Origin of the sequence: Dentiradicibacter hellwigii, from assembly GCF_041770905.1 — a bacterium.
GTDB lineage: Bacteria > Pseudomonadota > Gammaproteobacteria > Burkholderiales > Rhodocyclaceae > Propionivibrio > Propionivibrio hellwigii.
Genome location: NZ_JBEUWX010000002.1, coordinates 1,148,441 through 1,204,667, shown reverse-complemented (window position 1 = coordinate 1,204,667; position 56,227 = coordinate 1,148,441). Strand labels below are relative to the sequence as shown.

General features: G+C 57.0%; 53 protein-coding genes and 1 tRNA gene (2 of these 54 cut by a window edge). 32 read left to right on the top strand and 22 right to left on the bottom strand.

The features are described 5' to 3' along the window. Positions 1-660, bottom strand: partial view of an alpha-hydroxy acid oxidase gene (locus tag ABCS64_RS07845; RefSeq protein ID WP_418891302.1) — the 5' portion only. Its footprint begins 537 nt before the window's first position; 660 of the gene's 1,197 nt are visible here — the first part of the coding sequence; it begins with the start codon at positions 658-660; its stop codon lies off the left edge, out of view. 931 nt (positions 661-1,591) lie between these two features. On the opposite strand from ABCS64_RS07845, the gene ABCS64_RS07840 reads away from it, so the two are divergent. After that, positions 1,592-1,831 carry a hypothetical protein gene (locus tag ABCS64_RS07840; RefSeq protein ID WP_418891301.1) on the top strand — a complete coding sequence of 80 codons (240 nt, stop codon included), beginning with the start codon at positions 1,592-1,594 and terminating at the stop codon, positions 1,829-1,831. 22 nt (positions 1,832-1,853) lie between these two features. Next, positions 1,854-2,339, top strand: coding sequence for a pilin (locus ABCS64_RS07835; protein WP_418891300.1), 486 nt, complete (start codon positions 1,854-1,856; stop codon positions 2,337-2,339). A gap of 18 nt (positions 2,340-2,357) precedes the next feature. Here ABCS64_RS07835 and ABCS64_RS07830 read toward each other — a convergent pair whose 3' ends face one another. Further along, on the bottom strand, positions 2,358-2,525 hold the full coding sequence (locus tag ABCS64_RS07830) for a hypothetical protein (RefSeq protein ID WP_418891299.1): 168 nt from the start codon (positions 2,523-2,525) through the stop codon (positions 2,358-2,360). On the opposite strand from ABCS64_RS07830, the gene ABCS64_RS07825 reads away from it, so the two are divergent. Beyond that, positions 2,509-2,940 carry a pilin gene (locus tag ABCS64_RS07825; RefSeq protein WP_418891298.1) on the top strand — a complete coding sequence of 144 codons (432 nt, stop codon included), beginning with the start codon at positions 2,509-2,511 and terminating at the stop codon, positions 2,938-2,940. The two genes, ABCS64_RS07830 and ABCS64_RS07825, sit on opposite strands and share 17 nt — an antisense overlap. Positions 2,941-3,021: 81 nt before the next feature. Further along, complete coding sequence (gene tfpZ / locus ABCS64_RS07820; RefSeq protein WP_418891297.1) at positions 3,022-3,813, top strand: TfpX/TfpZ family type IV pilin accessory protein; 792 nt, start codon at positions 3,022-3,024, stop codon at positions 3,811-3,813. 265 nt (positions 3,814-4,078) lie between these two features. Here tfpZ and ABCS64_RS07815 read toward each other — a convergent pair whose 3' ends face one another. From ABCS64_RS07815 to coaBC, 3 genes are read right to left on the bottom strand one after another with little or no spacing between them, the layout of a single operon-like run. Further along, positions 4,079-4,495 carry a secondary thiamine-phosphate synthase enzyme YjbQ gene (locus ABCS64_RS07815; RefSeq protein WP_418891296.1) on the bottom strand — a complete coding sequence of 139 codons (417 nt, stop codon included), beginning with the start codon at positions 4,493-4,495 and terminating at the stop codon, positions 4,079-4,081. A gap of 37 nt (positions 4,496-4,532) precedes the next feature. After that, the gene (gene dut / locus ABCS64_RS07810) at positions 4,533-4,985 is read right to left on the bottom strand and encodes a dUTP diphosphatase (protein ID WP_418891916.1); all 453 of its coding nucleotides are present in this window, start codon (positions 4,983-4,985) and stop codon (positions 4,533-4,535) included. Positions 4,986-4,993: 8 nt separating this feature from the next. Continuing rightward, positions 4,994-6,223, bottom strand: a complete 1,230-nt coding sequence (gene coaBC / locus ABCS64_RS07805) for a bifunctional phosphopantothenoylcysteine decarboxylase/phosphopantothenate--cysteine ligase CoaBC (protein WP_418891295.1) — start codon at positions 6,221-6,223, stop codon at positions 4,994-4,996. Positions 6,224-6,291: 68 nt separating this feature from the next. Here coaBC and radC point away from each other — a divergent pair, with 68 nt between their 5' ends. The 3 genes from radC (at position 6,292) to rpmG (ending at position 7,943) form a co-directional block, all read left to right on the top strand. Next, positions 6,292-6,969 carry a RadC family protein gene (gene radC, locus ABCS64_RS07800; RefSeq protein WP_418891915.1) on the top strand — a complete coding sequence of 226 codons (678 nt, stop codon included), beginning with the start codon at positions 6,292-6,294 and terminating at the stop codon, positions 6,967-6,969. A 570-nt stretch (positions 6,970-7,539) separates the two neighbouring features. Next, complete coding sequence (gene rpmB, locus ABCS64_RS07795) at positions 7,540-7,773, top strand: 50S ribosomal protein L28 (protein WP_418891294.1); 234 nt, start codon at positions 7,540-7,542, stop codon at positions 7,771-7,773. Positions 7,774-7,787: 14 nt separating this feature from the next. Then, a complete protein-coding gene (rpmG, locus tag ABCS64_RS07790) occupies positions 7,788-7,943 on the top strand; it encodes a 50S ribosomal protein L33 (protein ID WP_418891293.1) in 156 nt (51 codons plus the stop codon). Between the two features lie 222 nt (positions 7,944-8,165). On the opposite strand, the gene ABCS64_RS07785 is transcribed toward rpmG, so the two are convergent. Together ABCS64_RS07785 and ABCS64_RS07780 are read right to left on the bottom strand one after the other, a co-directional pair. After that, positions 8,166-9,449 (bottom strand): O-acetylhomoserine aminocarboxypropyltransferase/cysteine synthase family protein, encoded by a 1,284-nt coding sequence (locus ABCS64_RS07785; protein WP_418891292.1) that lies wholly within the window; start codon positions 9,447-9,449, stop codon positions 8,166-8,168. Positions 9,450-9,553: 104 nt separating this feature from the next. After that, the gene (locus ABCS64_RS07780; RefSeq protein ID WP_418891291.1) at positions 9,554-10,723 is read right to left on the bottom strand and encodes an adenylate kinase; all 1,170 of its coding nucleotides are present in this window, start codon (positions 10,721-10,723) and stop codon (positions 9,554-9,556) included. A gap of 89 nt (positions 10,724-10,812) precedes the next feature. On the opposite strand from ABCS64_RS07780, the gene ABCS64_RS07775 reads away from it, so the two are divergent. From ABCS64_RS07775 to ABCS64_RS07765, 3 genes are all read left to right on the top strand, one after another. Beyond that, the gene (locus ABCS64_RS07775; protein ID WP_418891290.1) at positions 10,813-11,574 is read left to right on the top strand and encodes a pilin; all 762 of its coding nucleotides are present in this window, start codon (positions 10,813-10,815) and stop codon (positions 11,572-11,574) included. A 54-nt stretch (positions 11,575-11,628) separates the two neighbouring features. Then, a complete protein-coding gene (locus tag ABCS64_RS07770) occupies positions 11,629-13,014 on the top strand; it encodes an alanine/glycine:cation symporter family protein (RefSeq protein ID WP_418891289.1) in 1,386 nt (461 codons plus the stop codon). Positions 13,015-13,112: 98 nt separating this feature from the next. Then, positions 13,113-13,188 (top strand) — tRNA-Thr (locus tag ABCS64_RS07765). Positions 13,189-13,699: 511 nt separating this feature from the next. Here ABCS64_RS07765 and rplS read toward each other — a convergent pair. From rplS to rpsP, 4 genes are read right to left on the bottom strand one after another with little or no spacing between them, the layout of a single operon-like run. Next, positions 13,700-14,089, bottom strand: coding sequence for a 50S ribosomal protein L19 (gene rplS, locus ABCS64_RS07760; RefSeq protein WP_418891288.1), 390 nt, complete (start codon positions 14,087-14,089; stop codon positions 13,700-13,702). A 3-nt stretch (positions 14,090-14,092) separates the two neighbouring features. Then, complete coding sequence (gene trmD, locus ABCS64_RS07755; RefSeq protein WP_418891914.1) at positions 14,093-14,875, bottom strand: tRNA (guanosine(37)-N1)-methyltransferase TrmD; 783 nt, start codon at positions 14,873-14,875, stop codon at positions 14,093-14,095. 29 nt (positions 14,876-14,904) lie between these two features. Next, on the bottom strand, positions 14,905-15,447 hold the full coding sequence (gene rimM, locus ABCS64_RS07750; protein WP_418891287.1) for a ribosome maturation factor RimM: 543 nt from the start codon (positions 15,445-15,447) through the stop codon (positions 14,905-14,907). Positions 15,448-15,471: 24 nt separating this feature from the next. Continuing rightward, positions 15,472-15,723, bottom strand: a complete 252-nt coding sequence (gene rpsP, locus ABCS64_RS07745) for a 30S ribosomal protein S16 (RefSeq protein ID WP_418891286.1) — start codon at positions 15,721-15,723, stop codon at positions 15,472-15,474. 506 nt (positions 15,724-16,229) lie between these two features. Between rpsP and ABCS64_RS07740 the strand changes: the two genes are divergently transcribed. The 9 genes from ABCS64_RS07740 (at position 16,230) to ABCS64_RS07700 (ending at position 25,237) form a co-directional block, all read left to right on the top strand. Beyond that, a complete protein-coding gene (locus tag ABCS64_RS07740) occupies positions 16,230-16,709 on the top strand; it encodes a NanQ anomerase/TabA/YiaL family protein (protein ID WP_418891285.1) in 480 nt (159 codons plus the stop codon). A 1-nt stretch (position 16,710) separates the two neighbouring features. Further along, positions 16,711-17,703, top strand: coding sequence for a Gfo/Idh/MocA family protein (locus ABCS64_RS07735; RefSeq protein ID WP_418891284.1), 993 nt, complete (start codon positions 16,711-16,713; stop codon positions 17,701-17,703). 120 nt (positions 17,704-17,823) lie between these two features. Next, on the top strand, positions 17,824-18,825 hold the full coding sequence (gene yiaK / locus ABCS64_RS07730; protein WP_418891283.1) for a 3-dehydro-L-gulonate 2-dehydrogenase: 1,002 nt from the start codon (positions 17,824-17,826) through the stop codon (positions 18,823-18,825). A gap of 39 nt (positions 18,826-18,864) precedes the next feature. After that, positions 18,865-19,908, top strand: coding sequence for an L-idonate 5-dehydrogenase (locus ABCS64_RS07725; protein ID WP_418891282.1), 1,044 nt, complete (start codon positions 18,865-18,867; stop codon positions 19,906-19,908). 166 nt (positions 19,909-20,074) lie between these two features. Then, complete coding sequence (locus ABCS64_RS07720; protein WP_418891281.1) at positions 20,075-20,557, top strand: TRAP transporter small permease; 483 nt, start codon at positions 20,075-20,077, stop codon at positions 20,555-20,557. Then, positions 20,554-21,831 carry a TRAP transporter large permease subunit gene (locus ABCS64_RS07715; protein ID WP_418891280.1) on the top strand — a complete coding sequence of 426 codons (1,278 nt, stop codon included), beginning with the start codon at positions 20,554-20,556 and terminating at the stop codon, positions 21,829-21,831. Before ABCS64_RS07720 ends, ABCS64_RS07715 begins: the two co-directional genes overlap by 4 nt. Before the next feature lie 96 nt (positions 21,832-21,927). Next, positions 21,928-22,920, top strand: coding sequence for a TRAP transporter substrate-binding protein (locus ABCS64_RS07710; RefSeq protein ID WP_418891279.1), 993 nt, complete (start codon positions 21,928-21,930; stop codon positions 22,918-22,920). A 1,019-nt stretch (positions 22,921-23,939) separates the two neighbouring features. After that, positions 23,940-24,932, top strand: a complete 993-nt coding sequence (locus ABCS64_RS07705) for a DnaJ C-terminal domain-containing protein (RefSeq protein WP_418891278.1) — start codon at positions 23,940-23,942, stop codon at positions 24,930-24,932. Next, positions 24,929-25,237, top strand: coding sequence for a chaperone modulator CbpM (locus ABCS64_RS07700; RefSeq protein ID WP_418891277.1), 309 nt, complete (start codon positions 24,929-24,931; stop codon positions 25,235-25,237). The genes ABCS64_RS07705 and ABCS64_RS07700 overlap by 4 nt, the downstream gene beginning before the upstream one ends. A 794-nt stretch (positions 25,238-26,031) precedes the next feature. Here ABCS64_RS07700 and dnaJ read toward each other — a convergent pair. The 3 genes from dnaJ to grpE all read right to left on the bottom strand — a co-directional run bounded on the left by dnaJ (position 26,032) and on the right by grpE (position 30,001). Beyond that, positions 26,032-27,168, bottom strand: coding sequence for a molecular chaperone DnaJ (gene dnaJ, locus ABCS64_RS07695; protein ID WP_418891276.1), 1,137 nt, complete (start codon positions 27,166-27,168; stop codon positions 26,032-26,034). A gap of 178 nt (positions 27,169-27,346) precedes the next feature. After that, positions 27,347-29,281, bottom strand: coding sequence for a molecular chaperone DnaK (gene dnaK, locus ABCS64_RS07690; RefSeq protein ID WP_418891275.1), 1,935 nt, complete (start codon positions 29,279-29,281; stop codon positions 27,347-27,349). Positions 29,282-29,398: 117 nt separating this feature from the next. Further along, a complete protein-coding gene (gene grpE, locus ABCS64_RS07685; RefSeq protein ID WP_418891274.1) occupies positions 29,399-30,001 on the bottom strand; it encodes a nucleotide exchange factor GrpE in 603 nt (200 codons plus the stop codon). Between the two features lie 230 nt (positions 30,002-30,231). Between grpE and ABCS64_RS07680 the strand changes: the two genes are divergently transcribed. The 3 genes from ABCS64_RS07680 to ABCS64_RS07670 are packed head-to-tail and all read left to right on the top strand — an operon-like array spanning position 30,232 to position 32,509. After that, complete coding sequence (locus ABCS64_RS07680; RefSeq protein WP_418891273.1) at positions 30,232-30,624, top strand: Rap1a/Tai family immunity protein; 393 nt, start codon at positions 30,232-30,234, stop codon at positions 30,622-30,624. Beyond that, positions 30,621-31,112, top strand: coding sequence for a T6SS effector amidase Tae4 family protein (locus ABCS64_RS07675; protein ID WP_418891272.1), 492 nt, complete (start codon positions 30,621-30,623; stop codon positions 31,110-31,112). Before ABCS64_RS07680 ends, ABCS64_RS07675 begins: the two co-directional genes overlap by 4 nt. 47 nt (positions 31,113-31,159) lie before the next feature. Beyond that, a complete protein-coding gene (locus ABCS64_RS07670; protein ID WP_418891271.1) occupies positions 31,160-32,509 on the top strand; it encodes a serine/threonine protein kinase in 1,350 nt (449 codons plus the stop codon). 206 nt (positions 32,510-32,715) lie between these two features. Here the strand turns inward: ABCS64_RS07670 and ABCS64_RS07665 are convergent, their stop codons facing one another. Further along, positions 32,716-32,916: a hypothetical protein gene (locus tag ABCS64_RS07665; RefSeq protein WP_418891270.1), complete on the bottom strand. Its 201-nt coding sequence runs from the start codon at positions 32,914-32,916 to the stop codon at positions 32,716-32,718. On the opposite strand from ABCS64_RS07665, the gene ABCS64_RS07660 reads away from it, so the two are divergent. After that, complete coding sequence (locus ABCS64_RS07660) at positions 32,915-33,766, top strand: DMT family transporter (RefSeq protein ID WP_418891269.1); 852 nt, start codon at positions 32,915-32,917, stop codon at positions 33,764-33,766. The genes ABCS64_RS07665 and ABCS64_RS07660 overlap by 2 nt on opposite strands. Before the next feature lie 509 nt (positions 33,767-34,275). Here ABCS64_RS07660 and hemH read toward each other — a convergent pair. Further along, a complete protein-coding gene (hemH, locus tag ABCS64_RS07655; protein WP_418891268.1) occupies positions 34,276-35,331 on the bottom strand; it encodes a ferrochelatase in 1,056 nt (351 codons plus the stop codon). A 19-nt stretch (positions 35,332-35,350) separates the two neighbouring features. Next, on the bottom strand, positions 35,351-36,379 hold the full coding sequence (hrcA, locus tag ABCS64_RS07650; RefSeq protein WP_418891267.1) for a heat-inducible transcriptional repressor HrcA: 1,029 nt from the start codon (positions 36,377-36,379) through the stop codon (positions 35,351-35,353). Positions 36,380-36,953: 574 nt separating this feature from the next. Between hrcA and ABCS64_RS07645 the strand changes: the two genes are divergently transcribed. From ABCS64_RS07645 to ABCS64_RS07630, 4 genes are all read left to right on the top strand, one after another. After that, positions 36,954-38,387: an amidase family protein gene (locus tag ABCS64_RS07645; RefSeq protein ID WP_418891266.1), complete on the top strand. Its 1,434-nt coding sequence runs from the start codon at positions 36,954-36,956 to the stop codon at positions 38,385-38,387. A 1,121-nt stretch (positions 38,388-39,508) separates the two neighbouring features. After that, positions 39,509-40,387, top strand: a complete 879-nt coding sequence (locus ABCS64_RS07640) for a polysaccharide deacetylase family protein (RefSeq protein WP_418891265.1) — start codon at positions 39,509-39,511, stop codon at positions 40,385-40,387. 419 nt (positions 40,388-40,806) lie between these two features. Next, positions 40,807-41,100 (top strand): hypothetical protein, encoded by a 294-nt coding sequence (locus ABCS64_RS07635; protein ID WP_418891264.1) that lies wholly within the window; start codon positions 40,807-40,809, stop codon positions 41,098-41,100. A 27-nt stretch (positions 41,101-41,127) separates the two neighbouring features. Further along, positions 41,128-42,165, top strand: coding sequence for a CobW family GTP-binding protein (locus ABCS64_RS07630; RefSeq protein ID WP_418891263.1), 1,038 nt, complete (start codon positions 41,128-41,130; stop codon positions 42,163-42,165). Positions 42,166-42,364: 199 nt separating this feature from the next. On the opposite strand, the gene ABCS64_RS07625 is transcribed toward ABCS64_RS07630, so the two are convergent. The 4 genes from ABCS64_RS07625 to ABCS64_RS07610 all read right to left on the bottom strand — a co-directional run bounded on the left by ABCS64_RS07625 (position 42,365) and on the right by ABCS64_RS07610 (position 48,683). Further along, the gene (locus tag ABCS64_RS07625) at positions 42,365-42,781 is read right to left on the bottom strand and encodes a hypothetical protein (protein ID WP_418891262.1); all 417 of its coding nucleotides are present in this window, start codon (positions 42,779-42,781) and stop codon (positions 42,365-42,367) included. Positions 42,782-42,898: 117 nt separating this feature from the next. Continuing rightward, positions 42,899-43,579, bottom strand: a complete 681-nt coding sequence (locus ABCS64_RS07620) for a DUF5625 family protein (protein ID WP_418891261.1) — start codon at positions 43,577-43,579, stop codon at positions 42,899-42,901. A 436-nt stretch (positions 43,580-44,015) separates the two neighbouring features. Beyond that, positions 44,016-44,555: an EamA family transporter gene (locus ABCS64_RS07615; protein WP_479686654.1), complete on the bottom strand. Its 540-nt coding sequence runs from the start codon at positions 44,553-44,555 to the stop codon at positions 44,016-44,018. A gap of 1,185 nt (positions 44,556-45,740) precedes the next feature. Beyond that, complete coding sequence (locus ABCS64_RS07610; RefSeq protein ID WP_418891260.1) at positions 45,741-48,683, bottom strand: Rne/Rng family ribonuclease; 2,943 nt, start codon at positions 48,681-48,683, stop codon at positions 45,741-45,743. Between the two features lie 432 nt (positions 48,684-49,115). On the opposite strand from ABCS64_RS07610, the gene ABCS64_RS07605 reads away from it, so the two are divergent. The 3 genes from ABCS64_RS07605 (at position 49,116) to ABCS64_RS07595 (ending at position 52,034) form a co-directional block, all read left to right on the top strand. Next, on the top strand, positions 49,116-50,192 hold the full coding sequence (locus ABCS64_RS07605) for an RluA family pseudouridine synthase (RefSeq protein ID WP_418891259.1): 1,077 nt from the start codon (positions 49,116-49,118) through the stop codon (positions 50,190-50,192). Next, positions 50,176-50,832, top strand: a complete 657-nt coding sequence (locus ABCS64_RS07600) for an HAD-IA family hydrolase (protein ID WP_418891258.1) — start codon at positions 50,176-50,178, stop codon at positions 50,830-50,832. Before ABCS64_RS07605 ends, ABCS64_RS07600 begins: the two co-directional genes overlap by 17 nt. Positions 50,833-51,077: 245 nt before the next feature. Further along, on the top strand, positions 51,078-52,034 hold the full coding sequence (locus ABCS64_RS07595) for a S49 family peptidase (RefSeq protein ID WP_418891257.1): 957 nt from the start codon (positions 51,078-51,080) through the stop codon (positions 52,032-52,034). Positions 52,035-53,402: 1,368 nt separating this feature from the next. On the opposite strand, the gene ABCS64_RS07590 is transcribed toward ABCS64_RS07595, so the two are convergent. Then, positions 53,403-54,761 carry an SLC13 family permease gene (locus ABCS64_RS07590; protein WP_418891256.1) on the bottom strand — a complete coding sequence of 453 codons (1,359 nt, stop codon included), beginning with the start codon at positions 54,759-54,761 and terminating at the stop codon, positions 53,403-53,405. A 397-nt stretch (positions 54,762-55,158) separates the two neighbouring features. Between ABCS64_RS07590 and ABCS64_RS07585 the strand changes: the two genes are divergently transcribed. Further along, positions 55,159-55,587 (top strand): universal stress protein, encoded by a 429-nt coding sequence (locus ABCS64_RS07585; RefSeq protein ID WP_418891255.1) that lies wholly within the window; start codon positions 55,159-55,161, stop codon positions 55,585-55,587. 176 nt (positions 55,588-55,763) lie between these two features. Next, positions 55,764-56,227, top strand: partial view of a cation-translocating P-type ATPase gene (locus ABCS64_RS07580; RefSeq protein ID WP_418891254.1) — the start only. It continues 2,362 nt past the right edge of the window; the window shows 464 of its 2,826 coding nt (coding positions 1-464); it begins with the start codon at positions 55,764-55,766; its stop codon lies off the right edge, out of view.

Sequence of the window (56,227 nt, the reverse complement as noted above, 5' to 3'; positions counted from 1 at the left end):
TTCTGCCGAAAAGTAGCCGGCGAGGTTACCAAAGCCGGGCACGCCGCGCGCGCCGCCGACAATGTTGGCCGCCCAGGAGGGGTGGCAGGCGGCATTCAGCATGGATTTCAGGCTCAGCTGCATCGGCCCGCGAAAGTAGCGGCGCTCGTTTTCTCGGTTGCCGAAATGCTGGCAGTCGACGGTGAAGACCAGCGCCTCGCTGCCCGCGGCGTCGGCGCGGCGCACCAGGTCGCGGTTGATGCCGGCATCCTTGAACATATAGAGCTGATACCAGAAGCGCAGGCCGGGCGCGGCCTGGGCGACCTCCTCCATCGCCGCGTTGGACATGGTGCTCAGCGTAAAAGGGATGCCGGCCTGAGCGGCGGCTTGGGCGAGCAGCACATCCGCCCGGTGATAGAGCATGCCGTTAAAGCCGGTCGGCGCGACGATGAACGGGCGCTCGGCCGGCGCGCCCAGAATATCGACGCCCAGCGAGCGATGTTCCGCGTCGATCAGCGCATCGGGGACGAACTGCCAGCGCCGGAAAACGTCGCGGTTATGTTGCAGGGACACGCGGTCTTCGGCGCCGGCTTCGACATAGGCCATGGCAAAGGCGGGCACACGGCGATGCGCCAGGCGGCGCAGGTCTTCGATATTCAGGGCGGAATCCAGGCAGCTCATGATGTTGGCAAAGCGGAACGTAGGGCAAATGGGCGGGTAAATGTTGGCGGAAAACTGACGTCAATAAAGAAACAGCAACCGGCCGACGGCCGGAAAACAGCGGAAAAACACGAAGCGCATTATAACGGCAGGCAGTTATGGCTCGCAGAAACGGTATGCAAAGGCGGGCGAACAAGCCCAAAACCCATATGGAATCCCGCATGGAATAAAGGTTTCCGCGACGCCTACCCGCAAATGCCCAAAAGACGCGGGTTCCAGCGCTGCCCTGGCTGAAATGCCCAGTTGACGCGGGTTCCGGCGCTGCCCTGGCTGAAATGCCCAAAGGACACGGACTCCGGGGCAGCTAGTGCGGAGGTGTATCCGCCGCGGACGTTCGGATGACTCAGAGGTTCAACCTACCGCGCACAGATGCTGGCGTGCTTAACGCGTAATACAAAGCAAACACCGGCAGTGACGGAGCAGGCTCGAAGCCCGCGTGGAATAAGGGTTTCCGGGGTGCCTGCCCGCAAACGCCCAAAGGACGCGGGTTCCAGCGCTGCCCTGGCTGAAAAGCCCAAAAGACGCGGGCTTCCGGACTGCCGCCGCAGATAGTACAAGGCGTGCGGCAAAGCGGCGCAACGCGGTGACGGTTTTTTTAGATATTTGACGCTACACGCGCAAGCGCCTGCGCGCCGGCTACAAGATCACCTTTTACTGGAGAGTATCGATGCAAAAACACACGCGCAAGCGCCTGCGTGCCGGGTACAAGAGCCTGAAACGACACATGCCGGGCTATTTACCCATGAGCGTTTTTCTGGCTTGGGGACTTTTAGCCTGCTGCCCGCTAACCCGCGTGGATTGGGTGTTTCCGACCTGTGGCCCGGCAACCCGCGTCAATTGGGCGTTTGCGGGCAGGTAGGAGCGTGGAAAACCGACCGCTGCGGTAGCCACCATGGCGTATAAAGTTGCCGCGAGCGTGGAAAATCCGGCGGCCAAAAAGCGGCAAGGAGCGGAAAGTGACGATTTTTGTCACTTGGCTGCTCGAAATGGTCAACGATTTGCCGGTCGAAAAAACCCGCCATGTCCTAAAAAAGAGATTTTTGAGCAAAAAGTCACACAAAACGGACAAAAATGCGAGCTGGCACGGTTTGTGATTGTACTTAGGCAACGGGACTTCCGTTGTAGCACTTAACCAACCAACAAGGAGACTTGAAATGAAAAAGATTCAACAAGGCTTTACCCTGATCGAACTCATGATCGTTGTTGCGATCATCGGTATCCTGGCCGCGCTTGCCCTGCCGGCATATCAAGACTACACCGGTCGTGCGCAGTTCTCTGAATCGCTGACCGTGGCCGGCGGCCTGAAGACCGACGTGCTCGATTATGTCGGTCAAAATGGCGCATGCCCGGCTAACGCCACTGACGCCCAAGGATCTATTAAGAAAGCGGCTCTATACGAAACGAAGTATTTGACCCAAGTAGAGACGGGTGCTGGTGTTGACGCGAACAAAGACTGCGCGATTACGGCAACTTTCAAGTCTACGGGCGTCAACAAGAAATTGGTCAGCAAGAAGGTTCGCCTGAATGGTGAAGGCGTGCTGGATACCAGTGCAACCCAAAAGGGAACCGTCGATTGGAAATGCGCGACGGATGCGGACTTCACCGTTGTTCCGAACGCCTGCCAAACGGCTCTGAACTAGTTTTTGGAAATGGCACGCTTATCGGTTTCCTGAGTGTGCCTGATTTCTTTCAGATAGTAAAAAGCCCGCAGTTGCGGGCTTTTTCATCTGAATTTCTTTTCTTTCGTGGAGTTTTGAATCCATGTTAAATTCTCTGCGCTCATCTGCCGGTTTTACGCTGATTGAACTGATGATCGTCGTTGCCATTATTGGCATCCTGGCTGCCTTGGCACTGCCGGCATATCAGGATTACACCGGGCGCGCCCAGTTTATCGACGGATTGGGTACGGCTGCCGGCCTCAAGGCCGACCTGCTGACATATGTCGGGCAAAATGGTGCCTGCCCGGTAAATGCTGCCGGGAATGCAGGTAATATTCGTCCGGCGTCTTCATATGCCACCAAGGTGCTGGCGCGCGTTGACACCAAAGCGGGCAGCAATGTGGACGATTGTGTTATCGAAGGGACATTTAAAAGTACAGGTATTCACGCCAAGCTGCGCGGTAAAACGCTCAGCCTGACAGCTGTAAAAATGTTATTGGCCTCGGCCGGGCAGTATTCAATGGTAGACTTTGTTTGTTCCAGTACGGCGGATGCCTCTGTTCGACCCAGTTCGTGTCAGTAAGCAGTAGCCTTCTGGTTGCCTGATGCCAGGCGGACTAAACACAAAACTGATTTTCCAATTTTTCATGACTACGCATTTTCGATGTCTGCCGACCAGTTGAATCACGGTATCGGACACAGCATGGTGACCCGCCTGAGGGCGTCTGGTATTCACTTCGTCATTAGCGCTACCGTGGCATTCATTGTCGCCGGGTTGGTATTCTGGCTGTGGTATCCGACGCCGCATCAGCATTTATCCGGCGGTATTGATCTGTTTGTTCTATTGATTAGCGTTGATCTGGTTATTGGTCCCTTGTTGACGCTGATTGTCTTTAACCTGTCCAAGCCTCGACGCGAACTGGTGCGCGATCTGTTTATCATCGCTATCCTGCAGGCAGCTGCGCTGATGTATGGAATGCATGTGGTTTTTCAGGCGCGGCCAGTGCACGTTGTTTTTGAATATACCCGTTTCAGGGTGGTGTATGCCTCGGATCTGCTGCCGGAATTTCTCAATAAAGCCCCAGAAGCCATGCGCCATCTGCCGTGGACTGGGCCGACTTTCCTGTCAGTGCGACCGATGCGGGCGGAAGAAAAACTAGATATCCTCTTGCAGGAATTGAGTGGTTTTCCTCTTGCCAATCGGGCTGATATGTGGCAACCCTATGCTGAGGCAGCAAGTAATGCTGCCGCAATCGGTAAATCCGTTACTGATCTCATGCCGCGGCTGACATCGGCACAACAGGCATCCATTAGGGCGCTGATGGCACAAAAGAATTTGTCGGAAAAGGACGTGGTGTATGTGCCGCTATTATCCAGATCACCCCAAGTCGCTGCTGTTCTTGTTGAGGCGCACAGCGGTCAGATTCTGATGGTGCTTGATACCAGTATTGAGTGATGCGGTTGCTATTGTGTTGAGAAGCTGTTGTTGCATGATTCTTTGATGGCAGGCGTAGAATCCAAGTAATTTTGAAGGAAGGCGCTTTGAACGGCCTTTACGAACCCAACCAGTTGTTGGATTGCGCTATGCCTGTGGTTCTCGCCTGTTTTTCAGCATGGTTGTCGACATGGCTGGATCTTTGAATTGAGCGGAGCTTTCAGACAGGTAGACTTATATGGCTTGCCGAAGTTGTGACGAGACTGTTTGTGCGTTCGGCTAGCGGCTAGCCGCAGACTGTGACGATGATGCGCCGCCGGTGTGGGCGGGCGCGATGTTCCCAGAGATAGATGCCTTGCCAGGTGCCGAGCGCCAGCCGGCCGTCGGTGATGGGAATGATGAGTGAGCTGCCGGCGAGCAGGGTGCGGCCGTGTGCCGCCATGTCGTCATCGCCTTCGTCGGCGTGACGGTAGGCCGGGTCGCCGTCGGGCGCCCAGCGTTGCGCCAGCGTTTCCAGGTCGTGGCGTACCGAAGGGTCGGCGTTTTCGGTGAGCATGACCGAGCAGCTCGTATGCGGGACAAAGACATTGACCAGCCCGCAGGCGATGCCGGCGCGGGCAACGATTTCGGCGATGGCCTGGGTGATTTCACGGGTGCCGCGTCCGGGCGTGGTGATTTCGAACGTGTGCTGGAAGGCGGTCATTGTCGTCTTTCGGATTCCCGGCGTGGCTCCGGCGTGGCTAAATCTTGCCCGTACTGCCAAAGCCGCCAGCGCCGCGGGCGCTGGCTTCAAATTCTTCGACGATATTGAAGCCGACCTGAAGCACAGGGACGATGACCAGCTGCGCCAGCCGGTCGAGCGGGTTGAGGGTGAAAGGCGTTTGGCCGCGGTTCCAGACCGAAATCATGATTTCACCCTGATAGTCCGAATCGATCAGCCCGACGAGATTGCCGAGAACGATGCCGTGTTTATGCCCGAGTCCGGAGCGCGGTAAAACCAATGCGGCAAGCCCGGGGTCTGCCAGATGAACGGCGATGCCGGATGGAATCAGTTGAGTGTCTCCCGGCGCGATGGTGAGCGGTTCGGCAATGCAGGCGCGCAGGTCGAGTCCAGCCGAGCCGGCGGTGGCGTAGCCGGGCGGGGAGGCTTTGAGGCGCGGGTCGAGAATGCGCACGTCGATGCAGCGGTGTATCGTTTTTTTCATGACCGTTTTTTCTCCGGCTTTTCCGGTTTTTCCAGTAATTTAGCGATACGTTCGATCAGGGTGTGCGCCAGTTCAGCCTTGCTGCCGGGCGGTAGTGCCGTTGCGCCGGTTTCGTCAAACAGCGTGACGGCGTTGTTGTCGCCGCCGAAGCCTTCCTGAATCAGGTTGCCGACGATGAGCGGAATTTTTTTGCTGCGGCGTTTGCGTTCGGCGTATTCGGCAAGCTTTTGGCTTTCGGCGGCAAAGCCGACGCACAGCGGCGGATTGGGCAGCGCCGCAACTTCGGCGAGGATGTCCGGATTGCGCACAAGTTCGATTGGCGGCGGCGCGCCGTCTTCCTTTTTGATCTTGTGTTCGGCGGGGGTGGCAGGGCGGTAGTCGGCAACGGCGGCGACGCCGATAAACACATCTGCGCCCTGCGCATGGAGGCATTCCATGACTTTTGCGTGCATTTCGAGCGCGCTGACGACATTGATGCGGGTGATGCCGGCCGGCGTGGGCAAGGCGACCGGGCCGCAGACGAGCGTGACAGCGGCGCCCGCAGCGCGCGCAGCGCGGGCGATGGCAAAGCCCATGCGGCCGCTGGACAAATTGGTGATGCCGCGCACCGGGTCGATAGCTTCGAACGTAGGGCCGGCCGTCAGCAGGACATGTTTGCCGGCAAGATGCTTGGGCTGGAAATGTGCGATGACCGATTCCAGGATTTCCGCGGGTTCCAGCATGCGCCCTTCGCCGGTTTCTCCGCACGCCTGTTCGCCGGCGGCGGGGCCGAGAATCGTTAAGCCGTCTGCGCGCAGTGTGGCGATGTTGCGTTGTGTGGCGGGTTTTCCCCACATTTCACGGTTCATCGCTGGGGCGACGAGGAGTGGGCAGTTGCGTGCTAGCGTCAGGGTCGTCAGCAGATCGTCGGCGAGGCCGTGAGCGGTTTTCGCCAGATAATTGGCCGTGGCGGGCGCGATGAGCAGCAGGTCGGATTCGCGCGAAAACCGAATGTGCGCCATGCCGCTGTCGATTGAGCTGCTTTGCTGGTCGGTCAGTACCGGGTGGCCGGAAAGCGCCTGGAACGTTAGCGGCGCGACGAAGTGTGTCGCGGCTTCGCTCATCGCCACCTGTACGGAGGCGCCTGCTTTGACCAGAAGACGGACGAGTTCCGCCGCCTTGTAAGCGGCGATGCCGCCGGTGATGCCCAAGGCGATGCGCTTGCCTGCCAATTCTGCACGTTCCATGTGCGTTGTCCTTCCGTCCTGTCGAAAATTTAGGCATTATTGGAGCCGCATTCTAACCGAGTTTGATGATGGCGATTACTGACTGGCCGGAAGACGAACGACCGCGCGAACGCCTGCTGCAGCAAGGGGCGGCGGCACTTTCCGATGCCGAATTGCTGGCGTTGTTCCTGCGCGTTGGCGTCAAGGGCAAAAGCGCCGTCGATTTGGCGCGGGAGCTGATCGGCCATTTTGGCAGCCTCAATCGGCTCTTCTCGGCCAGCCAGGCCGAGTTTTCCGCCATCCCCGGCATGGGGCCGGCCAAATACGCGCAACTACAGGCCGTGCTGGAAATGTCTCGACGCGCACTGGCGGAGAATCTTCAGCAGTCAAGCAGCCTGACGACGCCGGCAGCCGTGCGCGATTTTTTGCGCCTGCATCTGGCCGGGCTGCGGCATGAGGTATTTTTCGCGCTGTGGCTCGACGCGCAGCATCGTTTGATTACGGCCGAAGTTTTGTTTTCCGGCACTCTGACGCAAACCAGCGTTTATCCGCGTGAAGTCATCAAGCATGCGCTGGCGCATAACGCCGCCGCCGTCATTTTTGCGCACAATCATCCTTCTGGCGCAGCCGAACCGTCGGCGGCGGATCGCACATTGACGCACGAACTTAAGCAGGCTTTGGCGATGATTGACGTAAAAGTCCTTGACCATTTCATTGTCGCGGGGATGGGGGCGCCGCTATCCTTTGCCGAGCGGAGTATGCTCTAGCCCGCTGAAACAGCGGCTTCCTTGGCAAAACTACAGTGTTGATTTTGCCTGATTTTTTTACAAAGTCGCGCCGCTATAGCGGAGCGAATTAATTTTCGATACAAGGCAGCAAGCCGCAGACAGTACAAGGAGTACGGCAAGGCGCAGCAACGCCGTAGCGAACGTTAAGTGAATTCGCTATATGAAGCTTTCGGGGCGCTCCCTCTGATATGCCCTGTAAAACTGAACCCCGCGCCTGTGGAAGAGGGCAAAAAAGAGGCTCTGAGACCCGCGTGGATAAAAAACCCGCGTGAATAAAGGATCTCCGGGCATCCCTTCTGAAACCCGCGTGGAGTGGGCGTTTTAGGGTGCCTACCCGGAGATGCCCTGTTTACAAGGGTTTCAGGGCGTCTCCTCTGAAATGCCCTATCCATAAGGGGTTGCGGGCATCGCCGTGCGGATGCTGGGCGGTGCAGCGGGGGGTGCATCAATGCGCCAACAGCGCGTAAAAAAGACAAAATGCTTGAATTTTCGAGGGTGTTTGCATTAGAATGCGCACTTTTCTCCCCAAGATCAACTGGAGCAAGCATCATGGCACGAGTCTGCCAAGTGACGGGCAAAGCCCCGATGGTTGGGAATAACGTTTCCCACGCAAACAACAAAACAAAGCGCCGTTTTCTCCCGAATCTGCAATATCGCCGTTTCTGGGTGGAGAGCGAAAACCGCTGGGTGCGGCTGCGCGTTTCTACCGCCGGACTGCGCACGATTGATAAGAACGGTATCGATGTTGTACTCGCCGACCTGCGTGCACGCGGCGAAGTCTGAAAAGGAGTGCAGCCATGCGTGAAAAAATCAAACTCGAATCCAGCGCCGGTACAGGTCATTTTTACACTACGACTAAAAACAAGAAAAATACCCCCGGCAAGATGGAGATCATGAAATATGATCCCAAGGCGCGTAAACATGTGATGTACAAGGAAACCAAGCTCAAGTAAGCGCTGGATTGACGTAACAAAAAGTCGATGGTTCAGGGAATGCCTCGCCCAAGTGATTGGGCGAGGTTTTTTTGCGTTCAGGATCTGGGTCTGGTTTTTAGGGCAGAAAACATAAATCGCCTGGAACCCCTTTAAACACAAGGACCTTGGGGCATCAAAAAACATAAACCAGAATACTGCGCCCGATGGATCCTCTGAAACCCACTCGGCCGGCTAATAAGCTCAGGCGGCGTTTAGTGCCTGGTCGAGATCGGCAATTAAATCGTCGATGTGTTCGATGCCGACCGAAAGACGAATCATGTCTTCAGTCACGCCGGCTTTGGCCAGTTCCTCAGGCGATAGCTGACGGTGTGTCGTCGACGCCGAGTGACAGGCGAGTGTTTTGCAGTCGCCGATATTGACCAGCCGGGTAATGAGCTTAAGCGCATCCTGAAAACGTCCTCCGGCTTCGCGGCCACTACAGCGCGTACCTTTTACGCCGAAATTAAGAATGCCTGAAGCGCGGCCGCCCATGTATTTTTTGGCCAGCGGGTAATCGCTGTTGTCCGGCAGACCGGCATAATTAACCCAATTGACCTTTGGATGGCCGCGCAAAAATTGGGCGATGGCGAGGCTGTTCTCGCAGGTACGATCCATGCGTAGCGCGAGCGTTTCGACGCCTTGCAGGATTAGGAAAGCGTTGAACGGGCTGATGGAGGCGCCCATATTGCGCAGCGGGACGACGCGGGCACGGCTGATGTAGGCGGCAGACCCAAAAGTTTCGGTATAGGTAACGCCGTGGTAAGAAATATCCGGCTCGTTCAGACGCCGGAATTTCTGCCGGTGCTCGGCCCATGGGAATCTGCCGCTATCGATGATGATGCCGCCGAGACTGTTGCCGTGTCCGCCAAGATACTTGGTGAGCGCATGCACGACGATGTCGGCGCCGTGCTCAATGGGGCGGCACAGATAGGGCGAAGCGACGGTATTGTCGACGATCAGCGGAATGCCGTGCGCGTGGGCGACGTCCGCCAGACGGCCGATGTCGGTGATATTGCCGCGCGGGTTGCCGATCGTCTCGCAGAACATGGCTTTGGTTTTTTCGTCGATCAGCTTGCCGAAGGCATCCGGATCGCGGTAGTCGGCGAAGCGGACTTCGATGCCGTATTGCGGCAGGGTATGGGCAAAGAGGTTGTAGGTGCCGCCGTAAAGCGTGCTGGACGTGACGATGTTGTCGCCCGCCTCGGCTAGCGTCTGGATGGCGGCGGTGACGGCGGCCATACCGGAAGCAAAGCATAGTCCGGCGATGCCGCCTTCCATTGCGGCGATGCGTTTTTCCAGTACATCGTGCGTTGGATTCATCATCCGCGTGTAGATGTTGCCGGGAACCTTGAGATCGAATAGGTCGGCGCCGTGCTGTGTGCTGTCGAAGGCATAGGACGTCGTCTGATAAATGGGTACGGCGACAGATTTGGTGGTCGGATCGGAACTGTAGCCGCCATGAATGGCCAGCGTTTCAATTTTCATGATGGGCTTCCTGGAATAGGGGCGTTGCCGGGAGCCGGAAACACGGTGGTAAAAGCGCGCCGATTGTCTCTGTCTGCGGTGTTGGCTGGGGACGGGGCATATCTTCAGCGCGGATTTTTGATGCTTTTCTCAACTTCGGCACAAAGCCTAGAGAATATTTCATCAAAGGTGCCGGTGCCGTCAACCTTCACCAATCCATGCTGCTGGGCATATTTGGCGATGACCGGCAGGGTTTTCGATTCGTGTTCCCTGAGGCGCTCGATGATCTTGGCTACGCTGGAATCGTAGGACATGCCATGTCCGCTCCTGCCGCGTTCATCGAGGCGGCTGACCAAATCGAGTAGAGGCACTTCAAGTTCGAGCGCAATGGAAATCGATCTACCGCGTTTTTTCAACAGACCGTCCAAAATATAGGACTGAACGAGTGTGCGCGGTAAGCCTTTGAAGATGAAGCCCTTGGCATTCGCGTTGGCGTTGAGCCGTCGTTCGATCAGCTGTACGACGATCTCGTCGGGAACCTGCTGGCCGTTGTTGTAGAGATCAATGACCGTTTTGCCGATTTCCGTCTGGTTCCGGATCTCGTTTTCGAGCATTTCGTTGGTCGAGATGAATTCGAGTCCGTAGCGCTCGGCAAGCGCTTTACCCTGCGAATCGCGCCCTGATCCGGGATAACCGAACAAAACGATGTTCAGAGGCTGCTTTTTCAGCTCGTTGGCGGCAATGGCATCCAGTTCGCGTGTAACTTCCTCAATGCTGCGCGTGCCGTCGATGTCGTAGCAGATCCCTTTTTCACGATAAAAGCTGAGGACGGGGATCGTCTTTTCGTTATATTCACGCAGGCGATTGCGGATCACCATTTCGTTGTCGTCACTGCGTCCCGATGTCTTGCCGCGATTGAGTAGCCGCTCGACGCAGACTTCCTCCGGCAGATTCAGGCTGAGCAGGCAGTTCAGTGAGGTATTTAGCTTGAGCATCAGCCCTTCGAGGATATAGGCCTGCACATAGGTGCGAGGGAAGCCATCGAACAGAAAACCGTTGGCTCCCGGATGGTCAATGATCGTCTTTTCGATGATCTGTACGATGATTTCATCTGAAACCAAGCCGCCTGCGGCAATGATGCTCTGGGCCTGGATACCGAGCGGCGTCTGGTCGGCGATCTCTTGCCTTAGCAGATCGCCCGTGGAGATATAAAGTAGGTTGTATTCTTTGACGAGGTGTTCCGATTGCGTTCCTTTTCCCGCGCCGGGCGGGCCGAAGAGGGCAATGTTTAGCATGGCGGTTTGCTTCCAGGAAGTCGTTGAGTGGATCGGGCCGGCAGATCTTTCCAGGCGCCGGATGCGCTGCGAATTGCCGGACATCACAAATGAAAACCGGATGCAGTATCCGCATCTTGTATGCGGCCGTCAATGACGGAAAATACGGTGTAACGTGCGGGCGGCCAATCATGCGCCTGCGCCTTATATACTTTTACCCTTCTACTTTTACTCTTCTCCGCCCGGATTTCTTAGCGCGCTTACGTACTCACGCCATGTCTCCGTTTAAAACGCTTCTGCTGATCATACTGGGGTCGCTCGTATCGACGGGCGCTGCGCTCGCGTTGTACGACTTTTTTCTTGAACGCCACGAGCAGGAGCGGCGGCAGGAAATGATCCGGGAAATCAATGCAGGCATCGAAAAGAAACGCCAGAAAGCGCAAGAAGAAGCGGTGGACGCCGTCACGGAATACGCAGCCAGGCGCGCGGAAGAGCAGGAGCAAAAGCGGCGGGAAGAGCGGCTGGCGGCGGTCGCCGAAGCTGTTGATCAGGAACGGCTGCGGCAAGGCATCGGCAGCGCCGCGGTTTTACGGGCGGGCATCACCGAATATTTTGCCGCCAACGGCGTCATGCCGACCAGCCTGGATGCATTGGGTTACGACGCCGGTTGGACGCCCAGCAACGTGCTGGAGTCGGTAGATATTCAGGCGGGCGGCGTCATTGTGTTACGCTTCGCTCCTCGGCCCCGCGGCGAGGTGGTATTGATCCCCGACAGCGCGGCCGATTTAATTCGCGGCTGGCAGTGCGAGAGCAAGGACTTCCCCAGCATTGAGCAGATCGCCGATTGCCGCTTTACCGGAAGCATCTATTGAGCGGATTCTCCGGATGTTCATCAGATTGTTTTGCGTTAAGGATGGGTCGTAAGCATGGAAGCATTACTAGAAAAAGTCGTCGGCGCGGTAAATACCGTACTCTGGGAGTATTTACTGATTTATGCTTTGGTGGGTATTGGCTTGTTTTTTACTATCTATCTGGGCGCGCCGCAGGTTACCCGCTTCTTCAAAGCTTTTTCCACGGTTTTTGGCGGGCTGTTCAACAAAAATAAAAGCAAAGGAGCGGATGTTCAGGATACGCAGTTACTGTCGCAATTTCAGGCATTGGCCGTAGCGGTTTCGGCGCAGATCGGCACGGGTAACGTAGCCGGTGTGGCGACGGCCATCATGGCAGGCGGGCCGGGGGCGATTTTCTGGATGTGGCTGTCTGCATTTTTTGGTATGGCGACGATCTTTGCCGAGGCCGTATTGGCGCAGAAGTATCGTGTTTTGAGCGACGGGAAATATATCGGTGGCCCGGCGTTTTATATTACACATGGCCTGGGTCCGAGGATCGGCATTTCAGCCGCCAAAGTGCTGGCTGGTTTTTTTTCCGTGGCAATTATTATTGCGCTAGGCTTTATCGGCAATGCGACGCAATCCAACTCAATTACGTCAGCTATAACGGTGGCTTTTCATTTACCGCCCTTGTCAACAGGCATCGTCATCGCTGTATTGGTGGGCATGATTGTTTGGGGCGGGGTTCATCGCATCGCCCAGTTTGCGCAACTGGTAGTGCCTTTAATGGCCGTGGTTTACATCATTTGCGCATTGATAATTCTATTTATGTTCAGTGAGCATATCCCCACCATGATCCGGCAAATTGTCGTGGGGGCCTTTGATCCAGCGGCGCTGGGCGGCGGGTTGGCGGGCATCTCGGTGCGCGAAGCCATCCGCTTCGGTGTGGCGCGCGGCCTGTTCTCGAATGAGGCCGGGATGGGTTCGACGCCGCACGCCCATGCGACTGCGCATGTGCAGCATCCCGTGCAGCAGGGGATGGCGGCATTCGTCGGCGTCTTCGTTGATACTATGCTGGTATGTACGGCAACGGCACTGATCGTGTTGGTGACGGATGCCAATTTACTCGGCCTGAAAGGCGTGGCCGTGACGCAGGAAGCGTTCCATATCGCTTTTGGCGGCTTTGGTCAAAAACTACTGGCCGTTTGCCTGACTTTTTTTGCTTTTACAACGATCATCGGCTGGTATTACTTTGGTGAATCAAATATCCGTTATCTTTTCCAAAACAAGTTCCTGAATGTTTACCGCCTGCTGGTTTTGGTGGCCGTTGTGCTGGGTGCGCTGGGCAAGGTCGATCTGGTATGGAATCTTTCGGATATGTTTAATGGTTTTATGGTCATTCCCAACCTGATCGCCCTGTTTCTGCTGCGCCATGACGTACGGGCGCTGCTGGAAGATTATCTGCAACGCAAAGACTTGTAGCGAGGGCGTAAGCAGCCGGAAGATTTTCTGGATCGGGTTTGCATCATACGCCGGGACTGATATAATCCGCCGCTCACGTTTGTCAGGTTTGACGGATCGCCGCTGTAGCTCAGCTGGTAGAGCAGCGCATTCGTAATGCGAAGGTCGGCAGTTCGATCCCGCCCAGCGGCACCAGAAAACCTGATCGCACGGATTATTCAAAAAGCTCCGTGAATGAAAAGCAAGCCGCCATCGCGCGGCTTTTTCATTTTTTGCCGCCGGAACTATCGCTGGATTGTTATGTTGACGCGCGGATTGGGCGCCTCCGATGGGGGGCTCTGAACCCCGCGTAGATAAAGGTGTTCCGGGCAGGGGGCTGGAGATGCCCTAAATACAAGGGCTTCCAGGCAGCCCCTTCTGAAACGCCCTGTTTATAAGGGCTTCAGAGCATTCCTTTGAGGATGCGCTAAATGCAAGGGCCGGCGGGCAGATGCTTTGGATGCATCATCGTCACTTCCACAGACCACCTGCGTTCCTACTAGCTCCTCCACGCCATTGGGTAAAGCGATCCCGCTTCTTGTCTTGGCGTTGATGCAAGCAGTGCGTTGAGGAGCTCTTGCATCCATAAAAAAGGCTGCGCGTTGATCGCGCAGCCTTTTGTGCTTGTGTGACCTATGGCCTACAGGCCGGCAGATAACGCTGAGGTTTATTCTGCCGACGGCGCAGGGGTGGGTTTTTGCTTGCGGACCAGCTTTTCCTTGATCCGCGCCGATTTGCCGGAGCGCTCGCGCAGATAATACAGTTTGGCCCGACGCACATCGCCGCGCCGCTTGACTTCAATTGCCGCTACGAGCGGTGAATAGGTCTGAAACGTTCTTTCAACGCCTTCACCAGATGAAATTTTGCGGACAATGAAGCTGGAATTCAGGCCGCGGTTGCGTTTGGCGATGACGACGCCCTCATAGGCTTGCAAACGCTCGCGGTTGCCTTCTTTTACCTTGACCTTAACGATGACCGTATCACCCGGTGCAAATTCAGGAATTGTTTTTCCCAGACGGGCAATTTCCTCTTGTTCTAGTTGTGCTATCAGATTCATTTTTCATACTCCTTTTTTAGTTGACTGACCGCATTGCTCCTTATACAGCGCAAGGAGTTGCGTTTCCTCTTTCGACAACCTGCGTCCCATCATTAAGTCGGGACGCCGCTGCCATGTTCGTCCCAGCGCCTGCATCAGGCGCCAGCGGCGAATCTGCTCATGGTGGCCGGACAATAATACATCCGGCACGCGCTGGCCATTGTATTCTTCTGGCCGTGTGTAGTGCGGGCAATCCAGCAAACCCGCGACAAACGAATCTTCCTGTGCCGAAGCCGTATCGTTCAATACGCCCGGCAATTGCCTGACAATGGCATCGAGCAGTGCCATCGCCGGAATTTCACCGCCCGAGAGCACGAAATCCCCAATCGAAATTTCCTCGTCGACGCAACGTTCGATCAGACGCTCGTCAATGCCTTCATAACGACCGCAAAGGATAATCAAGCCTTCCTTGCCGACATTCTGGACAAATGTCATGATACGCTGGTGCGTCAATGGGCCGCCCTGCGGCGAAAGTACTATAACCCTGCTTGTACCAATGCCTGCTGCCTGTTGGCGCGTCCTGGCTGCCGTAATGGCCGATTCCAGGGGGGCTGCCATCATGACCATGCCCGGGCCGCCGCCGTAGGGGCGATCATCAATCGTACGATGCGTATCCTTGACAAATTCGCGTGGATTCCAAAAACAGATATCCCAGCGCCCCTCCTCCAGTGCCCTTCGTGTCACGCCCGATTGAGTCACGGCAACAAACATCTCGGGAAACAGCGTGATTACATCAGCAACCAGCATTTCCGGTATAGTTGCCGCGTCAGTCAGTGTTACCAATCTATTTCCCAATTGACGCAAAGTCGCTGCGTCGATAAATCAACATCCAAAACAACCGATTCGACAAACGGTAACAGACGCTCTTGCTCTGTGTCATCTTCGCTTTTACCGACACGCAATACGGCGTTTCCGGGCGTTTCGATCAAACCCAGTACACGGCCTAATATTTGGTTCCGTGTATTGACCACTTCAAGACCAATCAGGTCAGCCCAGTAATATTCTCCCTGTCCGGTTGGTGGTAAGGCTTCACGAGGCACACCAATCAAAACTCCCCGCAGGGCTTCAGCAGCGTCACGATCTTGCAGGGCGCCTAATTCTACGACCAGGAACTCTTTTTGCCGCCTGCAACGACGCACTTCAATCGGTTGCCAGCATTCTGCGGCGTTATTTTCACGCCTCAGCCACCACCGTGGTAATCTGCCCCACGCCAAAGGGTCGTCGGCAAATGGAAAAACCTTGACAGCTCCGCGCACGCCGTAGGGCGCAACGATTTTCCCAAGGACGACTATCCGTGGCGCTGAGACTTCGACAGACACGGATTGTTGTTGCTTCAGAAATACTTAGGCGATCTGCACGCCGGCCTGTTTGGCAAGACGAGTGACGGTCATTGACAATTGAGCGCCGTGCTGACGCCAATGGTTCAGTCGATCCGCTGAAATGCGCAATGATTCCTCATTTTCTGCGGCAACCGGGTTATAGAAACCAATGCGCTCAATAAAACGACCATCACGACGTGCGCGTGAATCAGCGACGACAACACTATAGAAAGGACGCTTTTTAGCGCCCCCGCGAGCAAGACGAATCACGATCATAAGATTTTATTCCAGCCTAAAAAATCGAAAAATTATAACGATCGCCCATTATAAGACAAATCCGTATTCAATGAATATGGTTTGGCATTGTTTCCGTAATTTTGAAACCGTATGGCGCCCTAAAAATGAATCACGTTCCGCTGAATGCACATACGCGTGCTGTGATTGCGGTGTCGATGGTATCGGTTGGCTCGAAAGAGCGTTGTGGCGCGGGCACAGATGTAAACTGAGTGGTGAAATTTACCGTTGATTATTCTTCAATAAAATAGGCGGTGGAAGCGTGATTTTCCTTGCCTTGACATCTACAAGCGGCATTAATATTCTTCCCTTGGGTGCCGATAAGAGGGCGGCTCCGCAGTCGATACAGTACGCTAGCGTGTACAACATATTGAGGCCAAGGCATCTGGGTGTTGGGATCGGTGGCGGTTGAGCGGTTGCGCCGGCAGGATGTGCCGAAAACGAACCGTCGTTAATCATGAAGGCTGTTGTACATCAAGGAGAAGCTCATGATTTTTGGACACATCAATGATTTTGAGAAAACTTTTTCCTGGCTCCCGCAGCCTTTGAAGCTCGCCATTGAGCACTTGAAAAAGACCGATTTCACCCGCCTGCCCGCGGGTAATTACGATCTGCAGGGCAAAGATATCTACGTACAGGTCATCGATATGACGACCAAGATTTTCTGCGAAACACGGCCTGAGGTGCATCGGCAGTATATCGATGTGCAGTTTCTGGTGTCCGGTCGAGAAAATATCGGCGTAGTGCCCGATAGCGGTAAAAATACGGTTGCCGAGAACTTTCTTGCCGAGCGTGATCTTCTGTTCTATTCCGGTGTGGAAAATGAATCGACGTTGTCCATGATGCCGGGCTGTTTTGCCATTTTTATGCCGAGCGATGTGCATCGTCCCGGTTGTGCCGCTGACCAGCCTGAAGCAATCCGCAAGGTTGTCATAAAAGTCAAGGTTTCGCTGCTGGCGGGAGGCTGATATGTCCGTGATTCGCTGGGGGATGATTGGTTGCGGCGCCGTGGCTGAAGTCAAGAGCGGGCCCGGGTTTTATAAATCAAAAAATTCGGCGCTGCTGGGCGTGACCAGCGCTGACATGGTGATGACGCAGTCGTTTGCACAGCGGCATGGCGTGCCGAATGCTTATGCATCAACAGAGGCGCTGTTGGCCAACCCGGAGATCGACGCCGTTTATGTCGCCACGCCGCCGTCTTCGCATAAACCCCTGGCCTTGCAGGCGGCACGGGCGGGCAAGCACGTTTATGTTGAAAAACCGATGGCGATGCGTTTCGGAGAGTGCCGCGAAATTGTCGATATTTGCGCTCAACAAGGTGTGCGCCTGTTCGTTGCGTTTTATCGTCGTGCCATGCCGCGTTTCCTGAAAGTCAAGGCATGGGTTGACAGCGGTGCAATCGGCCAACCCCTATGCATACGCGCCGTGCAACACCAGAAGCCCGCGCCGGAAGATCTCTCGCGCGCTACATTGCCATGGCGGCTGAAACCGGAAATTGCCGGCGGCGGTAAATTTCTCGATATGGGGATTCATGAACTCGATATTTTTGATTTCCTGTTTGGCGCTATTGAGGAAGTGCACGGTATCGCCGGCAATCATGCCGGGCTATACGATGTCGAGGATACGGTGACGGCGGTTTGGCGCCATACCAGCGGTGTGCAAGGCTATGGCTCGTGGTGCTACGTCTGCGATCATGGTGAAGACAATGTGGAGATCGTTGGCACGCGCGGTCGCATCGTATTTGAGTTTTTTTCCGACAAGCCGCTTAAACTGATTACGGGCGAAGGCTGCGTCGAGGCCGATATTCCCAATCCGCAGCACGTACAGCAGCCATTCATTCAGAGCATCGTCGATGATCTCAATGGCGAAGCCACGTGTCCGGGCGATGTCGAAAGCGCCGTACGTTCGACTTGGGTTGCTGATGAGGTGCTGAAAGCGTATCGCCGACAGAACGGCTATTGAACGACGGCGTTGACTGTTGAACGTGCGGCTTGCATGAGCGTGTCGGGAGGCGGGCAGGTGAGGTAATATCCGATGCGGCAGCGTGGCCGGATCAAATGTATCAACCAGGAGGGAAACCAAATGCCGCGGGTTAGCTTTGAAACGCTGAAAAACGAGTTCAAGCGCGTTCTGGTCAAAAAAGGCTGTGATGAGGCGACTGCCGACCTGTCGGCGCAGCTGATGGCGGAAACGACGTGCGATGGCGTGTATTCGCACGGCGTCAACCGTTTCCCGCGTGTTGTCGAATATATCGACAAAGGCTATATCAAGCTCAACGCCAAACCGACGAAGGTGGCGAGTCTGGGCGCTTTCGAGCGTTGGGATGGCCACCTCGGCCTGGGCAATGTCAATGCCAAACTGTCGATGGATCGTGCCATCGAACTGGCGCGCATGCACGGTATCGGCGGCGTTGGTCTGGCGAATACCAACCATTGGCTGCGTGGCGGCAGTTATGGCTGGCAGGCGGCTGAAGCGGGATGCATCGGCATCTGCTGGACCAACACGCAGCCGAATATGCCGGCCTGGGGGGCAATGGATCGACGCATCGGCAACAACCCTTTCGTGATGGCTGTGCCGCATAAGGACGGCCATATCGTTGTCGATATGGCGATGGCGCAGTTTTCCTATGGCCAGATGGAAAGCAAGGCGATGAAGGGCCAGTTGTTGCCTGTGCCCGGGGGGTACGACGCACAAGGCCAGCTTTCCTGCGATCCCGCTGAAATCGCCAAGACCTGGCGCGTGCTGCCGATCGGTTACTGGAAAGGGTCGGCGCTGTCCATCGTGCTGGATCTGGTGGCAGCCGTACTGTCGGGCGGGCGCCCAACCGTCGGCGTCGGCCAGCTTGGCGAAGAATATGGCATGTCGCAAGTCTTTATTGCGATGGATGCGATGCGGATCGCGGGCGATGATTTTCTGTCGTCGGCGGTCAAGGCCGTGCTCGATGACCTGCATGGTTCAACGCCTGTCGATCCGGCGCAGCCGGTGCGTTATCCCGGCGAGAGTTCATTGGCGATACGGCGCGCCAATAGGGCGAACGGCATTCCTGTTGACGATGCCGTCTGGGAAAAAATCAAATTGCTCTAGATTCTGGATAGTTGGTTTGACTTTTTAATGGGGAAAAACATGGAAACACGCGCGTGTGTGCTTTACAAACAGGAAGATGTGCGTATTGAAACCCGCCCGGTCGGCGATGTGGGGCCGCACCAGGTGCTCGTCAGGGTGGGAGCTGGAGGCATTTGCGGTTCGGATATTCACTACTATTGGGAAGGCGGCATCGGCACCATTCGCGTGACGGCGCCGATCATCCTCGGTCATGAAGTCGCCGGTACGGTAGAAGCCGTGGGCGATAAGGTAACGCGCGTGCGTCCGGGCGATCGCGTCGCCCTCAGCCCAAGCCGTCCCTGCGATACCTGCAAATTCTGCTTGTCCGGCGAACAGCAGCATTGCCTGAACATGCGCTTTTTTGGCAGCGCCATGCTGACGCCCCATACGGATGGCGCTTTTCGCGATCATCTGGTGGCCGAGGACTATCAGTGCGAACTGGTCGGAGATCAGGTTTCTCTCGGTGAAGCCGCCTGCGCCGAGCCGCTGGCCGTTTGCGTCCATGCGCTCAATCAGGCCGGAAACCTGATGGGGCGGCGCATACTGGTGACGGGAGCGGGGCCGATCGGCGCACTGCTCATTGGGGCGGCGCGCGTTGCGGGGGCGCAGGAAATCATTGCCATGGATATTTCGCAAGCCCCGCTCAATGCGGCGCTGGCAATGGGCGCGACAGCGGTGATCAATTCGGCCAAAGAGCCGGATCGGCTGATGCACGATTATTCGGTCGAAAAGGGCTATTTTGACGTGGCCTTTGAATGCACGGGCGTTGGCGCCGTGCTCAAGCAGGCTTTCCCGGTAGTCCGTCCGCGCGGCACGATCGTCCAGGTCGGCATTTCGGGCGGCGCGGATCTGCCTGTCAATGCTCTGGTCGGCAAGGAGATTCGGCTGGTTGGCTCGCAACGCTTCCACAAAGAGTACGCGGTGGCGGCTGCCTTGATCCGTGAACGGCGCATTGATGTCAAGCCGATCATTACCCAAACGCTGCCGATGGAACGGATTGCCGAAGCCTTCCAGATCGCGCGTGACCGTTCGACACAATTGAAGGTTCAGTTGTCGTTTGCATGAGTGCCGCCGCCGCGCCCGGTCAGGGCGCGGCCGTCGGACTGTGTCTCAGAAAAACGCCCGTAGCGGTACCAGGCTGCGCGCTATCGTCGAATGCCGGAATGGGGCTTGTTGCTTAGCTGCATATTTACCGGCGTTCGATATGCTTGCACGGAATGGAGTAGTGGATATGCCGATATTAAATGCCGCCGAGCGGCTGTTGCGCTGGATCATGGTACTCATCATTGCGGCCATGACGATACTCGTTTTTCTGAACGTCGTTTTGCGCTACGGGTTCAATTCGAACCTGACGATGACGGAAGAAATCGGCCGTTACCTCTTTGTCTGGCTGACCTTTCTGGGGGCTATTTCCGCCTTTGTCCGGGGGCGGCATGTGCGCGTAGATACTTTTCTGAACCGTTTTCCCCCGATGCTCAAACGTCTGGTTTCGATTGCGGGGAATGTGGGTATGCTCGCCTGCTGCATAATGATCGCCGTCGGTTGCTGGCGTTTGACGCTGCTCAATACGGCCAATTACCTTCCGGTCAGCGGCATTCCCGCCAGCGTGCTGTATTTTTCCGGAATCCCCTTCAGTGTGTGTGTCGGCATCGCCTTGCTCGTCCGCTTGTGGCGAAATATGACGACACATGTTGAAGAAGGGGCGGCCCCATGACGGTTTTTATTTTTCTCGCCAGTCTCTTAGGCTGCATCATCATTGGTGTTCCCGTCGCTTTCTCTCTTTTGTTATGCGGCCTGGCGTTGATGGTGCATCTGGATATGTTCGATATCCAGATCATGGCGCAGAACCTGATCCATGGCGCCGACAGCTTTCCGCTGCTTGCCATCCCGTTCTTTGTGCTTGCAGGCGAAGTGATGAACGCGGGCGGCATTTCCAAGCGCATCGTCGATCTGCCGCTCAAACTCGTAGGCCATAAGCGGGGCGGACTGGGGTATGTGGCGATCATCGCTTCGGTTTTGATGGCCAGCCTTTCCGGTTCGGCCGCCGCCGATACCGCGGCGCTGGGGATGGTGCTGCTGCCGATGATGGCAAAGGTCGGTTATGCGCCCGGGCGATCGGCGGGGCTGATCGCAACAGGCGGCATCATCGCGCCGATTATTCCGCCTTCGATTCCGTTCATTATTTTCGGTGTGGCGAGCGGCGTTTCGATTTCCAAGCTGTTTCTTGCCGGCATTGCTCCGGGGATTCTGATGGGCGCGGTGCTTTCATTCGTCTGGTGGTGGCAGTCGCGTGCGGTCGGGACGGCGGTGAGTGAGAAAAGCGCTTCGAGCGAAGTCTGGCGTTCGGTCAAGGAAGGCCTTTGGGCGCTGATGCTGCCCGTACTCATTGTGGGCGGTTTCCGCAGCGGGATGTTCACGCCGACGGAAGCGGGGGCCATCGCTGCGATCTATGCTTTGTTTATCGCGCTTTTCATTTACCGGGAAATGAAATTCAGCGATCTGTTCGAAGTCTTGTTTTCTGCGGCCGAAACGACGGCGGTCGTGATGCTGCTGGTGGCGGCCTCGGCGATTTCCGCTTTCCTCATTACGCTGGCTGAATTGCCGGACATGGTCGTTGCGATGATGCAGCCGCTGGTCGGTTCGCCGGTGCTACTGATGCTGGCGATTATGGTGTTCATTATGGTGGTCGGTATGGTGATGGATTTGACGCCCACCGTGCTGATCCTCGTGCCGGTGCTGATGCCGCTGATCGTCGATGCGGGAATCGACCCTGTCTATTTCGGCGTGCTGTTCATCCTGAACTGCTCGATCGGGTTGATTACGCCGCCGGTTGGCAATGTGCTGAATGTCATTGCCGGCGTTTCCCGTCTGCCGTTTGAAGAGTGCGTCAAGGGCGTGCTGCCTTATCTTTTGAGCATGCTTGGATTACTGGTGCTGATGACCATATTCCCGCAGCTGATCTTGGCTCCGCTGCGGTGGATTTCATGAGCGCCTGATTGACATGCGGTTGCATGTTTGGCCGGCCGGTTTGAGTCGGTATATGCGTAATGTGTGCATCACCATTTTTTACCAGGAGGATCCTTTATGAAACTGAAGAAACTCGCCCTTGTTTCACTGATGTCCACCGCGCTCTTTGCCGGTGCGCTGGGAGCGGCGCAGGCCGAAACACTGCGCTTTGCTTCCGAAGCGCCGCGTGCCGATACCCAGTTCAAAGCCGGCCAGAAATTCAATGAACTGCTCAAAGCCAAGACCAAGGGCGCGCTCGACCTGAAGGTTTTTCCCGACAGCTCGCTCGGCAAGTTTGACGCGGCGATCAGCGGCGTGCGCGGCGGCACCATTGACATGATTGTCTCCGGCTCAGGCAATTACAGCGGCCTCGTGCCGCTATTGGGCGTGCTCGATATTCCCTTCATCTTCAAGGACACGGCACATGCCTACCGCACGCTGGACGGCAAAATTGGCCAGGATCTCCTCGACAAGATGGAAGCCTTCGACATGAAAGGACTGGCCTATTGGGACAATGGCTGGCGCGAGCTGACTAACAACAAGCATGCCGTCAAAACTCCCGCGGATGTCAAAGGCCTGAAAGTGCGCACGACGGGCAGTCCCGCGCATATCGAAGCGTTCAAGCTCATGGGTGCCAATCCGGTGCCGATGCCGGTGGCCGAGCTGTACACGGCGCTGGAAATGAAGACCGTCGATGCGCAGGAACACCCGCTGGGCGTGCTCTGGTCAGCTAAACTCTACGAAGTGCAAAAATACCTGAGTCTGACCAACCATGCCTACAGCCCGCTGATCGTCGTGATGAACAAGAAGAAGTTTGACTCGCTCTCGCCCGAAAACCAGAAGGCGATCATCGAAGCGGCGCGCGAGGCTGGGCAATACCAACGCCAGCTCAATAACGACAACATGGCGAAAATCGTTGCCGATGTTAAAAAGGCTGGCATGCAGGTCATTGAAACGGTTGATCCCGCACCTTTCCTCGAAGCCACCAAACCGGGGCGCAAGACCTTCACCGACAAGTTTGGCGGCGAAGACATCATCAAGGCGATCGACGCGCTCTGCGATGCGAAGTAGCGCGCCTGGATAGCCCTGTAAGTAGGCCGTTTTTACCAAGCCCTCCGGATTTTCCGGAGGGCTTTTTCGTATGCCTGGTGAAGAGGGTTGAATAGATAAAAAAGCCCAGCAAGGCGCGCCGCCGCCGCAGACGTTCAACCCGTCGCGCTTAACGCGCAATGCAGGCAGGCGCCGGCAATGACGGAGCGCAGGCCCGAACCCCGCGTAAAATGGGCTTTTCCGGAGAGCCTGCCCGCCAGCCCAATGTTTACGCGGGTTTCCGGATGGCCTATCCGCAAGCCCACTATTTACGGTGGTTCCCAGCCTGCCTACCGGCAAATGCCCGATTGGCGCGGGATTCAGAAGCAGCCCTGCTGGAACGCCCAAAAGACGCGGAGTATAGGCCGACGGATCATTCCGCTCCGCTGCGGCCGGCAGGCTCGCGTCTGATCCATACAACCGCTGACGGCCTGCCCGGAACCCCGCGTAAAACGGGCATTTCCGGAGGGGCTGCCCGCCAGCCCAGTGTTTACGCGGGTTTCCGGGTGGCCTATTCGCAAACCCACTATTTACGTGGGTTTCCGGCTTGCCTGCCGGCAAACGCCCAATTGGCGCGGGAATTGGCGCGGGATTCAGCGCCGCCCTGTCTGAAACGTCCAAAGGATGCGGACTTCCGGGCCGCCGTAGACAGTACAAGGCGTACGGCCAGGCGGCGCAACGCAGTGACGATTCTTAGATATTTGACGCTATGCGTTCCGTGCCAGGCGGCGGACTGGCGGACAGCGGGGCACAAGGTGCGCGGCAAGGTGAAACACTGCCCATGCGGCCGACGTATGATCGCGTACCGATCATTAATCGATCTGAACGACGCCATATTAAGGCTGCGGGTATATCATTCTCCGTCAGGCAATTCCGTACCGAGACGCGGAGCCGTCAAGCACGCAGCGCGCGGATGCCGCGATGTGTTTGCAGGCCGAGCGGCATGCGGCACGGATACGTATTTTTTAACGATTCGATTTCCCGTGTGTGGGGAGAAATTCATGGAGTTCAAGGATTACTATCAGACGCTGGGTGTGGCGCGGACGGCGACGGAGGATGAAATCCGCAAGAGTTATCGCCGGCTGGCGCGCAAGTATCACCCGGATGTTTCCAAGGAAGCCGATGCTGAAGCGCGCATGAAGGAGGTGAATGAAGCCTATGCCGTGCTCTCCGACCCTGAAAAGCGCGCCGCTTACGACAGCCTCGGACAAAGCCGGCAGGCCGGGCAGGATTTTCGGCCGCCGCCCGGCTGGGACACGGGTTTCGAGTTTTCCGGGATGGGCGGCGCTTCTGGCGAAGCCGCCGATTTCAGCGAGTTCTTCGCGCAGATGTTCGGCCGGGCAGGGCATCAGGCGGGACAGCGCACTGCGCGCGGGTTTGGTGGGCGCGGTGGGCGCGGCGAAGACCACCATGCGCGCATCGTCATCGACCTTGACGATGCCTGGGCGGGCAGTACGCGCCAGCTGACCCTGCGTATGCCGCAGCGGGATGCCGATGGGCGCGTTGTGCTGGCGGAGCGGACGCTTAACGTCAAAATTCCGGCGGGTGTGCGCGCAGGCCAGATGATCCGGCTGGCGGGTCAGGGGTCGCCGGGCGTTGGTGGCGGGCCGGCGGGTGATCTTTACCTTGAAGTAAATTTCAACCCGCATGCGCGTTTCCGCGTCAATGGCCGCGATGTGCACCTCGACCTGCCGCTCGCGCCCTGGGAAGCGGCGCTGGGCGCAACGATCACCATCCCGCTGCCTGCTGGACAAAAAGTGAATGTACGGATCCCGCCCGGCGCGCAAAGCGGCCGCGTAATGAAGGTTTCCGGCAAAGGCATTCCGGGCAAGCCGGCGGGGGATCTTTATCTGAATTTGCAGATCATGCTGCCTGAAGCCGATAGCGCACAGGCAAAATCCCTGTATGAAACGATGGCACGCGAATTGCCGTTCGACCCCCGCGCAGGCTGGGGAAGCGACGATGGCCAGACTAACGGGAGTCAAGCACGATGAACCATCAGGAGATTTGTTCTGCCGTGATTATCGACGAGCAGATGATAGAGAGCGCCGAATTTGCCGCGATCTGCGGTGTATCCGCTGAATGGATTGCGCTGCATGTGCAGGCGGGCGTGCTGCCGGCGAGCGGTGAAAACCCGGCCGCCTGGCGCTTCAGCGGCAGCGAAATTCGCCGTGTGCATCGGCTGCTGGCGCTGGAACGCGATTTTGATGCATTGCCCGAACTGGCGGCGCTGGTTCTGGATTTGCAGGATGAGATCGCCCGGCTGCGCGCCAATCAGAGAAAAATCGGAGCATTGTAGAAAAACCGGCCGGGGGCTGCCGTCGGCGGCCTGTTGTCTGGAAAAACGGGAGCGTTAAACCCGCGGGCGGAGCGCCGTGAATCGCGGACAGTGTGGCGCGTAGAGATGAGGCAATGGCTCGGTGGATAAAATCATTACCGTGCATAAAGCGGCCGAGCCGCTTCTGTAGCCCTTGTCAACCGGGCATTTGCCGGTATGTAGGCTGGAAACCCGCGTAAATAGTGGGCTAGCGGATAGGCAAATCTGGGACGCCCGTAAATACTGAGCTTACAGATAGGTTGGCCGGGAACCCTCGTAAATAGTGGGCTAGCGGGCAGCCCCTCCGGAAACGCCCGTTTTACGCGGGGTTCAGGGCAGGCCGTCAACGGCTGTATCGGTCGCACGGCGAGGTGTGCCAATACACGCCGGTTATTTTTGGGATGGGTCTTGGCGCTTGCTTTGGTGAGATGGCGGCGGATGGTTTTCGGGCTACATGCATGCTGTTCTGCGAGTTTTGAGAGGCAGAGAGGGATTCTTTGCGTTCAAAGTTTTTAGCTCATGGGAGTCTTACAGCGTACGGGTTACAAAGATTTTCAGCATGAATTTTGCCCAGCTCCCCGCTCGATTCGCGTTCTTCCGCTTCCTCAAAATGATGGATCGAGCAGCTGCCTGCCCGCCCTGAAACGGCCGCTATACGTGGAACAGAGAGGGGCGTTGCCTATGAAGCGATAGGACGGAACAGGTGGCGGAAGGCGAAAAAGAGAGACAAAGGCCGGATGGGTAGAAGAAAAACGGCGGCGCAGGCTGTCAGGCTGTCAGTCCGCCGAGAAGAACTCCTTAACCCGGTCTATCCATGAGGAGGCACGCGGGTTGTGGCGATTCCCTTTCCCCTCTCCATGCGTGCTTTCTTCGAGTTCGCGCAGTAGTTCCTTCTGGCGTTCGGTGAGATTGACCGGCGTTTCGAGGACGACATGGCAGAACAGGTCACCGGGAGCGTGGCTGCGTACGCCTTTGATGCCTTTTCCGCGCAGGCGGAAAGTTTTGCCTGACTGGGTTTCCGCCGGAATCTTGATTTTGGCGGCATTGTCCAGCGTCGGAATCTCGATTTCGCCGCCCAATGCCGCTGTGGCAAAACTGATGGGCATTTCACAGTGCAGGTCGTTGCCTTCGCGCTGGAAGACCGAATGGGGTTTGAGCTGAATCTGGACGTAGAGATCGCCGGGCGGGCCGCCATTGATGCCGTGTTCGCCTTCACCGGAAAGCCGGATGCGGTCGCCCTCATCGACCCCCGCGGGAATTTTGACCGACAGCGTTTTCTGCCGCTTGACGCGCCCCGCGCCGCGGCAGTCTGTGCAGGGATCGGAAATCATCTTGCCGGAACCGTGGCATTGCGGGCACGTTTGCTGGATCGAGAAAAAACCCTGCTGAATCCGCACCTGACCGTTGCCGTGGCAGGTCGTGCAGGTTGTCGGCTGCGTCCCCGGCTTGGCGCCTGTGCCTTTGCAGGTTTCGCAGGTTTCCATGGTGGGAATGCGAATTTTGGTCTCGGTGCCGAACGCGGCCTGTTCGAGCGTGACCTCGATGTTGTAGCGCAGGTCGGCGCCGCGATAGGCACTGGTGCGGCCGCCGCCGCGACCGCCGCCAAAGATTTCTTCGAAAATTCCGCCAAAGGCGTCGGCAAAACCGCCGGCGCCAAAGCCGCCAAAACCGCTCATCCCCGCCTGCGGGTCGACGCCGGCATGACCGAACTGGTCATAGGCGGCGCGTTTCTGTCTGTCCGAGAGCACTTCGTAGGCTTCCTTGGCTTCCTTGAAGTTGGCTTCGGCCTTGGGGTTGTCGGGGTTGCGATCCGGATGGTATTTCATGGCCAGCTTGCGGTAGGCCTTTTTCAGCTCATCGTCGGACGCATCGCGGTTGACGCCGAGCGTTTCGTAGTAGTCGCGCTTTGACATTGCTGGTGACTGCGTAAATAAAAAAATAATTTCCCCGAATCCGGTGCCTACGCGTGATTCACGATCAACGTTTCATCGATCATTTTGCTGCGTGCCGCCGTCGGGCAGGGCAAAGATGCACAAAAGCAAAAGGCGGAGCGAATGTTTCGCCCCACCTTTTAGCTGCCGCGTTGTGATCTCAATGCTTGTCTTTGACTTCCGTATATTCGGCATCGACAACGTCGCCATCGTCCTGATGGGACGCGCCGCCGGAGGAATCTCCCGCCGCATCCTGCTGGCTGGCGCCGGCAGCCTGCTGCTTGGCGTACATCTTTTCTCCAAGCTTTTGGGCCGCTTGCCCAAGCGCTTCGCTCTTGGCCTTGATGGCGTCGATATCATTGCCGCGCGCGGTTTCTTCGGCCTCTTTGATGGCGGTTTCGAGCGCCGATTTTTCCTCGCCGGAGAGTTCGGCGCCATGCTCGCTCAGCGATTTTTTCGCCATATGGACCAGTGCGTCGCACTGATTGCGTGCTTCGGCAAGCGCGTGCGCCTTCTTGTCTTCCTCGGCGTGCTGCTCGGCATCCTGCATCATGCGCTGCACTTCTTCCTCGGACAGCCCGCTGGAGGCCTGGATGCGGATTTTGTTTTCCTTGCCGGTCGCCTTGTCCTTGGCCGAAACGTTCAGGATGCCGTTGGCGTCGATGTCAAAGGTGACTTCGATCTGCGGCATACCGCGCGGCGCCGGCGGAATGTCGGTCAGGTTGAACTGGCCGAGACTCTTGTTGCCGGAAGCCATCTCGCGCTCGCCTTGCAGAACGTGGATAGTCACCGCCGACTGGTTATCGTCGGCCGTCGAGAAGACTTGTGAGGCTTTGGTCGGGATCGTCGTATTCTTCTGGATCAGCTTGGTCATCACGCCGCCCAGCGTTTCAATGCCGAGCGAGAGCGGAGTCACGTCGAGCAGGAGCACATCCTTGACATCGCCTTGCAGCACGCCACCCTGGATGGCTGCGCCGACGGCAACGGCCTCGTCCGGATTGACGTCGCGACGCGGTTCCTTGCCAAAGAATTCTTTGACCTTTTCCTGTACTTTGGGCATGCGTGTTTGCCCGCCGACGAGGATCACGTCGTCGATGTCGGATACCTTGAGGCCGGCGTCCTTGAGGGCGGTGCGGCATGGATCGATCGTGCGTTCGATCAGGCCGTCAACCAGCGATTCAAACTTGGCGCGCGTAATTTTCAGCGCCAGATGTTTCGGGCCGGAAGCGTCGGCCGTAATGTAAGGCAGGTTGATTTCGGTCTGCTGGCTGGACGACAACTCGATTTTGGCTTTTTCCGCCGCATCCTTGAGGCGTTGCAGCGCCAGTACGTCGGACTTCAGATTAACGCCGGATTCCTTCTTGAATTCCTCAATGATGTAGTCGATCAGACGCTGGTCAAAGTCTTCACCGCCGAGGAAGGTGTCGCCGTTGGTCGAGAGGACTTCAAACTGCTGTTCGCCCTCGATGTCGGCGATTTCAATGATCGAAATATCGAAGGTGCCGCCGCCGAGGTCATAGACGGCGATTTTCTTGTCGCCCTGTTTCTTGTCCATACCGAAAGCAAGCGCGGCTGCGGTCGGTTCGTTGATGATGCGCTTGACCTCCAGCCCGGCAATGCGGCCGGCGTCTTTGGTTGCTTGACGCTGGCTATCGTTGAAGTAGGCGGGGACGGTGATGACGGCTTCGGTCACTTCTTCGCCGAGATAATCTTCGGCCGTCTTTTTCATCTTGCGCAGCACTTCGGCGGAAACCTGCGGCGGCGCGATTTTCTGATCGCGCACTTCCACCCAGGCATCGCCATTGTCGGCCTTGATGATTTTGAAAGGCATCAGACCGATGTCCTTCTGGACTTCCTTTTCCTCGAAGCGGCGCCCGATCAGGCGCTTGACCGCGAACAGCGTATTCTTGGGGTTCGTGACCGCCTGCCGTTTGGCTGGCGCGCCAACGAGAATTTCGCCGTCTTCAGTGTAGGCGACGATGGAAGGCGTCGTGCGTGCGCCTTCCGAGTTTTCAATCACCTTCGGTGTGCCGCCTTCCATGATGGCGACGCAACTATTGGTGGTGCCGAGGTCGATGCCGATGGTCTTTCCCATATCTCTATCCTTTACAAAACGCAATGAAATCCAGATGAAGTCTGAAGAATGTCCGGAGAAACGCCGGGTCGTTGCCTATATGCGGTTTAGTGCGGCTTTTTCAAGCTTTCCGGTCATTTAAGGCTGGGCCACAGTGACGAGCGCGGGGCGCAGCACGCGGTCGGCGAGCAGATAACCCTTTTGCAGCACATTGACGACCGTATTCGGTTCCTGATCCGACTCAATCATGCTGATGGCCTGATGAAAGTGCGGATCGAATTTTTCGCCCACCGGGTTGATTTCGCGGAGCTGGGATTTTTCAAATGCCGCGATGAGTTGTTTAAGCGTCAGTTCAGTTCCGGCGCGCAGACTGTCCACGCTCGGGTTTTCGGCAGCCAGTCCGGCTTCCAGGCTATCCTTGACGATAATCAGCTCTTTGGCAAATCTTTCAATGGCAAATTTGGAGGCTTTGGCAATGTCTTCCTGCGCGCGGCGGCGAACGTTTTCCGTCTCCGCCTTGGCGCGCAGCCAGGCATCGTGATGTTCAGCCGCCTTTTCCTCGGCCTGACGCAGTTGCGCCGCCAGTGCATCTTCCGTCGGCGTCTGTGCCTCTTCCGTTGGTGGCACGCCTGCCGTAGCGACGGCTTCTTCCGCCGCTACGTCGGGCGGAGCGGAAGATGTTTCCGCGTCGGATACGGCGGCCTCGTGGCCGTGGTGATGTTTGTGAGGGTGGTTTCGCATAATGAAATTTCTCCGGAATTTTCCTTCCAGCTGGGGGCGCTGTCCGGTTTTTCAAGGGGTAGGAAAAAATTTTGAGGAAATGCGGCCGCAGTGATTGTGCGGCGCATTGGGCAAGTGTAGCGGAGCATCGACCGTGCCGGGCATTTGTGGCATTTCTTTGACGGCCTAGGTAATATGACGGTTAGTCAAAACTATCCAACACTATCGTATCGTTTAGAGAGGAAATTTTTATGTTTAAATTAGCGCATTCTATAATTTTTTTGCTGGGTATTAGCTTGTTTGTCAATGCTGATGCGCAAGTGACTAAACTAGCATCGCCGATTCCTGATTCTCAGTCGTTAATTATTTCAAATAATAATCTATTGGCACAAGATTTCTTCTCTGCCTATATGAGTCAGAATCTTACAGAAAGGCGCTATGCAGAAATGTATTTGCTTGGCGTCCTTGATGCCACAGAAGGGACAGTTTGGTGTGATTATTATCATATAAAAACAATTTCCTTGGATGAAATAATCTACTCAAGTTTTAAAAAACTTGATGGAAAGCAGATGAAGAAAAGAGCCTCTCTTGTGATTACAGATATTTTAAAAAAACGACTTTCTTGTAAAAGAGATTATCAATGAAACCACTATACTCTGTTGTAAAGAAGCATCATTATTCATCTGCGAAATTCAGCTCAAATTTTGTTTCAGGAGAGAATCTTTATGAGGAAATTGGGTATGATCAGGCCGCACTAGTTAAACAAAATGCAAGTTATGAAAATACATGTGCAACCCGAATGAGTCTGGCATTGATTAAATCTGGCATGCCTGTTCACGGGCGCCTGAGAATTAAAGCTGGTCAATATAAAGGGAAATTCTTAGAGCCAGGGGCAAAACTTCTCGCTGACCAACTTTCTAAATCGCATCTTCTTGGTAAGCCTAAGATATTTAAGAATGCATCGGAGGCAGCAGCCAAACTGGAAGGGAAAAGAGGAATAATTTTTTTCTGGAAAATCGAGGGGTACAGAGGTGGGCATATTGATTTGATAGAACCTTTGAATAAGACATACATATGTAATTCAGTATGCTTTCCTAATTCAAGTGAAATATGGTTCTGGTCGTTAGACTGATTTGGAGTTTCTATAGGATATTTATAACATAGATGTTTGATGTGGTAATGGATAGAGACGTGGAAAAAATCGGCAAATACGAAATCATTCGTCGCCTGGGCAAGGGGGCGACGGCGGTTGTATACCTCGCGCGTGACCCGAAACTGGAGCGCGAGGTGGCGATCAAGCTGATCCGTTTCGAGGGCGACAATGAGGCGGTATCGCGCCGTCTGCGCAAGCTGTTTCAGACGGAAAACTCGATCGGACGCCGGCTCAATCATCCGAATATCGTCAAAATCTACGACGCGCATATTGAGGAGGATTACGCCTATCTGGTCATGGAGCCGGTCTATGGCGAATCGGTCGAGCGCTTTTGCGCCATCAATCAGCTCCTGCCGATGCATCGCGCCATAGAAATCATCTTTAAATGCTGTCTGGCGCTGGATCATGCATTCCGGCAGGGCGTTGTGCACCGCGACATCAAACCGGCCAATATCCTGATCGATCAGGATGGCAATCCCAAGATTACCGATTTTGGCCTGGCGCTTAATTTGAACAAGGATCGCAACAAGGATTCGACCTTCGTCATGGGGGTTGGATCGCCGTCTTACATGTCGCCGGAGCAGATCAAGAATTACCCGCTCAACCAGAAGACGGACCTCTATTCGCTGGGCGTCGTGCTTTTTCAGTTGCTGACTGGCCGCCTGCCGTTTCGTGCAAACAATGCTGGCGCGCTGGTTTATAAGATCGTCAATACGGATCCGCCTTCCGTCTGTGCGCTCAACCCCAATCTGCCGGAAAAACTCGACCCGATCCTGCGCAAGGCGCTGGAAAAGGATCTCTACAATCGTTACCGCAACGGCGCCGAATTTGCCAAAGATCTGTCGGCAGTGCGTTACAAGATTTTCGATGAGAACGATACCGAGCTCGATCTCTCCCGCTTCGGACAGCTGCGCCGGCTGGCCTTTTTCACCGAATTTGAGGATATCGAGATTTGGGAAGTGCTGCGTATCAGCGTCTGGCGCGACCTGGCTGAGAGGGTGACGCTGATCCACGAAGGAGAGCAAAGCCGTCTGTTCGGCATCATCATTGATGGACAGGTGGAAATTTCCATCGAGGGCAAAGTAATCTGTCAGGCGGGCGCGGGCGAGGTGATCGGCGAAATGGCATTTTTGCACCCGCGCGACAGCACGCGCTGGGCGACGGTGACGACACTGGCGCCGACGCTGTTTCTGGAAATCAACAGCGCGGCGCTTGAGCTGAGTTCCGAAGAGGTGCTGGCGCGCTTCCGCGATGTGCTCATTGCCAAGGTGCTTGATCGCCTGCGCACGGCCAATACGGCGCTTGCCCAATATGGACAGCCCGCCGTCAAGGGCAAGCAGAATCTTTGCGTTGATCTCGAACTGGCGCCGCTCTAGCGGCGCGTGCGCTTGCCAGCCTTGCCGCCCATGCCGGCAGCCGATGGCGCTTGTGGCCGTGATGGCAAAATAGCGGGCAGCCGGTGTTTGGCGCAGCAGCCCATGTCTTTCACGGCATACTTTTCACATCCTTTCGCATTAGCCTGCTGTCCATACCGGGGATGCCGGGTTGTTATCCGGCCATCGTCGGTAAGATTGATGTGCCATCAATCGGACACATTTTGATGGCAATCATGGCAAAGCGGCGGGTTGCCGACTGAAAGACCGTACAGGGCAGATACAATGCGATGAATTCGGCCGGATGAGTCAATGCCGCCGGAGAAGAACGCATCGGAACACGCCGGGAAAGCCCCGGCCTGTTCATCAACGATAAAAACAGGAAGCAAGAAAGATTTTTCCGCCGCCATGATGTATTCCCTGCTTGCCATTGTGATCTGGGGCAGTTCCTTTGTCGCGGGCAAATATTCCTATACCGTCGCCGACCCCGTACTGACGGTGCAGTTTCGTCTGGTGATTGCAGCGTTGATCGTTGCGCCCGCCTTTGTCGAATCTTATCGCGCCGTTCCCGTGCATTTACGCAGGCGTCTGTGGCTGCTGGCGTTCATGAATTTTCCGTTGGTGTACCTCTTGCAGTTCATCGGCCTGAACCACACTTCGGCCGCCAGCGCGGCGACAATCATCGGCGCCGAGCCGGTGCTGTCGACGCTGATCGGATATCTCTTTTTCAAACAACGCACGCATCTGCTGAACTGGCTGAGCGCTGTGGCAGCCTTTGCCGGCATTGGGCTGATCGTTCTGGGCGGTGAACGCAGCGGTGAGGTCAGTCTGTTTGGCAGCCTGCTGTCTCTCGGCGCGGGGATTAGTTTTGTCTTCTGCCTGTATCTGGGGCGGGATATCATGCAAAGCATTTCCGCCAGAACCTATACCGTGACGACCCTGGTACTGGGGGCGCTGTTCTGTCTGCCCTTTACTTTTCTGCTGACGCAAAACTGGCATATCACGCCCAATCCCGGCGGCGTCTTCGCCCTGTTCTATCTCGCCATTGCCTGTAGCTGGCTGGCGATTCTTTTATGGAATAAAGGGTTGCGGTCGATTCCTGCCAGCGTATCCGGCATACTGATTGCCCTAGAGCCAGTACTGGGCGTGCTGTTTGCCATTGTGATCCTGGGGGAAAGCCCGTCGTCGATAACGGCCTGCGGCATGTTGCTGACGATGACCGCTACTGCCGTATGCGTGTGGTACGGGCAAAGGCGATAGTGGCTTCCTTTGCCAACATACGGCGTTGCTGCGTTGGCCTCGCCTTGCAAACAAGGATCGCCACAGCCTGCGCGCTGACCTTCCCACTATGAAACTTCTCTTGATGCCGTTGCGCTGAGCGGCAGCGCACCCCGCTGACTTTCTTTGCCTCGCCAAAGAAAGTCAGCAAAGAAAGGCGACCCCAGGCGCAGAAAACTCCTTGTCGCGGGCCGCTTGTCGGCGGGCTTGATAACTCGCTGCGCTCAGACAATCAAGCCCTTGTTTCCGCCAAGCTTCCCCGCGCCTGCGGCTGCGCCTAAGGGGTTTTAGGGCACTCCGTGCTTGCCTTATGCGCGAAAAGGCATGCTTGGAACCCCCGTGGATAGGGCGTTTGCGGGCGGGTACCTCTGAAACCCTTATAAATAAAAGGCTGGCGGATAGGCTGCCCGGAAGTGCCCTGTTTACAAGGGCTTCAGGGCATTCCCCTTGGAGATGCCCTATCCACGCGGGCTTCAGAGGGGGTGCCCGTTTTAATCCGGCGTTTGCCGAGTATGTGCGATGACGCGGCGGGCGAGCGTATGAATCCAGTCGTCGCGTTCGTTGAGGCAGGGGATGTAGTGGAATTCGCCGCCGCCCGCTGCAAGGAAAGTCTTTTTGCCTTCGATGGCGATTTCTTCCAGCGTTTCCAGGCAGTCGCTGACGAAGCCGGGGCAGATGACATCCACCCGCTGCGTGTGCGCTGCGCCCAGTTCCGCCAGCGTCTCGTCCGTTCTGGGGCTGAGCCATCTGCAATAGCCCGGATAGGACTGGAAAGCGATCCGGTAGTGTTCTGCCGACAGCCCGAGTTCGTGTGCGAGCAGTGCGGCTGTTTTCAGACATTCGTCGTAATAGGGGTCGCCGCGTTCGATGGTTCGGCGCGGTACGCCGTGAAAGCTCATGACCAGGCGATAAGCCGGGTCGGGCTGCCCTTCGCGCATCCAGTGTTCACGGACGCTGGCGGCGAGCGCTGCAATGTAGCGCGGATCGTCGGCGCGGAGGCGGAGTTTTAGGAGTTTCGGCGGGTTTTTTACGCGCGCTGCCCAGGCTTCGGCGGCGTCAAACACGGTCGCCATCGTGCTCGTGGCATGTTGCGGATAGAGCGGCAGCAGTAGGATGCGCCGCATGCCCTGGCGATGCAGGCGCGCCAGCACGTCGTCCAGCGCGGGGCGGCCGTAACGCATGGCATAGGCGACGTGCATCGGGTGTTTGTCCGCACCAAGAAACCCGCGCAGGAGCTTGGCCTGTTTTTCGGTGTGAATTTTCAGCGGCGAGCCTTCCGGCGTCCAGATTTTTTGATACCTTGCCGCCGAATGTTTGGGGCGGACATTGAGCACGATGCCGTGCAGCAGCGGCAGCCAGAGCAGGCGGGGCAGGATGACGACGTGCGGATCGGAGAGAAATTCCCTGAGGTAACGGCGCACCGAGGCCGTATCCGGCGCTTCCGGCGTGCCGAGGTTGACCAGCAGAACGGCCGTGCTGGCAAGGCTGGCGGCGTGCGGGCGGGATTCGTGCAGACCGGATTCGGCGCGGGAAGAAAAGCGGGGCATGGGCAATCGTCGGGCGCCGTCAGGAAGCGATCTGATGGGTCAGTGCCGAGGAGAGCAGTTTGGCCGTGATGTCGACGATGGGGATGACGTGCTCGTAAGCCATCCGCGTCGGGCCGATGACGCCGACCGAGCCGACGACCTGGCCGCCCACTTCGTAGGGCGCGGTGACGACGCTGCATTCGTCAAGCGGCGAAAGGCCGGATTCCCCGCCGATGAAAATCTGGATGCCGTCGGCGCGCAGCGAAACGTCGAGCAATTGCATGAGTGCGGCACGCTGTTCAAACAGGTCGAACAGTTCGCGCAGGCGCTTCATGTTTGAAGAGAGCTCCGCAACGTCGAGCAGATTGCGTTCGCCGGAAATGACATAAAGCGGGTCGGAACGGTGCAGCGCCTCGTCACCGGCGGTGAGGGCGGCGGCCATCAAATCCTGTAGATCGCTGCGCAGCCGGATCAGGTCCTCCTTAACGCGGTCGCGGATGTGCTCGAACTCATGGCCGGCGAAATACTGGTTCAGATAATTGGTGGCCGTGACGAGTTCAGCCGGCGAATAAGAGCGTTCGGTGAACAGAATGCGGTTTTGCACGTCGCCATCGGTTGTGACGAGGATCAGCAGGATGCGCTTTTCTGACAGACTGACAAATTCGATATGCCGGATTTTCAGTGACGTGCGCCGCGGCGTCAGGACGATGCCGGCGAAATGCGTCAGTTCGGAAACAAGCAGAGAAGCGTTGCTGATGAGGCGCTGTGGCTGCGAAGGCTGCAACTGGTCTTCGATGGCGTGGATTTTCTCCGTTTCCAGCGGTTGCGTGGTCAGCAGGCGATCGACAAAAAAGCGGTAACCGCGCGGCGTCGGCACCCGTCCGGCGGAAGTATGGGGGCTGGTGATGAAGCCGAGTTCTTCGAGATCGGCCATGACATTGCGCACCGTTGCGGCGGATAGATCGAGTCCGGAATACTTCGACAACAGGCGCGAGCCGACCGGCTGACCGTCGGCAATATAGCGTTCAATCAGGGTCTTGAGCAGGGTGCGGGCGCGTTTGTCGAGCATGGCGGCGATTCTACAAAAAGACGGGGTAGGGCGGAAGATGCGCTACCGGCGGATACGGGAAGTGCAATGGCAAAGATCATGGCACCTGCCGCCAAGCCCAGGATGCGTGACGCGCGGATGCGGGAAGTGCGGCAAGTGTGGCACGTGGCCTTCGACGCGATGTGCGGATTCGAGCAGGAATGCGTGATGCGCGGATGCGGCAAGTACGGCGCGGCGCTTGATATGGGGCAGCCAATGCATGGCCCTGCAGCTAGCTTGCCCGGAAAGGGTGACTGGCGCGTGCGGGGCGCCAGGCTCCGTGTCATTCCCCGTGTCAGGCCGCCTGTTCGTCCATCCTGTGGCTTAAATTATCGGATCAGTTGTTTATGCCGTGCGAGCGCAACGATGTCCGGACGGAAGGTTTCGAGAAAATTTCCTCATCGACGCCCTCGTGAGGACGCTATCCGGCAGACCAATTGTGTTGCTGATGCCGGTTTCCCCAAGGTTCATTGCCATCGCCCAAGGCGCGCCAAGCCGTCGCCCCCGTCCCTGCCGCGCTGTCTGCAAGTCTTGCCGGATGCGTTATGATGATTTTATGACCTTGTTTGATCGGGAGCGCGCCATGAATCTGCCCAATCGTTCTGCCTTATCCGCCCTGCCGACGCTGGCCGGCCTGAGCGATGCCTTTGACCGCGGCGAAATGACGCCGGATACGCTCATCGAGCGTGCGCTACAGCGCGCGCAGGATGCCGACTGCGCGCACATCTTCTGTACGCTCGATGCCACGCGCATCCAACAGGCTGCCGCGCAGGCAACACAGCGGCGGCAGGCCGGGCAGGCGCTGGGCGCGTTCGACGGCATTGCCGTTTCGTGGAAGGATCTCTTCGACCAGGCAGGTGAAATCACAGGCGTCGCCAGCCTGACGACCCGGGACGATGCGCCGAAGCTGCGCGACGCCCTGTGTGTGGCGCAGCTCAAGGCGGCGGGCATGATCGCTTTCGGGCGAACCAATATGACCGAATTCGCCTTTTCCGGGCTAGGGGTAAATCCGAATTTCGGCACGCCGGTCAACGCCTGGTCGCAGGGAGAAGCGCTTGCCCCGGGCGGTTCCTCGGCTGGGGCGGCGTTGTCGGTGGCGCGCGGTATCGTGCCCGTGGCCATGGGGTCGGATACGTCCGGCTCGGTGCGCATTCCCGCCGCGCTCAATGGCTTGGCCGGCTTCAAGCCTTCGTCGGCGCGGGTATCGTGCATCGGCGTCTGGGCGCTGGCGCCAACGCTGGACAGCGTCGGCCCGTTGGCCCATACCGTCGAGGACATCTGCCTGCTGATGCGGCTGTTGGCGGTAGATGCCGATGCGGCGCCGGCGCCGGCAGACAATGCCAGCGGCGCGGCGATCATCAGGGCGGTCGTACCGGACGGGGTATGGACCGAGGACGTCGAGCCGCAGATTCAGCGCGCGTTTGAACATAGTCTGGTACGCCTGAAGCAGGCGGGGGCGGAAATCATCCGCAAGCCGCTGCATGCGCTCGACAGGGTGGCCTCGCTGTTTAGTGAATATGGCACGCTGGTCGGCATTGAGGCATGGCACCTCCATCAGGAGGCGCTGACGCGGGCGCACCTGATGGATGCGCAGGTGGCGAAGCGCTTGCAGGCCAATGCCGCCTATCCCCTGCAAAACCTTTCCCGCTTACTGGACTGGCGGATGCGCCTGCAACGGATGCTGGCCGAAGAACTGCAAGGCGCGCTGCTGCTGATGCCGACGACGGCGATCGATGCGCCGCCCTTGCGCCGACTGGAAGAAGACGAAGCGTTTTTTGTCAAAGCCAACCGCCGGATGCTGCGCAACACCATGGCCTGCAGTTTTCTCGACCTGCCCGGGCTGACTTTCCCGACAGGCATCAACGACAACGGACTGCCCGCCGCGCTGCTGGTCAGTGCGGAAAGCGGCCGTGACGAAGCGGTGCTGGGCGCAGGGCAGGCGATGGCGCGCTGGCTGACCGGCGATCAGCCTTTGAACGAAAAACGGTAGGGGCGTCGGCGCCTGCCGCATTGCCAAAAGGAGGCGCCCCGAAGCCCGCTTGGATTGGGCGTTTCCCGGAACCCCCGTCTGAAATCCTTATGGATAGGGCGTTTCCGGGCAGGCGCCTCTGAAGCGCCCTATTTATAAGGGTTCCAGGGCATACCCCCCGGAGATGCCCTGTTTACAAGGGCTACAGAGCATCCCTCTTGGAGATGCCCTAAATACGCGGGCTAGCGGGCAGTCTCTCGGCAGAACCTAAAAACAAGGATTGAAAGAATTGTTTGACTGTAGGTGCTGACTCCGCCCGCAAGGCTTTTCTTGATGCCTTTGCGCTGAGCGGCAGCGCGCCCCGCTGACTTTCTTTGCCTCGCCAAAGAAAGTCAGCAAAGAAAAGCGACCCCGAGGCGCAGAAAACCCCTTGCCGCGGGTTGCTTGTCGGCGGGCTTGATAACTCGCTGCGCTCAAACAATCAAGCCCTTGCTTCCGCCAAGCCGCCCCGCGTCCCTCTGAAATAGCGGCTTCCTTTGCCAAAATACTGCCTTGGCTTCGCCTTGCCGTACTAAACGTACTGTCTGCGGCTCGCCGCCTTGTCTTTTGGCAAAGTCGAGCCGCTATGAGGCTTTCGGGGCACACTTCTAAACCCCGCGTGAATAGGGCGTTTCCGGGCAGGTGCCTCTGAAACCCTTATAAATAAGGGGCTTGCGGGCAGGATATCTGGAGACGCCTTGTTTACAAGGGCTTCAGAGCACCCCCCTCAGAGATGCCCTAAATACGTGGGCTTCAGGCCACCTCTTTTGGGAGATGCGCCTGTGCTTCCGCTCTCACGTTTTTCCAATTCTTCCCCTGTCGGGGAGATGCCCTAAATACGCCGGCTCTGGCGGCGCCTATCAGCCAGTGCTCTGTGTGATGGATTCTGTGCTGCAAAATGGGTAGTTTTCAGCAGCCTTTGGCTATTTCCCCCCAGAAATCTGGACTACACTGGATTACAGGTGGGCGTGATGGCGTGCCTGTCTGTGATGGGCTGGGTTTTTCGGCGTTGTATCTGCTGTTTCCTTGTGTCTTTGTATGTTTTTTCAACCGGCGCGGTTCGGTGCGCGCCCGGCGCCGACTGCGGATAACAGGAGAAAGTCATGGCAAAAAAGATTCTGGTGGCTTATGGCGTGGATGTGGATGCGGTCGCCGGCTGGCTGGGTTCCTATGGCGGCGAGGATAGTCCGGACGATATCTCGCGCGGCATGTTTGCCGGCGAAGTCGGCGCACCGCGGCTGCTCAAACTGTTTGAAAAATACAATCTGAAAACCACCTGGTTTGTTCCCGGTCACTCGCTGGAAACCTTCCCAGAGCAGATGCAGGAAGTGGCGCGGTGCGGTCACGAAATCGGCGTTCATGGCTACAGCCACGAAAACCCGATTGCCATGACGCGCGAGCAGGAAACGGCCATTCTCGACCATTGCATCGACCTGGTGACCCAGGTCAGCGGCAAGCGGCCGACCGGCTATGTGGCGCCGTGGTGGGAGTTCAGCCCGGTGACCAACGAGCTGCTGCTCGAACGCGGCATCAAATACGACCATTCGCTGATGCACAATGATTTCCATCCGTACTACGTGCGCGTGGGCGATAGCTGGACGAAGATCGATTACTCCAAGCATCCGAGCCACTGGATGAAACCTCTGGTGCGCGGTAAAGAAACGCCGCTGGTGGAAATCCCCGCCAACTGGTATCTCGACGATCTGCCGCCGATGATGTTCATCAAAAAATCGCCGAACAGCCACGGCTTCGTCAACCCGCGCGACATTGAGCAGATGTGGCGCGACCAGTTCGACTGGGTTTACCGTGAGCATGACTACGCCGTATTCACAATGACTGTGCATCCCGATGTTTCCGGCCGGCCGCAGGTCTTGCTCGCGCAGGAACGCCTGATCGAGCACATCAGCAGCCACGAAGGCGTGGAATGGTGCACCTTCGATCAGATTGCCGACGATTTCATCGCCCGCAACCCGCGCCCATAACCCGTAATCCGTAACCAATGCGGAAAATGCTGGGGAGATGAAAGATGCGGGCAGGCCGCCCGCAGCGGATTCCGGGCGGCCTGCGCGTGATTGCACGGACGTTTTTCGGAAGCTTCCATTTCACCGTTTCACGCAGGTTACGGTGGCCGGCGAGATGCGGTGCGGCTTTGACGGAAACGTATTTGGTATCGACCAATGCAGCCGGGCATGTTGGGTCATCGGGCTGAAAGCCGAGGGTGGACGATTGGGGGCGGCTAGGAGCGACTGGGAGTGGCTGGGTGTAAGCCCGTCGCCGAAGCGATGACAAAATGAACGCCGGCTGCCCTGCGGCAGTGCCTCTGTGTGGGCCATACGGCGCGGGCGATGTCATATGGTCATATGGCCCATGTGGCGATAATCAACAGGAAAGGATGAATTGCATGTGCGGACTTTGCGGCATCTTTGGCGAAAGCGCCGACTGGAGCCAGGGCGCGGCGCAGGCGGAAGCGGGGCAGAGCGCCGACCCGGTGGCGCGCCGGCGCGTACGCACGCAGCGCATCGCGCTGCTGAACCGGCTGCTGCGCCCCCTGCACCTGACGGTGAGCGACTGGCAGGGCAGCCAGTACCAGATCGGCAGCGCCACCGGCAAAACCCTGCTGGCCGACAACCTCAGCCAGATTTGGGCGGCGGTGCAGACGCTCGCCGGCAAACCCTACGACCCGCTCATTTTGTGATCCGGCTGTTCAGGGAGCCTGCTTACCATGATTTCTCCGTCCTCAAAAACGCCGGTCATCATCCTCACCGGCTTTCTCGGCGCCGGCAAAACCACGCTGTTGCAGAAAATCCTCCGCGCCGAACATTACGGAGACAGCGCCGTGCTGATCAACGAATTCGGCGAAATCGGCATCGACCAGCAGCTCGTCGCGCCCATCTCGCCGAATACCATCCTGCTCAGCTCCGGCTGCCTGTGCTGCCAGATACGCGGCGAACTCAAGCAGGCGCTGCTCGATCTGCTCGACCAGCGGGCGCGCGGGCAGGTTCCCCATTTCCAGCGCATCATCATCGAAACCACCGGCCTGGCCGAGCCGACGCCCATTGTCGCTACGCTCCAGGCCGATCCTGTGCTCTGTCACCAGCTCAGCATCCGGCATATCAGCGCCGTCGTCGATGCCGTCAATGGTGCGCAAATGCTCGCGCAACAGCATCCCGTCTGGATGCAGCAAATCATCGCTGCCGACAGCATCCTGCTGGCTAAAAGCGACATTGCCCCCGCCGCCGCTCACTTGCGGGAACAGCTGCGCCGCCTGCTGCCGCATACGCCAATCCTGATGCACAGCCTGAATGACCCCGCGCCGGAACTGGATGCCCCCGGCGCATCGCCCGCTCCGGCGCTTGCCGCCACGGCGGAAACGGCGGCCTGCGCGCACGGCCACGAAGCGGCGGAAAGTGTAGAAAGCGTGGAAAGCGCCATCCACCGCCAGGGGCATGTGCATTCGCTCTCGCTCAATATCGACACGCCGATCGACTGGATCGCCTTCAGCGTCTGGCTCTCGGCGCTGCTGCACGCCCACGGCGCGGCCATCTGGCGGCTGAAGGGCATCCTCAACGTTGGCGAAGCGTACCCCGTGCTGATCAATGGCGTGCAGCACATGATTTACCCGCCGCAGCATCTGGCCGACTGGCCGGAAGATACGCGGCAAGCCGGCCGACGCTCGCAACTGGTCATCATCGCCAACGGGCTTGACCCCGAACGTATTGAAGCCTCCTTCCGCCGGCACGTACTGGGCGAAGCGGCCTGAAACCCACCAATTTACGCCGGCGGGAAAAATGAAAGCGGCCTGATTAAACCCGCCTGAACCGGTCAGAAATCAGCCTGCCATTCCGTCTGTTGTAATAGCCGGAAAAATCTTCCCGTGAATTTTTCTGCGCCGGCTGTCGTTTTCTGGAAAATGACTAAAGCAACAAAATTATTATTTGCGGCGCCTCTGGCTAATGCTGTTAACTAAATAGCCACGAAACGATGGAAACTATAGCTCCGAATGCTAATACAATTCTCCATACTGCATTGTTTGCACTGAATTTAAAAGCAAATCCAGAGCTTGTTTTTATCAATAAACTGGCAATAAAAATTAGATAACTGACCAAAGGAAAAGCTGTCATTACAAAAAATATCTTCCACGAAGATACAGAAAACATATCGTTATACTGTTCTTTTGGTAATACTAGAATTAATAGTAAAAATATTATTGAAATAAAAAGGCAAATAATAGATACCACTTTCCCTTTTTGAGGCCATGGAAAGAATAGGCTCCATATGTCAATCTTCCCTTTTTCCTCTAGCATAAAATGTAAAAGAGTTCCGTGACCCATAACAAAAAATAAAGAAACGCACCCTAAAAGAAATACAAAAACCATTGTGTAAACTCCTAAAATTCATCTGGCAACTATTTTTATATTCTGCCTAAATTCATAGTTTTTACCTTTACTTTTTCCCGCAATCTTGATGGTAAAACTTTGTAGGGTGGTTCTCCTTTACTTGGCGTGATTTTTTGCTAGGAAAAACTTCATTTCCCTACCTGCAAATTCGGGAATGTCTGAAAGACTTTCTACCTGGCATCGGTAATTGCCTGGCTCTAAAACAGCTTCAGTAATCATTTTGCTGAAGCTATTTCCACCTTGGGCATACTTTTCAAGTTCATAAATTGTTTCGTTAATAATAGTCTTTGCTTCATCATTATCCTCTCGAATAACTTTAAGTGTTAATGGAATTGAAATGCCTGGGTTTTTTATTTTTCCAGTACTATCCCGGCCATAAGTTCCAACAAGTTTGCGAACACGCTCCATGTCTTCATAATCGTCTTTTGCCCGTTCTTTGTAATAAATATCTATCGAAAATTCATAAAGGTATTTTTCCTTAATCCTAAACTGAAAATCCAGTTTCTCACCTGCTTTCCATGCCGAGAACGGGAAAGAAATCGGTGGTTCGGGCAATTTGGGTTCGTTGGAACAGCCGGCAAGCATAAGCAACAGAAACAGGAAAAAGAATGCCTTAAGCGGACGAAAAAATCGCCCCCTTTTATGATTTCCTTTGTTATTTTGTGCGTGGAATGCCGGAAGGGGTATTGAGTATTGGCATGCACCATCCCGCTGAATACGCTGACAATAACCGAAAGCCTGAAGCGGGGCGCCGTAAAAAGGGGAAATCTTGTTCATGCAGTTTTCTCCATTCAAGAAGAAGCGGCCTTTATGTGCGCTAATGAACAATGCCGGCAGGCTAGTCCTGCGTTACCCGGCTGTCAATGGGCTGAAATAGGGAGTGTGGAAAGATGCAGCGCTTTAGCTTCTTAGCTTCTTAAATTCTTAAGCGTAGTTTCATCTGTTACTGCACCCAAGCGGCTAAACGGGCTGCCCGCAATCTCCCGTCAATAGGGCGTTTGCGGGCGGGCAGGCCGGAAACCCGCGTAAATAGTGGGCTAGCGGATAGGCCATTCGGAAACGCCCGTAAACAGTGGGCTGGTGGGTAGGCTCCCCGGAAATGCCCGTTTTACGCGGGGTTCAGGGCAGGTGTGGTGGCGGATATTGTGGTGGGTCTGCGGTGGTTTCTGTCCAGTGGCGGTGTTGCCGGCACCGCGGGTATTCGATGAGGGCGTCAGGATTGCCCGTCATTGTGGCCCGTCATGGGGTGCGGAGGGGCTAAGGCCTGCGGGTCGCCGGAATTGTCCAGTCTGCCGGAGCCGGCTGGCATTTCTTCGCTTGCGGGTGGGGCGCCAGGGTGCAGGGTGAGCAGCACGATGCCGCCGACAATGAGGGCGATGCCCAGCCATTCTCTGGCGTTGAGCCGTTCGCCGAGAAAGGTGACGGCAAAAAGGGCGACAAAGACGACGGAGAGTTTGTCTACCGGCGCGACGTGCGCGGCGCTGCCGGTTTGCAGCGCCTTGAAGTAGAACAGCCATGAAAAGCCCGTTGCTGCGGCGGAAAGGAAGAGGAAGAGCCATTGCCGGTGGGTGATCTGGGCGAGCGGCTGCCATTTGCCGAGATAGCTGACCCACAGGGCGACGATAAAGACGATCATCACGGTACGGATGAAGGTGGCGAAGTCGCTGTCGATGCCGTGCAGTCCGATCTTGGCGAAGATGGCGGTCAGCGCGGCGAAAAGGGCGGCGAGCAGCGCGTAAAAGAGCCAGGTCATGGGAGATCCTTTCCGGTGTGTCGTGTTGCCTGAATGTCTCGCAGTGTCGGGCGACCGGCAGGGCTGCGCCGGCGGGGAGGCTCCCCGGAGATGCCCGTTTTACGCGGGGTTCGGGGTAGGCGTGGTGGTGGTTTGCGGTCGCCGGTGGCGGTGATCTTAAGACATAAGTCGCACACGATAATGCGTGGCAAGCTAGACCTTTCCTATGCGCCTGTCAATGAGTTGGAATAGGGATTGTGGAAAGATGTAGCAGATGCAGTGCTCTTAAATTTTGGGGCGTGGCTTTATGGAAAGAAACAGCGAAGCGCGGTCGTCTGGCTGGGAAAGGCTCTACTTGTTTTTTTCTACTGTGGCTTGTTGAGTGCTGTCTGCGCCCTTTGGATGTGATGCTCGGTTATCTAAATTGACTGGCCGCAAGCCCACGTCAATAGGGCATTTGCGGGCAAGTGGTCTGGAAACCCGCGTAAATACTGGGCTAGCGGGCAGGGGCTCCGGAAAATGCCCGTTTTACGCGGGGTTTGGGGTAGATATGGTGGCGGGGTTGTGACGGGTCTGCGGCCGCCGGTGCTGCAACGCAAGACACTGTCCAAGCACCGACAACCGAATGCGATGCTTGGCTCCCGCGTAATCGGTGGCGCGCCGGTAGCCGGCCTGAAGCCCGCGTCAATAGGGCGTTTGCGGGGAGACAGGCCGGAAACCCGCGTGGAATGGGCGTTTCAGCTGTGGGTGTCTGGAAACGCCCGTAAACACTGGGCTGGCGGGCAGGGGCTTCGGAGATGCCCATTTTACGCGGGGTTCAGAGCGGGTACTGTAGCGGATGTCGTGGCGGTGTGTGATGGGTTTGCGGCTGTTTCTGGCCGGCGGCGGTGATTTAACCGGCGATGCTTCCTCCACACGCAGCCGGCGCTGCAACGCAAGGCACTGTCGAAACGCCGATAGCCGAAGTGATGCTTCGCTCCCGCGCGGCCGGCGGCGCGCCCAAAAGGTCAAAAGCTTTGGTCGTTGGGCTTGCTTGGCGGTATGGCGCTTGCAAGCTAACGATGCATATTTTTCATTCCGCGCAAAAGAAAGCGCGACACTTGCGTGTCGCGCTTTTCGTCGGCAGTTGGGCCAATCCACCGCCCGAGCAGAAATTACCGATAAATCAAAAACGGGCAGTGGAAGGGTCGTGCGGCGGCTGTAGGCCTAGTTTCCTCCCGTTTCACCCATCTGACTGTGTTCGGACGGGCGGGCGTTGGTTTCCACCATGACCAGTGGTTCGTCGGAGATTTCGACCTTGGGCCGACGACGGCGTGGTCGCGGTTTCGCCGGCGCGGCCGTAACTTCGGGCTGCCATGCCTGGTGTTTCTCATGTTGGGTTTCCACCATCACCAGCCCGGCTTCGGACAGTGATCGTGACAGGTCGGTTACGGCGCTTGCCGGCAGCGGGTCGGCAACAATCGGGCCAGCCGTCGCCGGCGCAGGTTGTGGGGTTTCGCCCGATGGCGCAGTGGCCGGCGCCGATGGCGGCGGGGCGTCGTCGGGTTTGGTGTCGGGCGCCGAAACGATGGGTGCGGACGCGCTGTCAACGGCGGCCGTGGTGTCCGCGTCAAGCGAAGCTGTCGGCAAGGTTTCCGGTGGCGGAGTTTGCAAGGTTTCCGGCGCGATGATCGCGGCCTCGGTGGCAAAGAACACGGAAGTTTCTTCATCGTCTGGCTCGGCCGGAGATTCGCTGTCCCCCGGTTTTGTTGCCTGCGCTGCGCTCGCTGCCTCGGTGTCCAGCGTGCTGATCGTGGCGGCTGATACGGCGACAATCGCTGTCGTCGCCGTCGTTGCGCTGATGTTGGCTGCCGTCGTTTCTGACGCCATTTCCGGCACTGCGAGCGCAGGTGCTGGCGCGGCTGCGGAGACGTTTTCCGATGCGTTTTCCGGCGAATTTTCCGGTGCTTCCGGTACATTTCCCGCTGTATTTTCATGGCGGTCACGGCGTCCGCCGCGGCGACCACGGCGGCGTGGCGTAGTGCTGTTTTCTTCAGCGGTGTATTCGCCGGCACGTTCGCTGTTTTCGGCCTGGGCAGGCGGCGCTACGACGGTATCCGGCACATTGTTGCCGGCTTCCGGTACGGCCTGGCGCGCCTCGCGTTCTGCGCGCGATGAACTGCTGCGCTGACGGCGCGGCTCTTTCGGTGTTTCCCTCTGAGTATCCTTTTCTCGGCTTGCCCGCGTCTTCTCGCTGCCGTTATTGGCGCTGTGGCCGTTTTCGCTATTTTCGTTGCGTGCTTTACTCTCGCGTGCTTCGCGGCTGGGTCGGGTGTCGCGTTCCTCGTCCCGCCGGGTGTTGCGTCCGCTGCGGCGATTTTCCCGATTCTCGCGGCTTTCGCGCGATGTCTCGCGGCGGCTGCCTGCGCGCGGTTTCGGTTCGTGTTTTTCGGGCACTTCAGCCGGCGTGCCGCGGAGCCAGGAAATGATTTTGGCGAACAGACCGACGCTGGCGGCTGGGGGTTCGCTGGATTTTTTCGGCACGATGGGCGCAGGCTGAGCCGGAGTGATGCCTTTGATGGCCGCTTCCTGGCGGCGCGGCGCGCGCGTTTCTTTGCTCGCGGGCATTTGCTTGCCGTGTTCTTCCGCCGGCTCTTCCACCATTTTGTACGACGGCTGGCTGGTTTCTTCCTGGTTGAGATCGTCGTGACGCATGCGGGTGATCATGTGCTGCGGCGTCTCGAGGTGGATGTTGGGAATCAGCATGAGGCTGACTTTATGCCGCATTTCGATGGAGTAGATGTCGTGGCGCTTTTCGTTGAGTAGGAAAGTTGCAACATCGACCGGCACCTGCGTATATACGGCGGCGGTGTTGTCTTTCATCGCCTCTTCTTCAAGAATGCGCAGGATGTGCAGCGCTGCCGATTCCGTGCTCCGGGTGTGGCCGGTGCCGGAACAGCGCGGGCAGGGGATGTAGCTGGTTTCCGCCAGGGCCGGGCGCAGGCGCTGGCGTGACAGTTCCATGAGGCCGAAGCGGCTGATCTTGCCGATCTGTACGCGCGCCCGGTCGAAGTGCAGGGCGTCACGCAGGCGGTTTTCAACCTCGCGCTGGTTGCGCGAGCTTTCCATGTCGATGAAATCGACGACGATCAGGCCGCCTAAGTCGCGCAGGCGCAACTGGCGGGCGACTTCCTCGGCCGCTTCCAGGTTGGTTTTGAAGGCGGTTTCTTCGATATCGGCGCCGCGTGTCGAGCGCCCGGAGTTGACGTCGACCGAGACTAGCGCCTCGGTGTGGTCGATGACGATGGCGCCGCCGGAAGGCAGATTGACCTGCCGCGAGTAGGCCGATTCGATCTGGTGCTCAATCTGAAAGCGCGAAAAGAGCGGTACATCGTCGCTGTAGCGCTTGATCCGGTCGATATTGGCCGGCATCACGGTGGACATGAAGTGCTGCGCCTGCTCGAAGATGTCGTCCGTGTCGATGAGGATTTCGCCGATGTCGGGCTGGAAATAGTCGCGGAGGGCGCGGATTACGAGGTTGCCCTCAGGGTAGATGAGAAAGGCGCCGCTGTTGGCGTCGGCCGCGTTCTCGATGGCTTTCCAGAGTTGCAGCAGGTAATTGAGATCCCACTGCAATTCTTCCAGGCCGCGGCCAATTGCCGCCGTGCGGGCGATTAGGCTCATGCCCTGCGGTACTTCCAGCTGATCCATGATTTCGCGCAGCTCGGCACGCTCGTCACCCTCGACGCGGCGCGAAACGCCGCCGCCGCGCGGGTTGTTGGGCATCAGCACGAGATAGCGGCCGGCCAGGCTGATGAACGTCGTCATCGCCGCGCCCTTGTTGCCGCGTTCGTCCTTATCGACCTGGACGATCAGTTCCTGCCCTTCGCGTAAGGCTTCTTTAATCGACGCCCGGCCAGCTTCGGCGCCCGGCTGAAAGTAACTACGCGAGATTTCTTTAAAGGGGAGAAAACCGTGCCGTTCGCTGTCGTAATCGACGAAGGCAGCTTCCAGGCTCGGTTCGATGCGGGTGATGACCGCTTTGTAAATATTGCTTTTTTTCTGTTCCCGGGTGGACGATTCAATGTCGAGGTCAATCAGTTTTTGACCATCGACAATGGCGACACGGAGTTCCTCGGCCTGTGTCGCATTGAACAGCATGCGTTTCATTCTTGTGCTCCCGTGCGCGATGCATGCACGAAGGGAGCGCCTGTTGCAGGCGGTAACGAATCAGTGGAATGGCGGATGCTTCATATATGTTGATGCCGGTGCCGGGTGAGTGAATCGCTGAATCGAGTTTCCGTCGTTTTTCATTATTTCCCGGGATCTCCGGGATCTGTGAAATCTGCCTGAGGCGTTCCGAACGTGTCAAACGCGCATAAATCAAGTAGTATCGCTACTTTTGGTGAGCGTACTTAACCAGGTGACCTGCCTTGCACCGATCTTGCGCAAATTGGCGCAAGTGAAACCGCCGATGCCTGCCGGGAAGTGCGCCGCAACAGTCATTGCAGGAAATGCAAAAAACCAGCGTCGCGCAACGGTCTTACGGGTCGGCGCCTCTTTCGGTACGAGACGCAAATCGCGGGGGGCAGTATATTCAAAATGGTCGGAATTGGCAAAGAAAACGTCTCTCGCCCCGTTCCTTTGAACTCCTTGCCGGCTGCGCCGGTTTCACCGCTTTCTCCGGACTTTTTTCAGGTTTCCCAGACGCTGGTCGGTGAAGACGCGCATGGTCAGCGCCTCGATAATTTTCTGTTCAGGATCGCCCACGGTGTTCCCAAAAGCCATATTTACCGGATCGTGCGGAGTGGACAGGTGCGCGTTAATGGGCGGCGCGCCCATAACGCCTACCGCCTGCAAACCGGCGATGTGCTGAGAATTCCGCCTTTGCGCATTGCACGGCGCGAGGAAGCGTGTGCGGATGAAATCATGGCCGGCGCGCAGCTCAAGGCGGATCTGCCCATCCTTTACGAAGATGCCGCCTTGCTGGTGATCAATAAACCGGCGGGACTGGCTGTGCACGGCGGCAGTGGCGTTAGCTTCGGGGTGATCGAGGCGCTGCGCCGGCAGCGGCCGCAGGCAAAGTTTCTGGAACTTGCGCATCGGCTCGACCGCGAGACTTCGGGCATTCTGCTGGTCGGTAAAAAACGCTCGGCGCTGACCGTATTGCACGATATGTTCCGGGAAAGCTCTTCCGGACATGGCGAACGTCGTGTCGACAAGCGTTATTTCGTGCTCGTTGCGGGGCGTTGGCAGGAGCCGCTGCGCCATGTTCGCCTGCCGTTATTCAAGTTCTTGCTCGAATCGGGCGAACGCCGCGTGCGTGTCGATGCTTTGGGCAAGCCGGCGCACACGGTATTTCGCCTGCTGGCGCGCTGGGAAAATTTCAGCCTGCTGGAAGCGGAGTTGCGCTCGGGACGAACGCATCAGATTCGTGTGCATTGCGCCGCGATGGGACACCCGATTGCCGGTGATGAAAAATATGGTGATTTTGCGCTGAATCGTGCGCTTGTCCAGAAGGGCCTGAAACGTATGTTCCTGCATGCCTGGAAGATGCGCTTGCCCCATCCGGTCAGCGGTGAGGCGCTGTCCTTGGAAGCGCCGCTTCCTGTAGCACTCACTGGCTTTTTAAAGGAAATTTCCTGTAGGGAGAAGCAGGATTATGGGCAAGCGCTTTGATTTGCTGGTGTTTGATTGGGATGGCACGCTGCACGATTCGATCGGCGCCATCATCTTCGCTATGCGCGCCGCTTGCCGCGACCTCGGCTTGCCTGAGCCTGCGGATGCGCAGGCCCGGCAGGTTATCGGACTGGGGCTCGCCGATGCCTTGCGCCATGCCGCGCCTACCCTCGACCCGCGGCGCTATCCGGAAATGGCCGATTGCTACCGCCGGCATTATCTTGCCGGCGATGGCGAGCTTTGTCTGTTCGACGGTGTGATGCCATTGCTTAGGGATTTATGCACGCGGGGCTTTACGCTCGCCGTAGCGACGGGGAAAAGCCGGCGCGGCCTGGATCGCGCCTTGGCCGCCAGCGGGGCGGAACGCTTTTTTGCCGCTTCGCGCTGCGCCGACGAATGCTTTTCCAAACCCCATCCCCAAATGCTGTATGAGCTGATGGAGGCGTTCGACGTTCCGCCCGAACGCACTTTGATGATCGGCGATACCACACACGATCTGCACATGGCAGCCAATGCCAGTGTTGAGAGCCTGGCCGTGAGCTATGGTGCGCATTCCAGCGCACAACTGCGAGAAATACGGTCGCTGACGCAGGTATCCAGCGTTGCGGAATTGTCAGACTGGTTGCTGGCGAACGCCTGATGCTTCAGGTTTTGCTTTATGGATGAAGCATGCGGGAGATATACTCCTTAACAACATAAAAACGGAAACAGTCATCGACAGCGGCGGCCGTGCAGTATTGCTTTATTCTGCGGTGTAACGGTGTAACGTTGAGTTTGTCGGTCGTTCGCCGATCCCTGCCATTCTCACCAGTACCCGATCGACGCATTCCCGTCGAATGCACTGATTTTTATTGACCCTTTCTTAAATCCAATCTGAGTTTTACCGTGGATACACCGAACACCAATCAGCCACAATGGGAGCGAAAGCTGCTCGAACGGCTTGCCGTGGCCTCTCTCAAGGAGCAGCGGGCCAAGCGGCGCTGGGGCATTTTCTTCAAATTTGCCATGCTGGCTTATTTTGTTATTGCCATGATCGTTTGGATTGACTGGGGACGCAGCGATACATCGAGCGATGGCAAGCATACGGCGCTCATCAATCTGAACGGCGTCATTGAATCGACGGGCGACAACAGCGCAGATAAGGTCAATAATGCCTTGCAGGCAGCCTTTAAAGACAAAAATACTTCGGGCGTTATCCTGCGTATCAACAGCCCTGGCGGCAGTCCGGTACAGTCCGGCATCATTTACGACGAAATTCGTCGCCTGCGCACCAAATATCCGAAAATCCCGCTATATGCGGTTGTCGAGGATGTCTGCGCTTCGGGCGGTTATTATGCCGCGTCAGCGGCCGACAAGATTTTCGTCGACAAGGCCAGCGTCATCGGCTCGATTGGCGTGCGCATGGATGGTTTCGGATTTACCGGCGTGATGGAAAAAGTCGGTGTCGAACGTCGTCTGATGACCGCGGGCAACAACAAGGGTTTTCTCGACCCGTTTTCGCCGCAGGATGAAAAACAGAAGGCGCATGCCGAAGCTTTGCTAGGCGAAGTCCACAAGCAGTTCATCGACGCCGTGCGCCAGGGGCGCGGCCAGCGTCTGAAAGAAACGCCAGAAATCTTTAGCGGACTGATCTGGACGGGAGCACAAGGTATCCAGATGGGGTTGGCCGACGACTTCGGCACCGTGGATTCGGTCGCACGCGACATTATCAAGGCGGAAAACGTACTCGATTACTCGCTCAAAGAAAATATTGCCGAACGTTTTGCCAAGCGGTTGGGCGCAGAGGCCGGAAATGGCTTCGCCGCGCGGTTGTTTGGCGGTGACGCAGCGGCGTTGCACTGAGAGGGTTTCGCTTCACAGCGGATAAACAAAACAAAAATAGCAATGCGGTGCGTCATTTGGGCATCGCCCTGCGGATTCTTGCAGTTACCCCATGCCCTCACATTTTTAGGTGTAATGGACAAAACGGATGTTTTTAAGACGTCCTCTTGGCAAAAAAGAATTGAAAAACGCAGTCCGGAGATGCCCAAATCCACGCGAGTTAGCGGGTAGCGATTCAGCAACGCCCAAATCAGAAAAGCGTCCATAGGAAAGCAAGCACGGCATGTGCCGTTTCAAACAGGGCAGCGCTGGAACCCGCGCCAATCGGGCGTTTGCGGGCAGGCACCCCGGAAACCCTTATTCCACACGGGCTCTGGACCTGCTCCCCGTCGCGGCAGTCATCTGCCTGTATTGCGCATTAAGCGCGTTGGCGTCTGCGCGCGGCGGGTTGAACGGCACACACTTTTAACTCTGGGTAAGAGATACCAGCGTGGCGTCCGAACGTCCGCAGTAGCTGTTCGTCCGCAACGGCTGCCCGGAAGCCCGCGTCTTTTGGGCGTTTCAGACAGGGCAGCGCTGGAACCCGCGCCAATCGGGTGTTTGCGGGCAGGCACCCCGGAAACCCTTATTCTGCGCAGGTTTCGAGCTTAGGCTTTTTCATTTATTCAACTATAGCGCTGCAAAAGGGTGTTGATGCTGGGATTTGGCTTTTGCCCGCCGCTGAGACACTGACCGCAACGGTTGTAGTTGTAGCGCTGAGCGCCGTTACGGCGTCCGTTTTTCTTGGCCGTTTGGGGTCGCAAAAAAGCATTTTTTGTGTGCAAAGGTTTTGATCTCTTGTAAAGCCTTGCCGCGTAAAGGCTATAGCGATTTTTAACACCTATTTTTTGTCCATTACGCCGAAATTGAAGCGCTTTATATTTGAGTGCATCAATGACACGCTAAACTGTTCCTGGCTGCTAAAACCAGCATGATATTTATGGTGAGGGGTTGCCGACCAGATCGGCCTTTATGGCAATGTTGTTGAAGAGCATTGGGCTGTCGAGAGTGCCTGTTATGTTGGAATCGTTGCCTGAATTCTTGATTCTCGGTTGTTTTGTACCGTTCGCGTAATTGTAATGGGCGGTCAGGGTAACTGACACTACATTCATGAAAAATCTGGAAGCTGTGCTGTTGTTGCTAGTGAAGCCCACACAATCTGCGCCATGCTTAAAAAGCTTTTTATACCGAAGCCTATAGGGCGTATAAAAACTAAAACGTCCTTGCTACAAAGCAGTTAGCATTTTCCGGGTTATGGTTTGACATAAAAAGCGCATAAAAAAGCCGATGGCAGGTGCCATCGGCTTTTGCTTTCCAAGAATTGTGACGTCTGTTTTTCTGTGGCCTAGATTAGAAGCCCAGCAGGCCGAAGAAGACGTAGCAGACAATAGCGCCGACGATAGACATCGACAGCCCCCACATCAGCAGTCTCTTGAACAGTACACCTTTGTCCTCGTGGTCTCCTGCGCAGGCGATGCAGAGAGCGCCCAGCGTGGAGAGCGGCGAGGTATCGACCAGGTGCGAACCGACGTTGATTGACGAGATCAGCGCGACCGGGTCGCCGCCGCCGATTTCCTTGATCAGACCCGGCACCATCGGCAAGAACATCGGCACGACGACGCCAGACGAGCTGGAGTAGGCCGAAATAACACCGGTGATGAGCGCCAGCGTACCGTTGGCCGAAGTCGGGTTGGAGATGGTGCCGATGATCTTGACCAGTGCGTTGAGACCGCCGGATTTATCCATGACTTCGATCAGCACGGTCATACCGCAGACCATCATGATCACGCCCCAAGGCACGACTTTAACGGCAGCTTTGCTGTCACCTGCGCCGGTCAGCATCAGAACGCAAGAGAGAATGAAAGCGATGGTACCGACGTTGGCGACCATATTCTTCAGCCACAGATTGCTGGCAAAGAAGGGCTTCATGAACGGCAGCCCGGGCAGAATAACCATAATGATCAGTATGCCGACCATCGACAAGGTCTGGATCTGGGCGCCGTTGAACGGCTCGGGTTTCGGCGCCAGTTCATCAATATCCAGCTTGCCGCCTTTTTGCTTCGAAATCCAGGCCCAGCCGCCCAGAAGGAAGAAGCCGCCGATGTTGGCAAAGGCTTGCGCGAGCGTGGAGTTGAAATGCACCTTCCAGGCCAGGCCGTTCAGTGCGTCAGCGGTGATGCCCAGTTCCGGCGCCATTCTGGCGATGAGGCCGTTGGAGATGATCCCGGTCGGGGCAAATGGCGAGAAAGCCGCGCCGTTGGCCGCGCCGACGACGATCAGCGTCATCAGGAAAGCAGACAGGCCGATACGCGTGGCGATCGCCATGGCGACGGGCGCCATCAACGCCGTCCCGGCGATGTTGCCCGGGCCGATGGTGGTGATGATCGTCGTCAGAATATAGACGATCAGCGGCATCAGCGCGACGTTGCCGCCGCTGGCGCGTACGGCGTAGGCAGTGAGCTTTTCCATCGTCCCGTTAGTCTGCGCCATGCCGAACATGAAGGTCACGCCGACAAGGATCATGAACAGGCTGGTCGGGAAGTAGGTCAAGACTTTTGAACCGGCAGTATTGCCCCAGACACCGGCGACGATGATGGCGAAGCCGATGGCCAGGAAGCCGACGTTCAGGTCCTCGTTAACGCAGCTGATCGCAACAACGACGACCAGTGCGGCGATGGACATGATGGCAACTAATGAAATACCTTCCACATGCACCTCCTCATATCAATATAAAAATTGAAAACCGCGCAAGGGCGCACCGCCGGATATTCAGTTTGGCGCTCTGGATGGTGGAGCCAGGCAGGGCGTCGGTCAGTCCATTCTGCTTAGCGCATTACGCGACATTAAATGCAAGGCGGAATATACGCCCTTTCAGGTGCCAAGCAATTTCGGTATTCCACATACCCGCTAACCGCTTCCGGTGGTAAAAACAAGGCCACAACACTGCGTGCATCGCATGGGGCGTGGTAGATGCGCGCTGCGTTTGCCCTGCGTTGAGTGCGTCTCTCCATGTTGCACCGGAATGCCTGGGGCGGGTAGACTGAATACTGCTGTTTGCAACGACGACTGTTTTCCATAGAGCATGCTCGAAAACGTAGGGGGGTATATGAAAAAGTTCCTGATTCCCGTCGATGGTTCGGAATGTGCGTTGAGAGCCGTGTCGCTGGCAGCGCAGACCCGCCTGGATTATGCCGATCCGGACAGCGCGGAGATTCATCTGCTCAACGTTCAGCCGCCGATCAGTCATAGCGTGAAACGTTTTTTCAACCATGACGAGATTGCCAACTTTCTGCGTGAGGAAAGTGAACACGCCCTGGCGCCTGCGCGTGCGTTGCTCGATGCTGCCGGCGCGCGCTATACCTGTCATGCCGAATTCGGCAATGTGGCCGAAACGATTATCCATTTTGCCGAAACGCTGGGTTGCGACCAGATCATCATGGGGACGAACGGACGCGGTGCGTTGGGGCGACTGATCGGTTCAGCGACGATGAAGGTGCTGCATCTGTCCTCGGTGCCCATCCTGCTCGTTAAATAATGGCAATGTGATGGCAATGGACGAAAGGAAGGGCATGAAGGGCAGGGCAGGTGCATGCGGCAAAAGAATAAAGCGCAGAATCGCCGGCAGGCGCCTTGAGGAGGGGTGCACGCCATAAGCCGCGTTGCAGACAACACCGCCGTAAGAGTGAAAAAATCAAGAGACAAGGAGCCTTCATGCACACCATGTTCGACAAAGAATCACACGGCAAGACAATCGACGCGCTGACGGCCGAATTTGAGACGGACAGCGAGCGCGGCCTCAGTGCGGCGGAAGCGCGGCGACGGCTGGACAGCGGTGGCTACAACGAGTTGAAAGATCGCCCGCGCCCGGGCTTTATGGCATTGCTCTGGGATCAGTTCAACAATTTTCTCATCATCATCCTGATCGTGGCGGCGCTGATTTCTCTGGCGCTGGGCGAATATGTCGATTCGGCCGCGATCGTCCTGATCGTCATCCTCAACGCTGTGATCGGCGTGGTGCAGGAATCCAAGGCGGAGCAGGCGCTTGAGGCGCTACAGAAAATGTCCGCGCCCAATGCCTCCGTAATTCGTGACGGCGTGCTGGTATCCATCCCCGGCCGGGAAGTTGCACCGGGCGACATCGTCATGCTGGAAGCCGGCAATTTCGTGCCTGCCGA

What these genes read in the sequence shown, in the direction of transcription:
- ABCS64_RS07725 (WP_418891282.1), top strand. Translation starts at nt 18,865, where the DNA reads ATGGAAACACGCGCGTGTGTGCTTTACAAACAGGAAGATGTGCGTATT.
- ABCS64_RS07700 (WP_418891277.1), top strand. Translation starts at nt 24,929, where the DNA reads ATGAACCATCAGGAGATTTGTTCTGCCGTGATTATCGACGAGCAGATG.
- ABCS64_RS07670 (WP_418891271.1), top strand. Translation starts at nt 31,160, where the DNA reads ATGGATAGAGACGTGGAAAAAATCGGCAAATACGAAATCATTCGTCGC.
- trmD (WP_418891914.1), bottom strand. Translation starts at nt 14,875, where the DNA reads ATGCTGGTTGCTGATGTAATCACGCTGTTTCCCGAGATGTTTGTTGCC.
- ABCS64_RS07615 (WP_479686654.1), bottom strand. Translation starts at nt 44,555, where the DNA reads ATGACCTGGCTCTTTTACGCGCTGCTCGCCGCCCTTTTCGCCGCGCTG.
- ABCS64_RS07605 (WP_418891259.1), top strand. Translation starts at nt 49,116, where the DNA reads ATGGTCGGAATTGGCAAAGAAAACGTCTCTCGCCCCGTTCCTTTGAAC.
- dnaJ (WP_418891276.1), bottom strand. Translation starts at nt 27,168, where the DNA reads ATGTCAAAGCGCGACTACTACGAAACGCTCGGCGTCAACCGCGATGCG.
- ABCS64_RS07835 (WP_418891300.1), top strand. Translation starts at nt 1,854, where the DNA reads ATGAAAAAGATTCAACAAGGCTTTACCCTGATCGAACTCATGATCGTT.
- ABCS64_RS07715 (WP_418891280.1), top strand. Translation starts at nt 20,554, where the DNA reads ATGACGGTTTTTATTTTTCTCGCCAGTCTCTTAGGCTGCATCATCATT.
- ABCS64_RS07720 (WP_418891281.1), top strand. Translation starts at nt 20,075, where the DNA reads ATGCCGATATTAAATGCCGCCGAGCGGCTGTTGCGCTGGATCATGGTA.
- ABCS64_RS07780 (WP_418891291.1), bottom strand. Translation starts at nt 10,723, where the DNA reads ATGCTAAACATTGCCCTCTTCGGCCCGCCCGGCGCGGGAAAAGGAACG.
- ABCS64_RS07785 (WP_418891292.1), bottom strand. Translation starts at nt 9,449, where the DNA reads ATGAAAATTGAAACGCTGGCCATTCATGGCGGCTACAGTTCCGATCCG.
- tfpZ (WP_418891297.1), top strand. Translation starts at nt 3,022, where the DNA reads ATGTCTGCCGACCAGTTGAATCACGGTATCGGACACAGCATGGTGACC.
- ABCS64_RS07710 (WP_418891279.1), top strand. Translation starts at nt 21,928, where the DNA reads ATGAAACTGAAGAAACTCGCCCTTGTTTCACTGATGTCCACCGCGCTC.
- ABCS64_RS07815 (WP_418891296.1), bottom strand. Translation starts at nt 4,495, where the DNA reads ATGACCGCCTTCCAGCACACGTTCGAAATCACCACGCCCGGACGCGGC.
- rpmG (WP_418891293.1), top strand. Translation starts at nt 7,788, where the DNA reads ATGCGTGAAAAAATCAAACTCGAATCCAGCGCCGGTACAGGTCATTTT.
- rplS (WP_418891288.1), bottom strand. Translation starts at nt 14,089, where the DNA reads ATGAATCTGATAGCACAACTAGAACAAGAGGAAATTGCCCGTCTGGGA.
- ABCS64_RS07585 (WP_418891255.1), top strand. Translation starts at nt 55,159, where the DNA reads ATGAAAAAGTTCCTGATTCCCGTCGATGGTTCGGAATGTGCGTTGAGA.
- ABCS64_RS07770 (WP_418891289.1), top strand. Translation starts at nt 11,629, where the DNA reads ATGGAAGCATTACTAGAAAAAGTCGTCGGCGCGGTAAATACCGTACTC.
- ABCS64_RS07825 (WP_418891298.1), top strand. Translation starts at nt 2,509, where the DNA reads ATGATCGTCGTTGCCATTATTGGCATCCTGGCTGCCTTGGCACTGCCG.
- ABCS64_RS07840 (WP_418891301.1), top strand. Translation starts at nt 1,592, where the DNA reads ATGGCGTATAAAGTTGCCGCGAGCGTGGAAAATCCGGCGGCCAAAAAG.
- ABCS64_RS07680 (WP_418891273.1), top strand. Translation starts at nt 30,232, where the DNA reads ATGTTTAAATTAGCGCATTCTATAATTTTTTTGCTGGGTATTAGCTTG.
- hemH (WP_418891268.1), bottom strand. Translation starts at nt 35,331, where the DNA reads ATGCCCCGCTTTTCTTCCCGCGCCGAATCCGGTCTGCACGAATCCCGC.
- ABCS64_RS07705 (WP_418891278.1), top strand. Translation starts at nt 23,940, where the DNA reads ATGGAGTTCAAGGATTACTATCAGACGCTGGGTGTGGCGCGGACGGCG.
- dnaK (WP_418891275.1), bottom strand. Translation starts at nt 29,281, where the DNA reads ATGGGAAAGACCATCGGCATCGACCTCGGCACCACCAATAGTTGCGTC.
- ABCS64_RS07830 (WP_418891299.1), bottom strand. Translation starts at nt 2,525, where the DNA reads ATGGCAACGACGATCATCAGTTCAATCAGCGTAAAACCGGCAGATGAG.
- ABCS64_RS07735 (WP_418891284.1), top strand. Translation starts at nt 16,711, where the DNA reads ATGTCCGTGATTCGCTGGGGGATGATTGGTTGCGGCGCCGTGGCTGAA.
- radC (WP_418891915.1), top strand. Translation starts at nt 6,292, where the DNA reads ATGGCGATTACTGACTGGCCGGAAGACGAACGACCGCGCGAACGCCTG.
- ABCS64_RS07635 (WP_418891264.1), top strand. Translation starts at nt 40,807, where the DNA reads ATGTGCGGACTTTGCGGCATCTTTGGCGAAAGCGCCGACTGGAGCCAG.
- ABCS64_RS07645 (WP_418891266.1), top strand. Translation starts at nt 36,954, where the DNA reads ATGACCTTGTTTGATCGGGAGCGCGCCATGAATCTGCCCAATCGTTCT.
- ABCS64_RS07630 (WP_418891263.1), top strand. Translation starts at nt 41,128, where the DNA reads ATGATTTCTCCGTCCTCAAAAACGCCGGTCATCATCCTCACCGGCTTT.
- coaBC (WP_418891295.1), bottom strand. Translation starts at nt 6,223, where the DNA reads ATGGAACGTGCAGAATTGGCAGGCAAGCGCATCGCCTTGGGCATCACC.
- ABCS64_RS07610 (WP_418891260.1), bottom strand. Translation starts at nt 48,683, where the DNA reads ATGAAACGCATGCTGTTCAATGCGACACAGGCCGAGGAACTCCGTGTC.
- ABCS64_RS07775 (WP_418891290.1), top strand. Translation starts at nt 10,813, where the DNA reads ATGAAAACCGGATGCAGTATCCGCATCTTGTATGCGGCCGTCAATGAC.
- ABCS64_RS07625 (WP_418891262.1), bottom strand. Translation starts at nt 42,781, where the DNA reads ATGGTTTTTGTATTTCTTTTAGGGTGCGTTTCTTTATTTTTTGTTATG.
- ABCS64_RS07600 (WP_418891258.1), top strand. Translation starts at nt 50,176, where the DNA reads ATGGGCAAGCGCTTTGATTTGCTGGTGTTTGATTGGGATGGCACGCTG.
- ABCS64_RS07640 (WP_418891265.1), top strand. Translation starts at nt 39,509, where the DNA reads ATGGCAAAAAAGATTCTGGTGGCTTATGGCGTGGATGTGGATGCGGTC.
- rpmB (WP_418891294.1), top strand. Translation starts at nt 7,540, where the DNA reads ATGGCACGAGTCTGCCAAGTGACGGGCAAAGCCCCGATGGTTGGGAAT.
- hrcA (WP_418891267.1), bottom strand. Translation starts at nt 36,379, where the DNA reads ATGCTCGACAAACGCGCCCGCACCCTGCTCAAGACCCTGATTGAACGC.
- ABCS64_RS07620 (WP_418891261.1), bottom strand. Translation starts at nt 43,579, where the DNA reads ATGAACAAGATTTCCCCTTTTTACGGCGCCCCGCTTCAGGCTTTCGGT.
- grpE (WP_418891274.1), bottom strand. Translation starts at nt 30,001, where the DNA reads ATGCGAAACCACCCTCACAAACATCACCACGGCCACGAGGCCGCCGTA.
- yiaK (WP_418891283.1), top strand. Translation starts at nt 17,824, where the DNA reads ATGCCGCGGGTTAGCTTTGAAACGCTGAAAAACGAGTTCAAGCGCGTT.
- ABCS64_RS07740 (WP_418891285.1), top strand. Translation starts at nt 16,230, where the DNA reads ATGATTTTTGGACACATCAATGATTTTGAGAAAACTTTTTCCTGGCTC.
- ABCS64_RS07660 (WP_418891269.1), top strand. Translation starts at nt 32,915, where the DNA reads ATGATGTATTCCCTGCTTGCCATTGTGATCTGGGGCAGTTCCTTTGTC.
- ABCS64_RS07665 (WP_418891270.1), bottom strand. Translation starts at nt 32,916, where the DNA reads ATGGCGGCGGAAAAATCTTTCTTGCTTCCTGTTTTTATCGTTGATGAA.
- ABCS64_RS07675 (WP_418891272.1), top strand. Translation starts at nt 30,621, where the DNA reads ATGAAACCACTATACTCTGTTGTAAAGAAGCATCATTATTCATCTGCG.
- rpsP (WP_418891286.1), bottom strand. Translation starts at nt 15,723, where the DNA reads ATGATCGTGATTCGTCTTGCTCGCGGGGGCGCTAAAAAGCGTCCTTTC.